The 57404-nt window shown below is 61.3% G+C and carries 54 protein-coding genes (2 of these 54 cut by a window edge); 25 read left to right on the top strand and 29 right to left on the bottom strand.

Going from position 1 to position 57404, the window contains the following annotated elements; all coding sequences use genetic code 11:
* Positions 1-737, top strand: the 3' portion of a protein-coding gene (locus M0D64_RS28790) for a TonB-dependent siderophore receptor (RefSeq protein ID WP_308102513.1). Its footprint begins 1453 nt before the window's first position; 737 of the gene's 2190 nt are visible here — the last part of the coding sequence; its start codon lies beyond the left edge, outside the window; it ends in the stop codon at positions 735-737.
* Positions 738-792: 55 nt separating this feature from the next.
* Here the strand turns inward: M0D64_RS28790 and M0D64_RS28785 are convergent, their stop codons facing one another.
* Entirely contained in the window at positions 793-1710 is a 918-nt protein-coding gene (locus M0D64_RS28785) for a LysR family transcriptional regulator (RefSeq protein WP_266239025.1), read from the bottom strand.
* Positions 1711-1837: 127 nt separating this feature from the next.
* On the opposite strand from M0D64_RS28785, the gene M0D64_RS28780 reads away from it, so the two are divergent.
* Complete coding sequence (locus M0D64_RS28780; protein WP_266260237.1) at positions 1838-3544, top strand: MFS transporter; 1707 nt, start codon at positions 1838-1840, stop codon at positions 3542-3544.
* Positions 3545-3622: 78 nt separating this feature from the next.
* Here M0D64_RS28780 and M0D64_RS28775 read toward each other — a convergent pair whose 3' ends face one another.
* Together M0D64_RS28775 and M0D64_RS28770 are read right to left on the bottom strand one after the other, a co-directional pair.
* The gene (locus M0D64_RS28775; protein ID WP_266260236.1) at positions 3623-4912 is read right to left on the bottom strand and encodes an MFS transporter; all 1290 of its coding nucleotides are present in this window, start codon (positions 4910-4912) and stop codon (positions 3623-3625) included.
* 54 nt (positions 4913-4966) lie between these two features.
* On the bottom strand, positions 4967-5440 hold the full coding sequence (locus M0D64_RS28770) for a hypothetical protein (RefSeq protein WP_266260234.1): 474 nt from the start codon (positions 5438-5440) through the stop codon (positions 4967-4969).
* A 499-nt stretch (positions 5441-5939) separates the two neighbouring features.
* On the opposite strand from M0D64_RS28770, the gene M0D64_RS28765 reads away from it, so the two are divergent.
* Positions 5940-7100 carry an iron-containing alcohol dehydrogenase gene (locus tag M0D64_RS28765; RefSeq protein ID WP_266260244.1) on the top strand — a complete coding sequence of 387 codons (1161 nt, stop codon included), beginning with the start codon at positions 5940-5942 and terminating at the stop codon, positions 7098-7100.
* Positions 7101-7426: 326 nt separating this feature from the next.
* Here the strand turns inward: M0D64_RS28765 and M0D64_RS28760 are convergent, their stop codons facing one another.
* A complete protein-coding gene (locus tag M0D64_RS28760) occupies positions 7427-7672 on the bottom strand; it encodes a hypothetical protein (protein ID WP_266260233.1) in 246 nt (81 codons plus the stop codon).
* Here M0D64_RS28760 and M0D64_RS28755 point away from each other — a divergent pair.
* Together M0D64_RS28755 and M0D64_RS28750 are read left to right on the top strand one after the other, a co-directional pair.
* Entirely contained in the window at positions 7665-8882 is a 1218-nt protein-coding gene (locus M0D64_RS28755) for a collagen-like triple helix repeat-containing protein (protein ID WP_266260232.1), read from the top strand. The two genes, M0D64_RS28760 and M0D64_RS28755, sit on opposite strands and share 8 nt — an antisense overlap.
* Before the next feature lie 77 nt (positions 8883-8959).
* The gene (locus M0D64_RS28750; protein ID WP_266260230.1) at positions 8960-10228 is read left to right on the top strand and encodes an isoprenylcysteine carboxylmethyltransferase family protein; all 1269 of its coding nucleotides are present in this window, start codon (positions 8960-8962) and stop codon (positions 10226-10228) included.
* A 208-nt stretch (positions 10229-10436) separates the two neighbouring features.
* Here the strand turns inward: M0D64_RS28750 and M0D64_RS28745 are convergent, their stop codons facing one another.
* Entirely contained in the window at positions 10437-11318 is an 882-nt protein-coding gene (locus M0D64_RS28745; protein ID WP_266260229.1) for an EAL domain-containing protein, read from the bottom strand.
* A 435-nt stretch (positions 11319-11753) separates the two neighbouring features.
* Here M0D64_RS28745 and M0D64_RS28740 point away from each other — a divergent pair, with 435 nt between their 5' ends.
* Entirely contained in the window at positions 11754-12032 is a 279-nt protein-coding gene (locus M0D64_RS28740) for a transposase (RefSeq protein ID WP_154562725.1), read from the top strand.
* A gap of 95 nt (positions 12033-12127) precedes the next feature.
* Here the strand turns inward: M0D64_RS28740 and M0D64_RS28735 are convergent, their stop codons facing one another.
* The 6 genes from M0D64_RS28735 to M0D64_RS28710 form a co-directional block, all read right to left on the bottom strand.
* Complete coding sequence (locus M0D64_RS28735) at positions 12128-12547, bottom strand: histidine kinase (protein WP_266260227.1); 420 nt, start codon at positions 12545-12547, stop codon at positions 12128-12130.
* Between the two features lie 74 nt (positions 12548-12621).
* The gene (locus tag M0D64_RS28730) at positions 12622-13377 is read right to left on the bottom strand and encodes a hypothetical protein (RefSeq protein WP_154562813.1); all 756 of its coding nucleotides are present in this window, start codon (positions 13375-13377) and stop codon (positions 12622-12624) included.
* A 229-nt stretch (positions 13378-13606) separates the two neighbouring features.
* On the bottom strand, positions 13607-14305 hold the full coding sequence (locus M0D64_RS28725; protein ID WP_154562727.1) for a response regulator: 699 nt from the start codon (positions 14303-14305) through the stop codon (positions 13607-13609).
* Positions 14306-14330: 25 nt separating this feature from the next.
* The gene (locus M0D64_RS28720; RefSeq protein WP_266260225.1) at positions 14331-15713 is read right to left on the bottom strand and encodes a sensor histidine kinase; all 1383 of its coding nucleotides are present in this window, start codon (positions 15711-15713) and stop codon (positions 14331-14333) included.
* Positions 15714-15898: 185 nt separating this feature from the next.
* Positions 15899-17293 (bottom strand): sensor histidine kinase, encoded by a 1395-nt coding sequence (locus M0D64_RS28715; RefSeq protein WP_154562729.1) that lies wholly within the window; start codon positions 17291-17293, stop codon positions 15899-15901.
* Entirely contained in the window at positions 17283-17960 is a 678-nt protein-coding gene (locus M0D64_RS28710) for a response regulator (protein WP_027778124.1), read from the bottom strand. The genes M0D64_RS28715 and M0D64_RS28710 overlap by 11 nt, the downstream gene beginning before the upstream one ends.
* A gap of 283 nt (positions 17961-18243) precedes the next feature.
* On the opposite strand from M0D64_RS28710, the gene M0D64_RS28705 reads away from it, so the two are divergent.
* From M0D64_RS28705 to M0D64_RS28690, 4 genes are all read left to right on the top strand, one after another.
* Entirely contained in the window at positions 18244-19263 is a 1020-nt protein-coding gene (locus M0D64_RS28705; RefSeq protein WP_154562731.1) for an ABC transporter substrate-binding protein, read from the top strand.
* 67 nt (positions 19264-19330) lie between these two features.
* On the top strand, positions 19331-20125 hold the full coding sequence (locus M0D64_RS28700; RefSeq protein ID WP_097395642.1) for an ABC transporter ATP-binding protein: 795 nt from the start codon (positions 19331-19333) through the stop codon (positions 20123-20125).
* A 16-nt stretch (positions 20126-20141) separates the two neighbouring features.
* On the top strand, positions 20142-21005 hold the full coding sequence (locus M0D64_RS28695; protein WP_154562733.1) for an ABC transporter permease: 864 nt from the start codon (positions 20142-20144) through the stop codon (positions 21003-21005).
* A 227-nt stretch (positions 21006-21232) separates the two neighbouring features.
* Positions 21233-21550, top strand: a complete 318-nt coding sequence (locus M0D64_RS28690) for a DUF4148 domain-containing protein (protein WP_154562735.1) — start codon at positions 21233-21235, stop codon at positions 21548-21550.
* A 302-nt stretch (positions 21551-21852) separates the two neighbouring features.
* Here the strand turns inward: M0D64_RS28690 and M0D64_RS28685 are convergent, their stop codons facing one another.
* From M0D64_RS28685 to M0D64_RS28675, 3 genes are all read right to left on the bottom strand, one after another.
* A complete protein-coding gene (locus tag M0D64_RS28685) occupies positions 21853-22101 on the bottom strand; it encodes a hypothetical protein (RefSeq protein WP_054035535.1) in 249 nt (82 codons plus the stop codon).
* A gap of 116 nt (positions 22102-22217) precedes the next feature.
* Positions 22218-23369 (bottom strand): acyltransferase, encoded by a 1152-nt coding sequence (locus M0D64_RS28680; protein WP_266260224.1) that lies wholly within the window; start codon positions 23367-23369, stop codon positions 22218-22220.
* Positions 23370-23561: 192 nt separating this feature from the next.
* The gene (locus M0D64_RS28675) at positions 23562-24608 is read right to left on the bottom strand and encodes a phytoene/squalene synthase family protein (RefSeq protein WP_266260223.1); all 1047 of its coding nucleotides are present in this window, start codon (positions 24606-24608) and stop codon (positions 23562-23564) included.
* A 645-nt stretch (positions 24609-25253) separates the two neighbouring features.
* Here M0D64_RS28675 and M0D64_RS28670 point away from each other — a divergent pair.
* From M0D64_RS28670 to M0D64_RS28655, 4 genes are all read left to right on the top strand, one after another.
* Complete coding sequence (locus M0D64_RS28670; protein ID WP_154562744.1) at positions 25254-25604, top strand: response regulator; 351 nt, start codon at positions 25254-25256, stop codon at positions 25602-25604.
* Positions 25605-25727: 123 nt separating this feature from the next.
* On the top strand, positions 25728-27161 hold the full coding sequence (locus tag M0D64_RS28665; protein ID WP_154562746.1) for an MFS transporter: 1434 nt from the start codon (positions 25728-25730) through the stop codon (positions 27159-27161).
* A gap of 25 nt (positions 27162-27186) precedes the next feature.
* Positions 27187-28386 carry a CaiB/BaiF CoA-transferase family protein gene (locus M0D64_RS28660; RefSeq protein ID WP_266260222.1) on the top strand — a complete coding sequence of 400 codons (1200 nt, stop codon included), beginning with the start codon at positions 27187-27189 and terminating at the stop codon, positions 28384-28386.
* Positions 28387-28388: 2 nt separating this feature from the next.
* On the top strand, positions 28389-29213 hold the full coding sequence (locus M0D64_RS28655; protein ID WP_266260220.1) for a citryl-CoA lyase: 825 nt from the start codon (positions 28389-28391) through the stop codon (positions 29211-29213).
* Here the strand turns inward: M0D64_RS28655 and M0D64_RS28650 are convergent.
* Complete coding sequence (locus M0D64_RS28650) at positions 29201-29965, bottom strand: IclR family transcriptional regulator (RefSeq protein WP_266260219.1); 765 nt, start codon at positions 29963-29965, stop codon at positions 29201-29203. The two genes, M0D64_RS28655 and M0D64_RS28650, sit on opposite strands and share 13 nt — an antisense overlap.
* 303 nt (positions 29966-30268) lie before the next feature.
* On the opposite strand from M0D64_RS28650, the gene tehA reads away from it, so the two are divergent.
* Positions 30269-31276 (top strand): dicarboxylate transporter/tellurite-resistance protein TehA, encoded by a 1008-nt coding sequence (gene tehA / locus M0D64_RS28645; protein WP_266260218.1) that lies wholly within the window; start codon positions 30269-30271, stop codon positions 31274-31276.
* 125 nt (positions 31277-31401) lie between these two features.
* Here the strand turns inward: tehA and M0D64_RS28640 are convergent, their stop codons facing one another.
* Both M0D64_RS28640 and bla read right to left on the bottom strand, forming a co-directional pair.
* Positions 31402-31866 carry a DUF4126 domain-containing protein gene (locus M0D64_RS28640; protein WP_266260217.1) on the bottom strand — a complete coding sequence of 155 codons (465 nt, stop codon included), beginning with the start codon at positions 31864-31866 and terminating at the stop codon, positions 31402-31404.
* A gap of 180 nt (positions 31867-32046) precedes the next feature.
* Positions 32047-32982, bottom strand: coding sequence for a class A beta-lactamase (gene bla / locus M0D64_RS28635; protein ID WP_266260216.1), 936 nt, complete (start codon positions 32980-32982; stop codon positions 32047-32049).
* Between the two features lie 99 nt (positions 32983-33081).
* Here bla and M0D64_RS28630 point away from each other — a divergent pair, with 99 nt between their 5' ends.
* A complete protein-coding gene (locus tag M0D64_RS28630; RefSeq protein WP_266260215.1) occupies positions 33082-33960 on the top strand; it encodes a LysR family transcriptional regulator in 879 nt (292 codons plus the stop codon).
* Here the strand turns inward: M0D64_RS28630 and M0D64_RS28625 are convergent.
* Complete coding sequence (locus M0D64_RS28625) at positions 33957-34211, bottom strand: hypothetical protein (protein WP_154562760.1); 255 nt, start codon at positions 34209-34211, stop codon at positions 33957-33959. The genes M0D64_RS28630 and M0D64_RS28625 overlap by 4 nt on opposite strands.
* A gap of 63 nt (positions 34212-34274) precedes the next feature.
* On the bottom strand, positions 34275-34778 hold the full coding sequence (locus M0D64_RS28620; protein WP_266260213.1) for a lecithin retinol acyltransferase family protein: 504 nt from the start codon (positions 34776-34778) through the stop codon (positions 34275-34277).
* Between the two features lie 459 nt (positions 34779-35237).
* Between M0D64_RS28620 and M0D64_RS28615 the strand changes: the two genes are divergently transcribed.
* The 3 genes from M0D64_RS28615 to M0D64_RS28605 all read left to right on the top strand — a co-directional run bounded on the left by M0D64_RS28615 (position 35238) and on the right by M0D64_RS28605 (position 37356).
* Complete coding sequence (locus M0D64_RS28615; RefSeq protein ID WP_054035641.1) at positions 35238-35525, top strand: hypothetical protein; 288 nt, start codon at positions 35238-35240, stop codon at positions 35523-35525.
* Between the two features lie 5 nt (positions 35526-35530).
* Positions 35531-36301: a PP2C family serine/threonine-protein phosphatase gene (locus M0D64_RS28610; RefSeq protein WP_168435795.1), complete on the top strand. Its 771-nt coding sequence runs from the start codon at positions 35531-35533 to the stop codon at positions 36299-36301.
* Between the two features lie 203 nt (positions 36302-36504).
* Positions 36505-37356 carry a hypothetical protein gene (locus M0D64_RS28605; protein WP_266260212.1) on the top strand — a complete coding sequence of 284 codons (852 nt, stop codon included), beginning with the start codon at positions 36505-36507 and terminating at the stop codon, positions 37354-37356.
* A gap of 35 nt (positions 37357-37391) precedes the next feature.
* Here the strand turns inward: M0D64_RS28605 and M0D64_RS28600 are convergent, their stop codons facing one another.
* The 9 genes from M0D64_RS28600 to M0D64_RS28560 form a co-directional block, all read right to left on the bottom strand.
* Positions 37392-38750, bottom strand: a complete 1359-nt coding sequence (locus M0D64_RS28600) for a sigma-54-dependent Fis family transcriptional regulator (protein WP_266260211.1) — start codon at positions 38748-38750, stop codon at positions 37392-37394.
* The gene (locus M0D64_RS28595; protein ID WP_154562770.1) at positions 38747-41803 is read right to left on the bottom strand and encodes a peptidase domain-containing ABC transporter; all 3057 of its coding nucleotides are present in this window, start codon (positions 41801-41803) and stop codon (positions 38747-38749) included. Before M0D64_RS28595 ends, M0D64_RS28600 begins: the two co-directional genes overlap by 4 nt.
* 22 nt (positions 41804-41825) lie before the next feature.
* Positions 41826-42578, bottom strand: coding sequence for a peptidylprolyl isomerase (locus M0D64_RS28590; RefSeq protein WP_154562772.1), 753 nt, complete (start codon positions 42576-42578; stop codon positions 41826-41828).
* A 37-nt stretch (positions 42579-42615) separates the two neighbouring features.
* A complete protein-coding gene (locus tag M0D64_RS28585) occupies positions 42616-43989 on the bottom strand; it encodes an HlyD family efflux transporter periplasmic adaptor subunit (RefSeq protein WP_168435797.1) in 1374 nt (457 codons plus the stop codon).
* Entirely contained in the window at positions 43967-46573 is a 2607-nt protein-coding gene (locus M0D64_RS28580; protein WP_266260209.1) for an FHA domain-containing protein, read from the bottom strand. The genes M0D64_RS28585 and M0D64_RS28580 overlap by 23 nt, the downstream gene beginning before the upstream one ends.
* A 212-nt stretch (positions 46574-46785) precedes the next feature.
* Complete coding sequence (locus M0D64_RS28575) at positions 46786-48198, bottom strand: efflux transporter outer membrane subunit (protein ID WP_171925989.1); 1413 nt, start codon at positions 48196-48198, stop codon at positions 46786-46788.
* 329 nt (positions 48199-48527) lie between these two features.
* A complete protein-coding gene (locus M0D64_RS28570) occupies positions 48528-48812 on the bottom strand; it encodes a hypothetical protein (protein WP_154562776.1) in 285 nt (94 codons plus the stop codon).
* Between the two features lie 269 nt (positions 48813-49081).
* A complete protein-coding gene (locus tag M0D64_RS28565) occupies positions 49082-49525 on the bottom strand; it encodes a DUF4399 domain-containing protein (protein ID WP_154562778.1) in 444 nt (147 codons plus the stop codon).
* A 47-nt stretch (positions 49526-49572) separates the two neighbouring features.
* Positions 49573-50076: a DUF4399 domain-containing protein gene (locus M0D64_RS28560; protein ID WP_266260207.1), complete on the bottom strand. Its 504-nt coding sequence runs from the start codon at positions 50074-50076 to the stop codon at positions 49573-49575.
* Between the two features lie 402 nt (positions 50077-50478).
* Here M0D64_RS28560 and M0D64_RS28555 point away from each other — a divergent pair, with 402 nt between their 5' ends.
* Positions 50479-52470 carry an SUMF1/EgtB/PvdO family nonheme iron enzyme gene (locus tag M0D64_RS28555; protein WP_266260206.1) on the top strand — a complete coding sequence of 664 codons (1992 nt, stop codon included), beginning with the start codon at positions 50479-50481 and terminating at the stop codon, positions 52468-52470.
* 149 nt (positions 52471-52619) lie between these two features.
* Here M0D64_RS28555 and M0D64_RS28550 read toward each other — a convergent pair whose 3' ends face one another.
* A complete protein-coding gene (locus M0D64_RS28550; RefSeq protein WP_266260205.1) occupies positions 52620-54827 on the bottom strand; it encodes a serine/threonine protein kinase in 2208 nt (735 codons plus the stop codon).
* 415 nt (positions 54828-55242) lie between these two features.
* Here M0D64_RS28550 and M0D64_RS28545 point away from each other — a divergent pair, with 415 nt between their 5' ends.
* The 5 genes from M0D64_RS28545 to M0D64_RS28525 form a co-directional block, all read left to right on the top strand.
* Complete coding sequence (locus M0D64_RS28545; protein ID WP_154562784.1) at positions 55243-55524, top strand: hypothetical protein; 282 nt, start codon at positions 55243-55245, stop codon at positions 55522-55524.
* Positions 55525-55612: 88 nt separating this feature from the next.
* Positions 55613-55897, top strand: a complete 285-nt coding sequence (locus M0D64_RS28540; protein ID WP_154562786.1) for a hypothetical protein — start codon at positions 55613-55615, stop codon at positions 55895-55897.
* Between the two features lie 183 nt (positions 55898-56080).
* Positions 56081-56308, top strand: a complete 228-nt coding sequence (locus M0D64_RS28535; protein ID WP_154562788.1) for a hypothetical protein — start codon at positions 56081-56083, stop codon at positions 56306-56308.
* Between the two features lie 488 nt (positions 56309-56796).
* A complete protein-coding gene (locus M0D64_RS28530) occupies positions 56797-57081 on the top strand; it encodes a DUF3303 domain-containing protein (RefSeq protein ID WP_154562790.1) in 285 nt (94 codons plus the stop codon).
* 19 nt (positions 57082-57100) lie between these two features.
* Positions 57101-57404, top strand: the start of a protein-coding gene (locus tag M0D64_RS28525) for an MFS transporter (RefSeq protein ID WP_266239074.1). Its footprint extends 1334 nt past the window's final position; only the first 304 of its 1638 coding nucleotides appear in the window; the start codon lies at positions 57101-57103; its stop codon lies off the right edge, out of view.

Here is a 57404-nt window from a genome sequence, read left to right as displayed (position 1 = left end):
TATCGTCACAGTACAGCGCGGATCCGGTCACGCCAACCTTCGCGCTGATGTTCAAGACCGACCCGTATTCGACGGTGTACGCGAGCTATGTCGAATCGTTGGAACAGGGTGGCGCGGCCTCGAACACCAACCTCAATTACCCGGACACATTCGGCCCGCTGAAGAGCAAGCAGTACGAAGTCGGCTTCAAGACGGACCACAGCAAGTGGGGCGCCAATCTTGCGCTGTTCCGTGTCGATCAGGGCTACAACTATACGAACTCGGCCAACATCTTCGTGCAGGACGGCACGAAGCGCTATACCGGCGTCGACGCAAGCGGCTGGCTCGCGCTGACGAGCGAATGGCGCGTGATGGGCGGCGTGATGTGGCTCGACACGAAGGCGGTCGACGTGGACGACGCCAGTGTCGAAGGCAAGCGCGTGTATGGCGCGCCGAGATTCACCGTGACCGGCCGGATCGAATACAACCCGTCATATCTGCGTCCGCTGACGCTGGCGTTCGGCGGCAAGTACGTCGGCAACCAGGCGGTCGACGCGGCCAACACGCAGTTCGTTCCGGCTTATGTCACGTACGATTTGAGCGGCCGATACGAGACGAAAATCGCCGGCAAGGATGTGACTTTCCGTGCGGGGATCAACAATCTGTTCAACCGCCGCTACTGGACCACCGCGTGGGGCTATTACGTGGCACCTTCGCCGACACGAACTGCCGTGGCTAGCGCTACGTTGCAATTCTAGGCATTGCGTACAAACGGAGGCACGCCCGCAGCGGCAGCGGGAGTGCGCCCCCTCGTCAGTTCGCTGGGGGCGCTCCGAGCATTGCGGGAATCTCGGCAACGAGCGCATCAATCGCGCAGCGCGTCTTCAACGCAAGATACCGGCTCTTCGGCCACACAACGTTGATCTCCTGTGAAGGTCGAAAACAATTCTCCATCACGGTCTGCAACTGACCTGTTGCCTCAAAACGCGCGAGCAGCCAGCTCGGTAGCCACGCCAGTCCGAAGCCCGCAATCGCGGCATCCACGATCCCCTGCATATCGTCAAAGCTAAGCTGCGGCACGACATCCGCGCGGCGGATTTGCCCATCGACATCGAGCACATTCCACGGCTCGATAACCCCGTTGCGTGAATAAGCAATGATCGTGTGCCCGTGGAATTCAGCCACACGGCCCGGCGTGCCGCAGCGCGCCAGATACGCCGGCGCGGCGCCAATACTTGCATACTGAACACCGAGCCGCCGCGCCGCGAGACTCACGCTATCGACCAGTGGACCGATCCGCACGACGAGATCGAAGCCCTCTTCCACGACATCCACAAAGCGGTCCGCGACCGAAATGTCGATCTTCAATTGCGGATGCCTGCGCGCAAGCCCAAGCAGCACCGGCGCTACACAATGATGACCGAAGGCCTGCGGTACGCTTACCCGCAGACGTCCTTTCGGTTCGCGACGCCCCGAGTCCAGATCGGCTTCGGCGGCCTCGAGTTCAGCCAGCGCGCGCACGCAACGGTCGTAATACGCTTGCCCGGCCTCGGTGAGACTCTGGCTGCGCGTCGTGCGATTGAGCAGACGCACGCCGAGACGCTTTTCGAGCCGCACGATGACTTTGCCGACCGCCGAGCGTGTGAGGTCCATGCGTTCGGCAGCCAACGCGAAACTGCCCGTCTCAACCACACGCACGAACGTTGTCACGCCGTCGAGAATGTCGCTCATACCCTCACCTTATTGGTTCCGTGGAGGACGCATTTCCGGGATTTATTCGCGTCAATAGGGACTTATATTCCCTCTATATTACACAGTCCATGGTGGCCAAAGCCATCGACTATCGAGGTGAATTCCTATGTCCAGGTCCAGAAACGCGCCGCCGTCCTACGACGAAGGTTCCCAGACGGTTATCGCAGAAGAACATCCATCAAGCTTGTCGGACACGCGGGCAGCCGACGCCCTTTCGAGCAACGCCGCGCAATCTACGGCTCGCTTCTCCATCCGCAAAAACACTTTGGCGTTGGGCGCCGTGTGCCTGGCTTCACTGATGTTCGGCCTCGAAATCTCCAGCGTGCCGGTGATCCTGCCGACGCTCGAGCGCGTCCTGCATGGCGACTTCAAGGGCATGCAGTGGATCATGAATGCCTACACGCTCGGAGTGACGACGGTGCTGATGGCAACTGGCGCGCTGGCGGACCAATTCGGCCGCAGACGTATTTTCGTCATCGGGATCGCGCTGTTCGGCCTCACCTCGCTGATCTGCGGTTTCGCGCAGAGCGTACCGACGTTGATCGTCGCGCGCCTGCTGCAAGGCGCGAGTGGCGGCGCGATGCTGATCTGCCAGGTCGCCGTGCTCTCGCATCAATTTAGTGAAGGACCTGAGCGCGTCCGGGCCTTCAGCGCATGGGGCATTATTCTCGGCATCGGGCTTGGCTTTGGACCGATCATCGGCGGGATGATCGTTGCGGTATCGGGATGGCAATGGGTCTTCTGGATCCACGCCCTGCTTGCCGCCATCACGTTGACGCTCGTTTTCGGCGGCGTCCAGGAGTCGCGCGATCCGCACGCGCACACGCTCGATGTGGCCGGCATCATCACGCTTTCGCTGGCGGTGTTCGGACTCACGTACTACATCACACAGGGCTCGGATCTTGGTTTCGCGAGTCTTCGCGCGATCCTGATTCTGGTGGCAACGGCCGTCGCCTTCATTGCCTTTCTATGCGCTGAGCGACTCAGTGCGCGCCCGATGTTCGACTTCTCCGTATTCAGGATCCGGAAATTTTCCGGCGCGCTGATGGGCTCCGCGGGGATGAACTTCAGCTTCTGGCCGTTCATGATCTATCTGCCGATCTATTTCCAGATCGGCCTCGGCTACGACAGCGTGAGCGCCGGTCTTGCGCTACTCGCGTACACGCTGCCGACACTGTTATTTCCGCCGCTCGGTGAACGTCTTGCGCTGCGTTATGGATCTGGAATCGCGATACCTGCAGGCCTGTTTACGATCGGTCTTGGCTTCATGTTGATGAAATACGGCAGTAACGTCCCGCATCCCGGCGTGTGGACCATGTTGCCGGGTTGCATCCTCGCCGGCGCCGGCCTCGGCCTCACCAACACGCCTGTCACCAATACGACGACCGGTGCGGTTCCGGCGGAGCGGGCGGGCATGGCATCCGGGATCGATATGAGCGCGCGCATGATTACGCTTGCGATCAACATCGCGTTGATGGGGGCGATCCTGGTTGGCGGCATCCTGGTCAATCTGAGGGCGAGACTTCCTGCGACGCTCGACACCGCCCCGCTCGGACGACTGGCGGAGAAGATTGCCGCAGGAGACGTCGAAGCGGTCAGACGTGGAATCCCTGCACTCGCTACACTGGACCCATCCGGAACCGCCGTTCACGCCGCGCTAATAGACGGCTTTGGCTGGGTGATGCTCTATGGCGGCGCCGGAGTCTGGGTACTTGCCGCGCTGAGTTTTGTGATTTCAGGAAGTGCCTCGAGAAGGCTGAGAAAAATAGAAACGGTCCCGACGCAACAGTCCGTTCGATGCGACTCCTGCTAAATGCCAACGGTCAATTGACGTTCGGCGTCAAAGTGCACCGCTAGCACCTTGATAGGCTCGAGAAGCAGTTCGCAACGCTCAGCGCAACCGCAAGGCGGTTTTGCATTTCCACAAGGCCGCAAGACTCAGTGCACCGAGAAATGCCAGGTACAACGCAGGTGAAAGCTTGTTGCCGGTGAGTTGAATTAGCGAATCAACTATCAACGGCGCGAACCCGCCGAAGACGGTTACACCGATGTTGTAGCTGACTGCCATGCCGGTAGCGCGTGTTTCTTTCGGAAAGGCGTCTGCCATCAACGCGGGCAGCGCGCCAAAATACACGGCTTTCAGCAGACCGATCCACGCCATCATTGCCATTAACGCGCCCAGGTTCGGATGACGGATCAATGCGGCAAACACCGGGTAGATCGACAAGGTGAAGATCACGCCAGAGCCCGCCATCAAGCGAATTCGGCCCACCCGATCGGAGAGGAGACCAATGAACGGTGGTACGAACATCAGAATTGCACCCGTTAACACGGTCGCGGTGAATCCGAAGCTCGCCGGCATATGGAGCTGCTTGACCGCAAAGGTCGGGATATAAAGAATCACGTAGCTCGTGCCGGTCGACACGGCCAACACACCGATCGAGAGCAGCATGCGCAGTTTCTGTTGCGCTAGAACAGTCCTGACAGGCGTACGCGCAACAGGCGATTTGTCCAGGTTACGCTCCTCCGTCATCTGTTTGCGAAGGTACAGCCCGATTGGCCCGATCAGAATTCCAAAGAGAAACGGAACGCGCCAGCCCCATGATTCCGTGGATGCAGTGTCCAGGGTGCTGGTCAGCACCGCGCCGAACGCTGCGGCCAGTAGATAACTGAGTCCCTGACTCGCGAACTGGAAGCTCGCCATAAATCCGCTTCTGTGCGGTGCCTGCTCAACCAGAAACGCGGTCGTACTGCCAAACTCGCCGCCTGCGGAAAAGCCCTGCAGCAGCCGGGCAGCAAGCACGGCGATAGGTGCAGCCATGCCGATTGACGCGTATCCCGGCATGACGGCGATCGTGAGTGTGCCGACCATCATCATCATGATTGATACCAGCATCGACGCTTTCCGGCCGTGCCGGTCGGCGTAGGAGCCAAGTGCCAGAGCACCAATGGGTCGCACAAGATAGGAAATACCGAAAGTGCCAAGTGTGACCAACAGCGATACCGCAGGACTCGATGCCGGAAAGAACGTCTTCGCAATTGTCGTTGCAAAGAATCCATAAATCAGGATATCAAGCCATTCCAGAGCATTTCCGATAGTCGCAGCAAATATGGTTAGATAGAACCTAGTCTTCGTCGGCTGAGAAAGAAGGCTGGTGCTCAAGCTTGCGGGTGTATCCATGACATGCTCCATAAGGGCTTAGCAGTGAACCTGCGGGCCATACACCCGATGTGGTCAATAACCGGTCGCCACGTTGCATAGGACTACTGCTCGGAGAACAGCAAAGACTCGCTCGATCCCGATCCGAATTCCCAACGCCTCGTCCGTATCGATTCGGTAGCGCATGTGCAAGACGGGCTGCCCGTGAACACCGCCGAGCCAATCCAGTTCCTCTGGCACACTGGACCACAACAACAGTTGCACGGCCCGGGATAGCTGGCGCATCGATTTTGTGGCATCCCCCGTCGCCGTAGCTCCGGAGAATGTCTCGTGTTCGCTGGATTCGATCCATGCTCGATGCAGAGATACAGGCTCGGGAATTCGCAGCATCGAGACCTGAGACACGGCGGCGAAACGCTGCGCCAGCGCGTGTGCAACCGAAGTCGGAATGCTCCCGTCGACGACGATGCACAGTTGCGTGAATTCCGATGCCCGCAGTATCCAATACCAATCCGCGCCCGACATATCGTGTGAATCCAGGCTACCCATTGCACCCTCCGGAAAGGCCAACGTCGCTTCAAAACACCTGACAAGCCGGACCCGCGCTCTAATTCAAATTCTAAAGAATTTGATCCGAAATCAAATTGCGAAAAAAATTTCCCATACTTACTTTAAGAAACATCGCCACGATGTTTATGCATGAGAATTTTGCGTAGATGCATATTCACGCAACAAAAAAACGCGAATCAACTGGACCCATGCCACTCACGCATGCCGGCATGCTGCTTCGCACGACTGTCGTCGCATCTTCCTCAACCCAGTGACGTGGCAAGACCCGCGCCGCCGTCGAGCTTGAAGAACAAAGTTCAAAGTTAAGCGGATCTCGACACCTGGAGCCTGGTGCCTGTAGTAAAGCGATCCGAATCTGGTACAACTGACGTCTGCCTGCCCACCCGCGATAGCGAATGGTGGAATCTGGATTCTGAACGTTTGAAGTACCGATCTTGCTGGAGTAATCAATGGCCAGTGCTGACCTGCAGGTGAAATGATGAACGCATTCCGGTTTCAAACCGTGCCGACGATGGTCGTCGAATTTGGCGCAGCGCGTCGTCTCGGCGCTTTGCTGCGCGCGCAATTTCCGTCGCTCACACGCTTGTGCGTGGTGACGGATGGGTTTCTTCACCAGAGTGGGCTGCTGAATCCGGCGCTCGCCGATCTCGCGGCACACGGCTGGAATGCCACAGTGATCGACGACGTGATCGCCGATCCGCCCGAGCACATCGTGCTCGAGGCGACGTCGCGCGCGCGTGAGGCCGGCGCTGAGATCGTGCTGGGACTCGGCGGCGGTTCGTCGATGGACGTGGCGAAGCTGATCGCCGTGCTGGCTCCGCAACAAGAGCAGGCGCTCACCGACATGTACGGCGTGAACAAGATCACCGTGTCGCGTTTGCCGCTCGTGCAGATGCCGACCACGGCAGGCACCGGCTCCGAAGTCACGGCCGTGTCGATCGTGACGGTGGGCGAGGCGAAGAAGATGGGCGTGGTCGCGCCGCAACTGGTCGCCGATCTGGCGATTCTCGACGCGGAACTCACGCTCGGACTGCCGGTTGCCGCGACCGCGGCAACCGGCGTCGACGCGATGGTTCACGCGATCGAGGCGTACACGTCCGCGCATTTGAAAAACCCGGTGTCCGACATGCTGGCGGTGAAGGCGCTCGAACTTCTGTCACGCAATCTGTTGCCCGCATGCGAGAACGGCCAGAATCGCGCGGCACGCGAAGCGATGCTGCTTGGCGCGGCGTTCGCCGGCCAGGCGTTCGCCAATTCACCGGTGGCCGCGGTGCATGCGCTCGCGTATCCGATCGGTGGCATTTATCACGTCCCGCACGGTCTTTCGAATGCGCTTGTGCTGCCGCACGTGTTGCGGTTCAACGCCGAGGCGGCGGCGCATCTGTACGCGGAACTCGCGGACGTGGTCGTGCCGGGTATCACGGGCAGTGCCGAAAGCAGGACGCAGGCGTTGATCGAACGGCTCGAACAGATGATTGCCGCGACCGCGATTCCGGCCCGGTTGCGCGATGTCGGCATCGAACGTAGCGGACTCGAACGGATGGCGAGCGACGCGATGCTGCAAACGCGGCTTCTGGTGAACAACCCCCGGCCTGTTACTGAGGCCGATGCGTTAGCGATCTATACCGCTGCGTTTTAATCGGCGAAAGGCGTAATTGAGGGCGGGAATCGCTGCGGTGTTTGGCGGCGGCTCCGCGCCGTTACGCCCGCCGGACGCGTTACGTAGCATGTACGTGGAACACGGCGCAGCCACTTCAGGCTGAATCGTGTTTTTGATGCGGTAAATTCTTCATATCATAATATCTTCAACCATATATACGCTGAATCACCGAGATGAAGCCATAACTCGCATTTGGCGCGCAACTTGCGGTGTCAACCCCGCCAATAGTCGTTCAACGGGGACATCATGCAAAAATTCACCGGTCGGACAGCCATCGCTGTCGCGACATTTACATTACTCGCGCTCTACGGTTGTGGATCGACCCTTAACACGCCCAGCGGGCTTGGTGGCGGTGGACTAGGCGGCACTTCGGGCAGCTCGGGTTCAAGCTCCGGCTCCAGTTCTGGTTCCAGCTCTGGCACCAGCAGCTCCGGTACCAGCAGTTCCAGCAGTTCCAGCAGTTCTAGCAGCTCCAGCAGCTCGGGCGCCTCCTCGACCCCTCTCGGCACCGTCGTCACCCAAGTCAGTAACGTCATCACTGCCGTGGGCACGGGTATCGCCGACACGGGTTCCACGATCACCGGCACCTCAGTCCCCGGCGTCAACGGCGCAACGACTGCGAATCTCGGCGCCGCCATCACCGATCTCGGCAACGGCGTCAACGTGCTCGGCAACGGCGTGGCCACAGGTCTGGGCACGCTGGGCAGTTCGACCAATCCGCTTGGCCCGACCCTGACCTCCACATCGGGTCTCGTTACCAATGCAGGCGCGGCCGTTACCGCGGTCGGCGGTGTGGTGACGAGTCTCGGAACCGGGCCTCTTGCGCCGCTCGCACCCGTTACGTCGACCTTGGGTACCGTTGTCGGCGGCGTGGGTGACGGCGTCGTCAAAGTTGGCTCGGGATTGAACTCGGCGCTGACCAGCGCGCCGGTTCAACAGGTCGAAACCCAACTGAGCACGGTTATCAACCCGATCACCCTCGCCGTCTCGAATACGACGCAGACCATCGGCAACACCACGGGCCTCGGCGCGCCGCTCAACGGCTTGCTGGGCACCATCGCCAACGGACTCGATTCGGCCGGTCAGCAAGTGTCCGGCGCGACGGGTAATCAGGTGGGTAAAGACGTCGGCGGCGTAGTGAGTCAGCTTGGCAACACGGTCACGAGCGCAGGCGGACTGCTAACGGGCGCGACGACCAACCCGTTGGCGCCGATCGCCGGCCTGCTGGGCCCGCTTGGCGGACTGGGTGGATCGGGTAGCGGCCTTAGCATCCCGCCGCTGACCGGCCTGATCGGCAACCTCGGTTCGCTCGGTGGGACCGGCAGCAGCGGTAATCCGCTCGCGCCGATCACCGGACTCCTCGGCGGCCTGGGTTCGCTCGGCGGCACCTCTGGCGCCGGCAGTCCGCTCGCGCCGGTCACCGGACTTCTCGGCAACCTGGGTTCGCTCGGCGGCACTTCAGGCGCCGGCGGTCCGCTCGCACCGGTCACGGGTCTCGTCACGTCGTTGACCTCGACGCTGGGTGGCGCCGCGGGCCAAAACTCACCGCTCGCGCCCGTCACCGGTCTCGTGACGGCGCTGACTTCGACGCTGAGTGGGGCATCATCCGGTAAGGCCTCGCCGCTCGCGCCGGTCACGGGCCTCGTGACCGGCCTGACCGGCAACGCGGGCAGTGCGGGGAGCGGTTCGACCAGCACGAATCCGCTGGCGCCGGTGACGAACCTCGTCACCGGATTGCTGGGTGGTGTCGCAGGTAAATAAGCGGTAATCAGCACAGCGGTCGGGACTTAAAAAATCAGAAGCCCGGCCGCTATCTATGTCATGACTACGAGGATGACATGAACTCCACTCTGGATAACGTAGCGCACGTGCAGGAGCAGCGGCCGCGTTCGGCGACGCCGTTTTCCGTCGGCCTGCTTGGCATCGCCGTCGGCCTTCTGACGCTCTGGCTGCTACGCGACAGTACCGCGCTGGATGGCGCGCGCCGCAGCACCGCCGCCTGTCTCGCGATCATCGCGACGATCGCCCTATACGAGCTGTTCGTCGCACGCGTGTATCTACGCCCAAGCGCCGGACTGACCGGTCAGGCGGTTCGGCCGCTCAGTGTCGCGCGTGTGAGTTTGCGTCTTGCCGCGCTGGCTTCCGTGTATGTCGGCATCGGTGTGCTCTACTGGCTCTTGCCCGAGTATCACGGCACGTTCTATAACCCCTTCTGGTCTCTGATCCTCACGCTCGCACCGTATCTGATCGTGGCCGCGCCGTTTTACTTTGCGTGGATGGACAGGCGTCAACGCGAAGTCGACGATGCCTATATGTTGTGGGGCCGCCTCGTATTCCTCGGACAGCGCCCAGGCAACTGGAAGCCCGTGCGTGAAATGCTCGCCGGCTGGATGGTGAAAGCGTTCTTCCTGCCGCTGATGATCACCTATCTTTCCACCGATGCGGACCATATCGGCGCATCGCTTGCGACCGCCATGAACTCGCCGTTCTCACTGGCGACGTTCAGGTTCATGTACGACCTGTCCTTCACGATGGATCTGATGTTCGGCACGGTAGGTTATCTGTGCACACTGCGCATCCTCGATACCCACGTGCGCAGCGCGGAGCCGACCACGCTCGGCTGGCTGGTTGCACTTCTCTGTTATCAGCCGTTCTGGTCGCTGATCTCGGCCCAGTACATGCACTACCAGGGCGCGATGTTCTGGGACAACTGGCTGATATCCGTGCCCATTGTCCGAATCATCTGGGGCACCGCGATCATCGCCCTGGTCTTCTGCTACGCGCTTTCCACCATCGCATTCGGATTGCGATTTTCGAACTTGACCAATCGCGGCATCATCACGTCGGGCCCTTATCGCTTCACGAAGCATCCCGCCTACATCACGAAGAACCTCTCGTTCTGGATGGTCTCGGTGCCGTTCATCGAACCCATGGGCTGGCAAGTCGCGCTCACGCACTGCTTCGCGCTGGCGTGCGTCAATCTGCTGTATTTCATGCGCGCCAAAACCGAGGAGCGGCACCTGATGAACGATCCCGACTATCGCGCCTACGCAGAATGGATCGCGCGGAACGGGCTGTTCGCCAGGATCACACGTGCGTTTCAATAAGATGTTTATGCTATGAATGCGGTCGAGTGCGTCTATTGCAGCGCACCATTCTTCAGCGGCGTGACGATGGCGATGAGCTTCTTTGACCACCGGCAAGCAGTCGCCGGTGGAAGCAGACGATAGCGCCAGTTGCCGATTTTCCGCGAGCAGTGGGTGCTCGCCTCAACGACATCGCACGCGGGACGTTACGTAACGTCCTCTGCCGTGGTCACGAGTCGCGGCTTGGCGCCAGCACATTCGCCAGCCCGGCCTTCGGGCGAGAGAACAGGAAGCCTTGCGCTAACGCTTCTGGCCATGACGCGCTCAACCATTGCAACTGTGCTTTGGTCTCCACACCATTCACCACGACCTGCACGTCAAGCGCGTGAAGCAGATCCAGTAACGCCGACATCACCACGCAGGCACGAGGATCGCGTGGAAGCGCTGCCATCAACTCAGGCGCGATCGTGACGGTGTCCACGTCGATTGCGCCGAGCAGTGCGAGCGAAGACGCGCCGTTGCCCCACTTGCCCAGCGAGATGCCGGTTCCCGCAGACCGAAGGTCGGCCGTCAAGGTACGCAAAGACAGCAGACGTGCTGCGTCTGCGCTATCGGGCACTTCGATTTCAAGCAGGTTGCCCGGCACGCCATACGATCGCGCGATGCGCGTGAGGTCGTCGGCAAACGATTCGAGCACGGCTACTTGCGCCGGCACCGTGATCGCGACCGGCAGCAGCGCCATCTTCGACGAGAGGCAGTCGCGCAGTTCACGGCACACGCCGTCGACGACGAACAAGGCCATCTCCAGCGCGACCTGCGGGTGTTCGAGCGGCATCATGAAAATGCCGGGAAGCAGCAGCCCGTAGTCGGGATGCGTCCATCGAACCTGCGCTTCGAGGCGCGCCAGCGCGCCGCCTGCCGCGCGATACGCCCCCTGAAACACGAGATGAAACTCACCCGAGCGCAGACCTTGGCGGACGCGGCTTTCGAGTTCGCTCAGCGCCATGGAATCGTCGCGCGAGTCGTTCCAATCGGTTTGTTCAACGCAAGCGGTACGTGTGCCGAACGTGGTTGCGAGCGATATAGGCTTTTCATAGTCGAGCGATAGCATGGCGTAGGCGCAATTTATTAACCTAGCTAAAGCACGCACATGTCGTGCCAAGTGGCACGTTCACTGCGCGACCTATCAGCGACCATGGCCGGCAAGCCCTACTGATCAATGGTTTACGACCATCCGGTCAAACCTGTCGAGGCGCAATTTCAATCGCCAAACGTTTGTATGAACGCCGATGTTACGTAGCGTTTCGCATCAACGTTACGGGACCATCGCACAGGGCGTTGAACGCGGCGATTACCACAAGTCCATCGTTTCAAACGGGGAAACCGTGTCATGCATAGTGAATAAGATCGCTAAACAACAAGCGATGAATGAGGGCATCGCAGTGCAACAATAAAATTTGACCGAGAAAAAAAGATTTACTAGTATCGGCAGCAAACGCAGCATGCAACGACTGCGCATTCCCCACACAGTCATTCAAGGCGGCAGATGCTTCAGATCCCCCTCACCGACGCCGATTGGGCGCGTGTTCAGAGTCTTTTTCCCGAGGTTTCGTCCGGTCGCGGGCGACCCCGTCGCAGCGATCGCGAGATCCTCAACGCGATACTCTGGGTGCAGCAGACGAAAGAAAAGTGGCACAGGCTGCCGGCGACTTTTCCGCCGCAACAGACTTGTTATCTTCGGTACATGGCCTGGAAAAAAACGGGCGTTCTTGACCAGGTGAATGAGCTCCTGCCCTTGTGCGACCAGGAGCTTTCCACCTGCTGAATCAGCGGTAAAAATTGGTTTGCATACCGTACCGATTCAAAGGCGAACAGATGTTTCACGGATGACCTCTGTCATCGCTCGCGCCTTTCGGCGCGTCAGGCCTTGCCGTTCATTCTGTCCATCACCGCCAGCAGATCAGCGAGCGTCTGCTTGCATTCCGCTGCGTTCGGCGTGCCGGCGCGTAACGCGCTCAGCGCGCGGTCGATCGCTTTGTCGACGGTGTGCCAGTCGGCTGCGGCGCGAGGCTTCAGCGAAGGCTCGGCGTCGTCCCACGCGAGTTCCAGATCCTTGATGCGCACCTTACCGCCCGCGAGATTGCCCTGGCCGACGAGTACCGCGGTGTCGGCGGCGATCTTGCGGAACGGCGAGAGGTCGCCGAGCTTCGACGCCTTGACAGGCTCGGCTGCCTCGGCCGACGGAAAGCCGATCCCACCCGCCTCGCGATGCCCGAAGCTGATGGCGGAGAGGGCAATGAAAGAAGCGATGACGGCTTTGTTGAGCGTGCGTTGGTTCATGATTGTTCTCTTCCGTTTGATTCAACATACGATTGAAAAAGGGCTACATCTGCGACTTGTCGAGCGACACGCGCTCAAGGTTCACGTGCGGCGATAGTGCGTGTGGACCGCTGTTCGACTGCACTCGCGAAGATGACCAGCAGGACGATGGCACTCAGAAAGAGCACGCTCGTATTGATCGTGCCGAGACCGATACCACCGTATGTGCGGGACTGCGAAAGCAGATCGCCGAACGAGGCGCCCAACGGCCGCGTCAGAATGTAGGCAAGCCAGAAAGTCAGCACCGGATTCCCGCCGACGTAGTAGATGGCGCACACCAATGCGATTAGCGCGCTGAATGCCACCACACCGATCATGAAGCCGAGCCCCAGCGCTTCTGTCGCGAGATCGCCGGCCGCGGTGCCCAACGCGAAGGTGAACAACACTGCGGCCCAGTAGAAAAGCTCCCGCCGCGTCGTGTAGATGGTGTGAATCGACAGTGTCCGCTCACTGCGATACCAGAGCGCGAACACCACGGCCAGCGCCAGGGCAAACGCGATCGTGCTGGCATAGAGACTGATGCCGAGCTTGTCGGTCAGTGCATCGGTAATCTGCGTGCCGACCACACTGACCAGCACCACGGTCAGCCAGTAAATCCACGGCACGTACTTGCGCATGCGAAGCTGCACGGCCAATGCGGCAATCAGCAACGCGAGCATCATCCCGCCGGTGAGCGCGGTGCCGAGCCCCACGTGCACGGCCAGATAGTCCGCGCCGGTCTCGCCGACGGTGGTCGCCATGATCTTGATTGCCCAGAAGACAAGTGTTGCCTCGGGCACTTTGTTGCGCATCTCCGCAACGCGATAAGTCGAGGTCTCTAGCAAGCGGGTTCTCCCATCAATAGGCATTTAATTCGACGTTGCGAGCAGGCGCGCTTGCGCTCGCTCGATGCGGCGAATAATGCAATGGGGAACCTTATGAAAGCCTTATGGAAGGTGCCAATGAAACGGCGCGAATCGCGGGTGGTCGAGAGGCGTCTTGAACGACCCTCAAGAAATCCTTAAGGATTGCTCTGATGCGCTAAAGCGACTCGGCAAACGCTTCGCACGACACTTCTTCGCGCAGGATGTAGCCAAGCCCGCGCAAGGTCATGATCTTCGCGCTGGAGCTCGCCAGATGCTTGCGCAAGCGGTGAATGTAAATGTCGATGGCATCGGCGCTGGGTTCGTCGTCGAGCGTGAAGACCTTGTCCATCAGGGTGGACTTCGAGACGGTCTTGCCCTGCTTCAGCATCAGCGTTTCGAGGATGGCGTGTTCGCGCCGCCGTAACGGCAAGGGCTCGTTTTGCAATACGAATTCACGGGAATCGAACAGATAGCGCAGATCGCCGCAGTCGATCGACTGGCCCTTATCGCCCGCCGCCTGACGGCGGATCAGCGCCTTGATGCGCGCCACCAGCTCGCGCGCGTCGAAAGGTTTGACGACGTAGTCGTCCGCGCCGGCCGAAAAGCAGGCTACTTTGTCGTCAGTCGAACCGTTGGCGGTGAGCATCAGCACCGGCACGTTGTCGCGTTTGCGGCGCAGACGCGCCAGCACGTCCTTGCCGCCAATGCCCGGCAAGCGCAGATCGAGCAGCACCGCGTCGTAGCACTGCACGCCGAGCAGCGTCTCCGCCCGCTCGCCGTCCTGCGCCCAGTCAACCACGAAATTCTCGACCTGCATCAGGTTCATCACCCAGCGCGCGAGGTCAGCGTCGTCTTCAACGAGCAGCAGTTTCATCGGTTTCCCCTGATTTGGCGACGCATCAAACCGCCGCCGACCATAGTCGCATCTCGACGGTGGCGACGAGGCCAACACCGCCCTCTCCCGGCTCGAGCGTAACCGTGCCGCCTTGCCGGCGGGCGATCTCGCGCACGATCGGCAAGCCGAGGCCGGTTCCGTCAGCATGGTTCGACGCGCGATAGAAACGCTCGAACACACGCACCCTCGCTTCGGCTTTGATACCCGGCCCATTGTCGATCACCCGCACGATCGCCCTGTCATTACCGCGCTGCGTATGCACGGTGACGCGGCCACCGGGTTGCGTATAGCGCAGCGCGTTGTCGACGAGATTGGTCACCAGCGCCGCGGTCAGCGCCTCGTCGCCGGTCACGTATAGGCCGTCTTCCAACTCAGCGCCCAGATCGATTTCACGCGACTGCGCGAAAGCGATCAACTCCTCGAGCACACCCGCGATCAACGCGCTCAGATCGACCCGTTCGCGCGTATTGGAGGGCGCGGCGGACTCGGCCTGAGCGAGTAGCAACAGCTTGTTGGTCAACGTGGTCAGCTTGCGGCTGCTTTTATGCATGCCGGCCAGTGCTTCGCTGAGCGGCACGTCCCGATTCTCACGTTGCCGCGCGAACTGGATCTGCGCCACCAGCAGCGCGAGCGGCGTACGCAACTGATGCGCCGCGTCGGAGATGAATTGCCGCTGCGTCGCGGCCTGCTGGCCCATGCGCGCGATGCACTGGTTGATCGCTTCGACGATAGGCGTCAATTCGACATGCAAGCGCGCCACGCGTATCGGTTCAAGTTGCGACGCGTTACGATCGGCGACGTCGTCTTTCACCTTCATCAACGGCCGCAATTCGAAAGTCAGCCCGAGATAGACGAACACCATCGCGAGCACCAGCGTGAGCACCTCGCCGAACAGTTGCGGCCGCAACAGGCGCCACACCATGGCGTCGCGCGAACCTTCCGTTTTTGCAACCGTTACGACGACTTCTTCGGTGCGGCCCGAGTCGTATAGCTGCCGCACGTAGGTAGCGGCGCGCACGGCACGGCCGTCCTCGAGATGGGTGGAGTACAGCATGGGGACGTCGCTCACGCCGCGCGGCACCGGTAACTCGGGACTGCCGGCCAGCAGGCGGTGGCCGCTCGCTTCGACGCGATAGAACACGCTGTCCTGTTCCGGCGACTCGAACAGCTCGAGCGCGGCCGGCGGAATCTGGACCGACACGTGGCCGTTATCCCAATCGATGTCCTCGCCAATGATGCGTATCGACGATAGCAACGCGTTATCCTGAACCAGGTCGGCCGTGGTCTGCGCGTTGCGATACGAAATCATGCCGGAAATGGAAACGAACGCCGCCAGTGGCAGCAAAAGCCACCACAACAAGCGTCCGCGCAAACTGCCTGAAAACACGATTCGTCGTTCCTTTCTGCTGACTGTCTCCGCTATATCCCACGTGCGCGGTGGGCGTTCGATGAATCGCCTGCCCAAAATTCTAGCGGTACAAATCCTTCTGTAAGCTTTCGAACACGCGTTTCCTGTGCCGATTGCGGGTTTGTCCCGACTACCTGTAACGCCGTCGATTTAAAGGGCTTGATTCAAACGGGCGAAGGTCCTTCCATCGGCGCGCGCGGAAACGAGACGGTCACGTGCACGCCTTTGCCGCCTTCGCCCGGCTTGAGCACGATCTCCCCGTGATGCGCATCCGCGATTTCGCGCACGATGGCGAGACCCAACCCGGTTCCTTCAGTATCTGTCGACGCCCGGAAGAACGGCTCGAACACGCGACTGCGCGACTCGGCGGGAATGCCTGGACCGTCGTCCAGCACCGCCACGGTGATCGTATCGGCTTCTGCGCTGACCGCCACCGTGACGTGGCCGCCACTGCCGGTATAGCGGATCGCGTTCTCCGCGAGGTTGGCGATCAACGCCTGCAGCAGGCCGCGATGCCCTGCCACCGGCGCGGAGCCGTTCAGTTCCGCACCCAGATCGATATCCCGGGCCTGCGCGAGCAACGCCAGATCCTCCACCACTTCCATCGCCAGGGGCACCAGATCGACCGTTTCCACCGCCAGTTGCTTGTTGTCGGCGGCCTCGGCCTGCGCGAGCAACAGCAGCTTGTTAGTGAGTCCGACCATCGAACGATTACTGCGGTGCATCGCGGCGAGCGCCTCGTCGAGCGCGGGATTCAGGCCGTCCTGCTGGCGCGCGAACTGCAACTGCGTGCCGAGCAGCGTGAGCGGCGTGCGCAACTGGTGCGCGGCGTCGGCGATAAAACGCCGCTGCGCGGCCACCTGTACACCAAGCCGCGCGATACATTGATTGATCGCTTCGACGATCGGCCGCAACTCCGTATGCAGGCGCTCGACGCGAATCGGTTCGAGTTGCATGGGATCGCGGTCGGCAACCTCTTCCTTCACTTTCATCAGCGGCCGCAATTCGAAAGTGAGGCCGATGCAGGCCAGCGCGACCGCCAGCACGATCATCTCGATCTGCCGCACAAGTTGCGGTTGCCACAATTGCTGCGCCATCGCATCGCGCGAGCGCACCGTCTTGCCCACTGTCACCCGTACGCGGCGTGTCGCGCCGTTGTCGTACATCAGGCGCACGAGGCCGACCGCGCGCACGGGCTGGCCATGGAGTTCAGTGTCGTAGTGATCGTCCGTGTCGGGCGAGGGCGCCGCGCGCTGCGGAAAATCCGGCGTACCCGCCAGCAGCCGGCCATCGTCGACCCGCACGCTGTAAAACACCTGATCGCGATACGGCGACACGAACACTTCAAGCGCGGCGGGTGGCACATCCACGCGCAGAAAACCATCCACCCATTCCACTTCACCGGCGATCATCCGCGCCGATGAGATAAGTTGGTTGTCCTGCACCAGGTCCGCCGTGCGCCGCGCGTTGTCGTATTCCGCTTTGCCGGTGACGAACACGTATAGCGCAAGTGGCACCAGCAGCCACCACAGCAGGCGCATGCGCAGGCTATTGGTCATCTTCTTTCTTGCGCAGCAGGTAACCCAGCCCACGCAGCGTGACGATCGCCGCCGAACTGCCGTCGAGCTTCTTGCGCAGCCGCGAAATGTAGATTTCGACTGCATCCTCGCTCGGCTCGTCCGCGAGCGTGAAGATCGCGTCGACCAGCGCGGGCTTGGTGACCGTCTTGCCCAAACGCAGGATCAGCGTTTCGAGCACCGAGCGCTCGCGCGGCGTCACGTTCAGCGGCGCGCCCTTCAGCGTGAACTGGCGCGTGTCGATGTCGAACGCGAGATCGCCACACACCACCTCGCTCGCCTTCGAGGGCGACTGGCGGCGGATCGCCACCTTGATGCGCGCGATCAGCTCGCGTACTTCGAAAGGCTTGACCAGGTAATCGTCCGCGCCGGCGCCAAGCAGTTCCACTTTTTCGTCGATCGAACCGCTCGCCGTCAGGATCAGCACGGGCGTGGCGTCACCGCGCTGGCGCAAACGGCGCAGCACGTTCTTGCCCGACAGCTTCGGCAGATTCAGGTCGAGCAGGATCACGTCGTAGTGATTGGTGCGCAGCAAACGGTCGGCGGCGTCGCCGTCCTGCACCGCGTCGAGCGCGAACGCCTCCTGCTCCAGCATCTTCGCGAGCCAGTGCGCCAGCGTGGGGTTGTCTTCGATGAGCAGCAGCTTCATGGGGAGAACGGCGAAATAGGCAACTCAATGCGCAGCAAAAGTCAGGACGCCGATTGTGCCGTAAAACAAGGGCTTTGCGCGCGGCTTGCGTGGTTTGTGGCCCACGTTATGGGGTTTGCCAGGGGGTGGCCGCGCGATTGCGGTGGATTCTCGGGTTAACACCCATGATTTGCCCACAGCTCCGAAAGCTACCAGAAGGTTTCAGATTTCTATAATCGCCCTCATTCATCCAGAAAGCGCCGCATCCGCACCGGGCGGCGACTAAACCTCAGGAGACTGCTTCATGCGTAACTTGCGCCAGATTGCCGCCGTGTCAGGTGTTGCGTTTACCCTTGCCGCCGCTTCGGCCGCGGCTCATGCGGAGAAGCTGACGATCATGGTCGGCGGCGCCACCAAGATCATCTATCTGCCGGCCAAGCTCACGGAGCAGCTCGGCTACTTCAAGGACGAAGGCCTCGACGTCGAAATCCTTTCGCAACCGGCCGGCGTGGACGCGGAAAACGAACTGCTCGCGGGCGCGGTGCAAGGCGTGGTGGGCTTCTACGATCACACCATCGACTTGCAGAGCAAGGGCAAGGAAGTCCAGGCGCTGGTGATTTTCGGCCAGGTGCCGGGTGAAGTGGAAATGGTCTCCACCAAGGCGTCCGAAACGCTCAAGAGCATGGCGGACGTGAAGGGCAAGACGCTGGGCGTGACCGGCCTCGGCTCGTCGACCAGCTTCCTCACGCAATACCTCGCGCAACGCGCGGGCGTGCCGTCCACGCAATACACGCTGCTGCCAGTTGGCGCGGACAACAGCTTTATCGCCGCCATCAAGCAGAACCGCATCGACGCGGGCATGACCACCGAGCCGACCGTCTCGCAGTTGCTGAAGACCGGCGACGCCAAGGTGCTGGTCGATATGCGCACGCTGGAAGGCACCCGCGCCGCGCTCGGCGGCACGTACCCGGCTTCGAGCTTCTACGTGCAGCGCGCATGGGCCGAGTCGCACAAGGACGACGCCACGAAGCTCTCACACGCATTCGCGAAGACGCTGAACTTCATCGCGACGCATAGCGCGGAAGAGATCGCCGCGAAGATGCCGAAGGACTACTACGGCAACAACAAGGACCTGTACGTCGGCGCGCTGAAGGCGTCGCTGCCGATGTTCACGAAGGACGGCAAGATGCCCGCCGACGGCCCGGACACTGTCCTGAAGGTGCTGTCGGCGTTCAATCCTTCGGTGAAGGGTAAGCATATCGACCTCGCCAAGACCTACAGCAACGACTACGTGTCGGCAGCGGTCAAGACGGCGGCGAAATAACGCTCTCGAAGCAACGCCCGCGAAGCAACCCCCTTTCAACATCAAGAGAACTGCGAGGCACCAGCCGATGAATCAACCTATGTCACGCGATACGCCCGCCATCGAGATGCGCAACGTATCGTGCCGTTTCATCTCCCCGGATGGCAAAGCGACGATCGCGTTGCGCGACTTCAGCATGTCGGTGGCACGCGGCGAGTTCGTCGCGGTTGTCGGCCCGACGGGTTGCGGCAAATCGACCACGCTCAGCATGATCACCGGCTTGCTGAAGCCGACCACCGGCGAAGTGCGCGTAATGGGCGCGCCGGTGGACGGCATCGATCCGCGCATCGGCTTCGTGTTTCAGGCCGACGCCGTGTTTCCATGGCGCTCGGTCATCGACAACGTGGCGGCCGGTCCGCTGTATCGTGGCCGCTCGAAATCCGCCGCGTACGACGAGGCCAACGAATGGCTGCGCCGCGTGGGCCTCGACAAGTTCGGCAAGCACTATCCGCATCAACTGTCCGGCGGCATGAGAAAGCGCGTGGCGCTGGCGCAAACCTTCATCAACAAGCCGGAAATCCTGCTGATGGACGAGCCCTTCTCGGCGCTCGACATGCAGACGCGCACGCTGATGCAGGACGAACTGCTGCAACTGTGGGGTGGCGCCGGCTCGGTGGTGTTCGTCACACACGATCTGGAAGAAGCGATTGCGCTTGCCGACCGTGTGTTCGTGCTGACGGCACGCCCGGCCACGCTGAAGAAAGTGTACGAAATCGATCTGCCGCGTCCGCGCGTCACATCGGAAGTTCGCTACGACCCGCGTTTCATCGAAATCTCGCGCGACATCTGGCATGACCTGCGCGAAGAAGTGCAGATCGGTTAATCAAGGAACGGCAAATATGTCTACTACCCCTCAACAAACGATGCCTTCGGGCATCGATCCCGTGACGCTCGCCCAGGTCGAGCGCGTCGCGCAAAAACGTATCCGGCAACGCCATGCGCTGGTGATCTCGCTGCGCATTATCGTGCTGGTGGTTGTGCTCGGCGGGTGGGAACTATCCGCGCGCCTGAAGTGGATCGATCCGTTCTTCTTCTCGATGCCGACCGCGATTTTCAATCAGATCATCGACTGGTTCGTGAACGGCACATCGCAAGGCCCGCTGCTCACCCAGGTTTGGGTCACGCTGGAAGAAACCGGTCTTGGCTTCATCATCGGTTCAGTGGCGGGCGTGTTCTGCGGCATCGTGCTCGGCCGCAACAAGTTGCTCTCCGATGTGTTCAGCCTCTACATCAAGATCGCCAATTCGATTCCGCGCGTGGTGCTCGGCTCGATCTTCGTGATTTCGCTCGGTCTTGGGATGGCTTCGAAGGTGGCGCTGGCAGTGGTGATGGTGTTCTTCGTCGTGTTCGCCAATGCGTTCCAGGGCGTGCGTGAAGCGGACCGCTACATGATCGCGAATGCGCAGATTCTCGGTGCGTCGCGCCGTCAGGTGACGACTTCGGTGGTGATTCCGTCGGCGTTGAGCTGGATTCTTGCCAGCTTGCACGTGAGCTTCGGCTTTGCGCTAGTCGGTGCGGTGGTGGGCGAGTTCCTCGGCTCGAAGCAAGGTATCGGTCTGCTGATCTCCACCGCGCAAGGCGCGTTCAATGCAAGCGGTGTGTTTGCTGCAATGATCGTGTTGGCCGTGGTCGCGCTGGCTGCCGACTATCTGTTGACGACGGTCGAACAGCGGCTGTTGAAGTGGCGGCCCGCTGCGGTTTGAGTTGACCGTCAGGTCGTAAAGGGAGAAAGGGCGCCGTCGGCGCCCTTTTTTTCACGTTGCGCACAAGGGCCCATCAAGCAAAGCACTCTTCTTTTGTCTCAAATCCCGCAACAAACTTTACCTGATTCGATGATTACTCCGGTCAGATCGCAAAACTACAATGCAATCACTGACTGCGAACAACACTGCTCGTAGCAAGATAAAGACCGAACTGGAGGTAGTTCATCATGAAATCGCTCATTCAAGCTGTTGTTATCGCCGCTGTGCTGGCCGCTCCTGTTGCCTCGTTTGCGCAGTCCAACCAGCCCGTGACCCGCGCCGAGGTCCGCGCGCAACTGATTCAACTCGAAAAGGCCGGCTACCAGCCGGGCCGCTCCGACCCGTACTATCCGGCTGACATCCAGGCTGCGCAAGCCCGTGTCGCCCAGCAAAACGGCACTGCCCAAGCCGCAGAAAGCAGTTACGGCGGTGCGGTGAATGGCTCGTCGCAGTCGGGCCACCCGGTTCAGGCGAACGGTCCGAAGTCGGTTTACTTCGGCAACTAAGCTGGCAACCAGGCTGACATCTCAGCTCGCAACCAGACCGGTGAACAAGCTTCCCGGCGGAACGAACCGCTGAGGCCACGCCGTTTGCCCTGATCGGCCGCCCAAGCGAGCAACACAGCCGCACGCTCTGATTCAAACGAACTGGCCCGCGACCGAGTATCCCCGATCGCGGGCCAGTTCTGTATTCGATACCTCCGTCATCGGGCTCCCGATGACTTCGCCTGGACCTTCACGGTCTGGGCGCTTTTTGTTTATGTCGTGCTACATCTGGTCTGAGCCTCAGCGGTACCAGGCTGCCTGCGTTATTCCCGGGCGATCAGATCGCCTACCTGGCCACGCCCCGTGACGAGACAGCTCGACAGGAAATTTTCACCCTGGCTGCTGGCCCCGGCGTCACCGAAGCCTTTCTTCAACGCATTCGACTTGACCAGTTCCGCGCCCTGGTGGCACGTAATTGTCCCCATCTCTCCGGCTTGCGCGCGCATCAGCGCCCTATCCGCCATCAAATAACCAAGCAACAACACCACTGCAATATTGAACGCTTGTCTCATGAATCGTCTCCTCTTTTGAAGAGACTAACGCGAACCATCGATGCAGGATGCTAGGGGTTTCCCGATTGGCGGCTATTCAATGATGCCGAATAAATCAACCGGTCATGCCACCTTATTCAGCTATGCGGCGTGGCTGGATCGGGCTTGGCTCGTCGAAGGCGGAACTGCCGGATGCCACGTTGCACGCGTTTCGTATTCTGCTCGAACAGCAGGTACACCGCGAACGCGTACACATAGCAGACAACCAGCATGGTCACGAACACCAGCGCGCCCCGGCCGTCGAACTGGATGCGTTGCCCGACCACGACCGCCGCGACAAACAGAATGAACGAGAAGTGCGTCAGATACAGCGAATAGGAAAATCCGGAAAAGAGAACCGCGATACGCGACAGCGGCGCGGGACGCAGTCGGACGTTTTCCCAAAGTATGCAACGCAGAAACACGAAACACGGCACACCGACAATCCAGTCGTTACTCAACAAGAACATGCGTGTCAGCATCAGCGCCACAAGAAGAACTGTCCCGCTGGCGAGCGTGAACCATGGCAAACCCGTCCGTGCGCTGCGCGACGGAAAGCGCTTTTCAAGCAACACGAGTACGACGCCAAGCATCCACAATCCGAACCCGTTCAGGAGCGACGGAAACGCGACCATCGTACCCAGCGCGAGCACACCCGCGACGATTGCGCTCAATCCGCGGCGCCGGCGCAGCAGTACATAACAGGCGGGAAACCACATGTAGTACCAGAACTCGTTGGCGAGGCTCCATAGCGGTCCGTTCGAGCCGTACGTGCCGCACGCGAGCGTCTGCAGGAAGGCGAGATTGCATAGCAGCGTCGCCTGGCCAAGATGCGAGGCGACGTTGATCTGCTGATCGAACGTGCCCTCGGTCCCAAGATAAAAAGGCCCACCGGCAAGCGCGATGCCCATGCGGTCCCAGAACAGCGTCAGCAGCAAGGCCGGGATCAGCACGATCCAGAGCCGCGACATGCGTTCGGTGAGATAGCGCTGCCAGCTCCATGTTCCCGTCTCGACCTGCCGCAACACCGAGCCGCCAACGAAATAGCCGCTCAGCAGGAAGAAAACGATCACCGCGGTGTGGCCGTAGTTACTGATGAAGTAGAACGCCTTGCCCGCGAGTCCGATACCGGCATTCGCGCGGTAGTCGACGAACATCAGATTGCGCAAATGGCTGATGCACACCGCGCCTGCCGCCAGCGCACGGATCAGATCCAACGTGTCGCAATGCTGTTTTCCGGTGGGCGCCATGGGAGTCTGGAATCGGACAAAGAGGTTTGTCCGCCAAACTACGGCCCACGGCGCTTTTATTCAGTACGCTTGCCCACACTGCACACGCACGGCACATGCGCCGCACGCCAACACGCTATCCGTTGGGGCACTGCTGGTGCAATCAGGTTCGCACGCAACGCAGCAAAATGATTCGTATAGCGAAGCAGATACTCAAAGCCGAGCTTCAATCTGCTTGATCCGCGTTTCAACCGACTTGCGCACCAGCCCATTCGAAGGCACCAGGAGTAGCGACGAGGCGATGATCTGATACACCTGATTGCGCCGCACCTTGGAGACTTTCGCCGGGTCGAGCCAGGCATCGTTATCCACCAGCAACAGCAGCGTGTCCAGGCCGATCAGAATCGGCCACAAGCAGGCGAGGCGCAAACGCACTGAAAACGCGGGAATCGCCAGCGTGTAGTCCAACGCCTCGCGAAAATGATCGAGCGACTTGCGCACGAGTTCCACCATCAGAGGCCGGGCGCGAACAGAATTTGCCGGCTGCAGGAGATCCTGCGCGCTCAGCGCATGTTGATCGAGCATCGTCTGCGGGAGATAACAGCGGCCGATCCGCAAATCCTTGCCGCAATCGCGCAGCACGTTGGTCATCTGCAGCGCTTTGCCGAAACGCACGCCCCGGCGCGCCATCGTCTCGGGCCGCTCTTTCAGCGTGCCGGGCATGTGCGCGTAGGTCATGGTGGTCCAGAATTCGCCGACGCAGCCCGCCACCAGGTAGGTATAGCGGTCGAGTTCGTCGTACTCGCGCAGCGCGGCGATCTGGCCGGAACGTTCGTCGGGGAACGTGCGAAGGTCGAATTCCATGCCCTCGGTCAGCGTCGACACAATCTCGCGTACGGCCTTGCGGTCGGACTCGCTCAGTTGCAGCAGCACCTCGAGTGCGGGTCCTAGCGATTCCAGCAGAATCTTTTCATCGGACTGGACCTGTTGACCCGCCACTTCAGTGGCCATGCGCTGGAACAGCGCGCCGTCGTTCGGGGCGCCGTTGACCTGGTCGCGCAGCGACAGCAGCATTGCAAGACGTTGCTCGGGCGAGATCAGCGAGGTGTCCGCAATCGTATCGGCCGCGCGCGCGAGCAGGTACGCGAGTCCGATCGGATCGCGCATCCCGACGGGCAGCACGCGCAGGGTGAGGTAGAAGGAGCGTGAAACGCCTTTCAGGAGCGGACCGAGAAGAAAGGCCCGGGTCGGATTCGGCATGAGTGGGATCAGGGCAGTATTGGGCAAAAATCAGGCGCTGCCGAATTGTATACGGCGAAGCGGCTTTGCCGTGCGACGAGGGACCTGGAGTCAGCGAACGACGCGTGCCTTACTCCGAGATCGAGCAAAGGGGCGGCGTCCATCAGCCGGATACCGGCGATCGTGGTTGCGCCGCCGATCGCGCTGCGATTGAGCGTTGCCAATAAAGCCGCAAATTTGAAAAAAACGCCGCCACGCTTGCGCTGCACCACCTTGCAAGCAATCCCTCCCGGTCCCTTGCACACGCCACGCGCCGGCCTCCCGCATGCAGTTCACCAAGCGGGAGACGGCCCAAGGCAGGATCCCCCTCGTCGAATGCCAACACGCGCAGCGCCGCCCACCAGCGGGAACGCGAATTGCGACGCGGTTAGGTTGAGCGATGCGCATCCGCTTGATTTCATTTGCAAGCTGTCGCTTCTCCGTACTTTGAACGACATATCGACAATGACTATCCACGAATCTCAGACATCCTCCCGCTCCAACATGGAAACAGGTGTCCCCGGTTTCGATGAGATTCTGGGCGGAGGTCTGGTCAGCGGCGCCAGTGTGGTTTCAGCACAAGGCCTGTCGGCCACGCTGACGCCGCGGCGAAAAACGTAGCCGCCCATGAAAACCATTCTGGTCGTGGACGACGAATTCGACATCCTTGCGGTCTGGCGACTGTTGCTGGAACGGCATGGCTATACCGTACTGACGGCGTCCAACGGGGCGGCCGCGCTTGAACAGATCAGCCTTGCCCGGCCCGACATCATCGTGTCGGACTGCATGATGCCGGTCATGTCGGGGCTGCAACTGTGCGCCGCACTGTACAACGCCCCCAACCTGCGCGCGATTCCGATCATCCTGTGCAGCGCCGCCGCGGATATCCCCGTGCAACCGAATTCCACCATCGCCTACGCGCGCAAGCCGCTTTCATTCGACGCCCTTCTCGCGATGTTGCAGCGAATGGGGGGGTGACGGCTAGGTAAAACCCCGAATTCCTGGCAGACGCCACACGGACTAATCTCGGCACACTCATTAAATAGAACGTCGTTCTTCTAGACAGAACGACACAACAAAAGACACTCCAAGGAGGATTCCATGGCAAGCCTGCCGATCGACGCACCCGGCGCGTCGCCCGATTCAAGCGCCAGTGCGCAGGGACTCACGACCGGCATCAACGCGCGCATCGACCGTCTGCCGGCGACGCGCACGGTATGGATGCTGGTGTTCCTGCTGTCGATCGGCGGCTGGTTCGAGTTCTACGATCTGTTTTTTACGGCCTATGTCGGCCCGGGCCTCGTCAAAAGCGGGCTCTACGCGACTACCACTGCGTCGTTCTTCGGCGTGTCCGGGCTGGGCGCCTTCGTGGCGGCGTCGTTCGCGGGGCTCTTCATCGGCACGTTCTTTTTCGCGGGCATGGCGGACCGCTATGGCCGCAGAACCGTGTTTACTGTTTCCCTGCTGTGGTATTCCGCGGCCACACTGGTCATGGCGCTGCAAACCACCGCGCCCGCCATCAACCTGTGGCGCCTGATCGCAGGCATCGGCGTGGGCGTCGAACTGGTGACGATCGACACGTACGTCAGCGAACTCGTGCCGAAACATCTGCGTGGCCGCGCGTTCGCCTTCGTTCATCTGGTGCAGTACACCGCTGTGCCGTCCGTCGCTCTGCTTGCATGGTGGCTGGTGCCGCAAGCGCCGTACGGCGTCGACGGCTGGCGCTGGGTCGTGATCATCGGCGCGCTCGGCGCGGTCGTGGTGTGGTCCATTCGCCGGCGCGTGCCGGAAAGCCCGCGTTGGCTCGCGCAGCAAGGCCGCGCCGCCGAAGCGGAACAGGTCCTGCAGGCAATCGAAGCGAAAGTCGCGAAACAATACGGGAAGCCATTGCCCGCCCCTGTCCCGACAGTCGAGCCGGCCACCACCAAGGCGGCCTTCCGCGAAATCTGGCAGCCGCCGTATCGCAAACGCGCGATCACGATGCTCGTGTTCAACCTGTTCCAGGCGATCGGCTTCTACGGTTTCGCGTCATGGGTGCCGACCCTGCTGGTTTCGAAAGGCATAACGATCACGCACAGCCTGATGTACTCGTTTGTTATTGCGGCCTCGAATCCGTTCGGACCGCTGATCGGCATGGCGATCGCGGACCGCATCGAACGTAAGACCTTGATCGTGTTGTCGGCACTCGGTATCGCCGTGTTCGGCAGCCTGTTCGCGATGCAAACCTCGCCTGCCATGCTGATGATGCTCGGTGTGCTGATCACCCTTAGCGGCACGCTGCTCTCGGTCGGCTATCACGCGTACCAGACCGAACTGTTCCCCACGCGTTTGCGGGCGCGCGCCGTCGGCTTCGTCTACTCGATGTCGCGGTTATCCGCGATGTTTTCCGGCTTCATGATCGCCTTCGCGCTGCGCCACTTCCAGGTGCCGGGCGTATTCGCGTTGATCACTGTATCGATGGTAATGGTAATGGGCGCGATCGGCATCTTCGGGCCACGCACCAACAATCGCAACCTCGACGAAATTTCGCATTGAACGCATTGAACAAGAGGCTTCAAAGATGACGCTGCCGTTGGCTGGAGTGCGGGTACTGGATTTATCGAATGTGTTGGCGGGGCCGTTTTGCGCATATCAACTCGCGCTGCTCGGCGCCGACGTGATCAAGGTCGAACACCCCGAAGGCGGCGATCTTGCGCGGCGTTTAGGCGCCGACAAGGAAGCGTCCATGCGCAACATGGGCACCTCGTTCGTCGCGGTAAATGCGGGCAAGCAGTCCATCACGCTCAATCTGAAAGACCCGCGCGGCAAGGCCATTTTGCGCGAGCTCGTCAAAACCGCCGACGTGCTGGTCGAAAACTTCCGGCCGGGTGTGATGACGCGGCTCGGCCTCGATTTCGATGCCCTACGTGAAGTGAATCCCAAGCTCGTGTATTGCGCGATCTCCGGCTTCGGCATGGACGGCGAGTTTTCGAAACGCCCCGCCTACGACCAGATCATTCAGGGCATCTCGGGCGTGATGAGCGTGACCGGCGATGCCGACAGCGCACCGTTGCGCGTCGGCTATCCGGTATCGGATACCGTGGGCGGTCTCACGGCGGCATTCGGCATCTGCGCCGCGTTGGTCGATGCCCGCGCGAGCGGACACGGCCGCATGCTCGACGTCTCGATGCTGGAAGCCACGCTGGCGACGATGGGCTGGGTCGTGTCGAACTACCTGAACGCCGGTGTCACGCCCGCCCCGTTGGGTAACGAGAATTTCACCGCGGCACCGTCGGGCACCTTCAAAACCGGCGACGGCCCCCTCAATATCGCCGCGAACGAGAACAAGCAGTTCGCGAGCCTCTGCCATCTGATCGGCCGCGCCGATCTGCTCGACGACGCGCGCTTTTCCGAGCGCAACGCACGCAAAGCGAATCGCGCGGCATTGAAAGCCGAAATCGAAGCGGCGCTTGCAAGCGACAACGCCACAAACTGGGAAGCGAAATTCTTCGAAGCAGGCGTGCCGGCCGGGCGCGTGATGTCGGTGCCGGAGATTCTGGCACATCCGCATCTGGCATCGCGCGAGTTCATCCGCGAATTTGCCGGCGACGACACCACTGAGCGGCAACGCGTCACTCGTGCGGGTTTTAGGCTATCCGATGCCGACACGGCGCCGACCACGCCCGCACCGGTTCTATCCGCCCACACGCGTGAGCATCTCGCCTCGCTCGGTTACGACGACGCGCAAATCGACCACCTACGCTCCGAAGGAGTCATCTGAACATGACGCAAGCATTCGACGCCGCCAAGCTCGCCGCCGAGTACTGGAGCACCTCGATCATCGATATCCATCCCGGCTCGATCAAGGTGCGCGGTTTCCCGATTCAGGAGTTGATCGGCAACGTCAGCTTTCCGCAGATGATCTGGCTGATGCTGCGCGGCGAATTGCCTGATGCCGCACAAGCGCGGTTGTTCGAAGCGGCGTTGGTGGCGTCGGTCGATCATGGTCCGCATGCACCGTCGATTGCAATCTCGCGGATGGCGACCAGTTGCGGTTTGCCGTTGAACGGCGCGATGGCCTCCGCGATCAATGCGCTGGATGATGTGCACGGCGGCGCCGGTCAACAGGCGGTCGAACTGTACGACTCGATTGCCGAACGCATGCAAGCAGGTGCCACGTTGGAAGAAGCCGTCAAGCAAGGTGTCGATGCTTTTACCGTCGAACACGGCAAGTATTTGCCTGGCTTCGGGCACCGCTTTCATCCGGTCGATCCGCGCGCAATCCGGCTTCTTTCGCTCGTGGACGACAGCGTCGAACAGCAAAGTATCAGCGGCCGATACGCCGCTATCGCGCGCGGCATTGAAGCCCTGCTCAAGCAGCGCAAGAACAAACCCGTGCCGATGAATATCGACGGCGCAACCGCCGTGATCTACGCGGAACTCGGCTTTGCGCCGGAGCTGGCACGCGGGGTGTTCTGCCTGTCACGAGCGGTCGGCATTCTGTCGCATGCCTGGGAGCAACGCGGACGCAACGAGCGCAACAAAGGCCCGATGCCGCGCCAGATGAGCTACATGTACACGGGCAAGCCCGAGCGTCACCTGTTCTGAACTTCGGCCGCGCGCCGCTGCGCGTTGCGCATTGCGCGCGAGTCGCCGCCTAATGCATCCGTTGCGCGTGCGGCGCAATCGAACAGCGCGCCGAGATTACTCTCGAGGAACGCCTGATCGATGCGCGAACTCGGGCCTGCAAGCGTCAGCACGCCACGCAAACTCTGGCGCACACCGAATACCGGCATCGAAACCCCCGCCGTCTCCCGATCACGCTCGCCGATCGACACACAGTAGAAGTCCTCGCGAATTTTCTCGTACGGCTCGCCCGGCATGCCGCCGAACGCCAGCAATGCAAGACCGCCCGAGCCGCTTTCCAGCGGCAGCACGTCACCTTCGCGCACGTGAAATCGCACCGCATGCGTCGAATCCACACGATGCAAGCACACACGCACCGCCTCGTCGCGCACATAGAAGGAGACGCTTTCGCCGCTCGTTTCCGCAAGTTCGCGCATCAGCGGCACCAGAATGTCGCCGACGTTCAGGCTGCGCTGATACAGCGCGCCGAGCATGAAGGTCGCGGAGCCGAGTTGATAGCGGCCGTCATCCAGACGAAGCAGTAGGCGGTGCTGGATCAGCGAGCCCGCAAGCCGCAACAGCGTGCTCTTGTAGAGCCCCGTGCGCGCCGCGAGTTCGGCGAGCGTGAGCGCGACGTCGTCCGGCCTGAACGCGAACAGAATCGCGCAAGCACGATCGATGACGGCAACGCCCTCGCTTTCCTTTGAGTTTGATTTGTCCGCAGGCGTTGGCATGAGTTAGCGTAAATGACGTTACTTCATATCGAAGTGGAAATTTTACGCGATGACGCGGGGCTGTCATACCAGGCAGTGATTCTTCGGGGCCGAAACAGCCGGAAATCGGCGGCAGGACGGCGAAACCCGACGGAACGTGCCGCAACTGGGGCAAAGCACGCGCTGTGAATGCACGTTGAGACGATCGCGCCATTTGTTGAGCCGTCCCGGCATTCAGCGTTTTGCCACCGCCCTCTAGAGTACGTTATCGAACGCGCAACGCCGGAACATCGGAGCGCGTCGCAACGCTTCGGAGGATCAGAGATGAATAGCAATCGTGGCACGATTCCAGTTTCTTTCTTCGGCATCGCGGTGGGCGCGCTGGCGTTCGCCAACTTGTGGCGTGTGGCGATCAGGGTGTGGCATTTGCCCACAATCGCTGGAGACGTGTTCAGCGTCGCAGCGCTTGTGGTGTGGCTCGTCGTTCTGCTCGCATACGGGCATAAGTGGCTGACGCATGCAGCCGAGGCTCGCGCGGAAATGCAGCATCCGGTGCAATCGTCGTTTGCGGCGCTCGGGCCGGTTTCGAGTTTGCTGGCCGCGCAGCTCTTGCAGCCTTATGCGCATTCGGTTGCGCTTGCACTGTTCGGCGTGGCCGTGGTCGCCCAATTGGTGCTCGGCGTGTACCTGCATGGACGGCTCTGGCAGGGTGGGCGCAAGCCTGAACTGATCACGCCGGCCATTTATCTGCCGACCGTCGCGTCGAGTTTTGTCGCGGGCACGGCGGCTGCTGCCTTCGGTTTTCATCAGTTGGGCGGGCTGTTCTTCGGCGCCGGCGTGCTGTCCTGGCTCGCGATCGAATCGATGATTCTGCACCGCGCCGCCGTGCATGAACCGCTGCCCGAAGCACTGCGTCCGATCCTCGGCATTCAGCTCGCGCCGCCGGTGGTGGGCGGTGTGACGTATCTGAGCTTAAGCAGTGGCACGCCTGATCTGGTCGCGCTGATGCTGCTCGGCTATGGGCTCTACCAGGCGTTGCTGCTGTTGCGTCTGCTGCCGTGGATTCGCCAGCAAGCATTCGTGCCGGGATACTGGGCGTTCAGCTTCGGTGTAGCCGCATTGCCGACGATGGCGATCCGCATGGTCGAACGAGGCGCAACGGGTCCGCTCGAATGGATTGCGCCGGTTTTGTTCGTCGCCGCGAATGTGGTGATTGGAATTTTCGTGGTGAAGACGCTTGGGTTGCTGGTGCAAGGGAAGTTGATTCCGGCTGCAGTCGTTCCTCAGCCTGCAGCTCAAATTGCAGCAGACTCGCGTATTGCGCGGGCCTAGAAATGAAAACGCCCAAGTCCACGGATAGCCGACCGTCTGTTGCTAGTCAGGTATTTGTCGTGGCCCTTGGGCGGAAAAAATTGTCCGCGATGACGGATGGTTTGTCAACGCACACCTCGCCGACGTCAACGTAACGCCATCACAATCAACACAGCACCAACGATCGCTACCGCGTCTTCGATCAAGGCGGCCGGCAAGTCGCGGCCAAACGTGCGCGCCAACGCGCCTCTCACCTTCGCGCCGCCCAGGGTGCCGATCACTGCGCCCACCACCCCGGCAATCAAACCACCCACCAAGCCACCATGTGCGGCCCCGATCGCCGCGCCACTCAACCCACCCAGGACGATACGCGTGCCAAATTGCATCGGCACGGTACGGCTAGGCGTTTTCGGCAGTTGATCCGTAATCAGTTCGACGATCGCCAGCACTGTGAAGATGTACGGCGTGGCAGCAAAACCGAGAAATGCCAGCGGCGTGTCCTGCAGCGGCAACCACCCGAGATGCGCCGCCCAACTAACGGCTGCGGGCGCAGTCATCGCGCGAAGGCCGGCCACTACGCCGATTAGCAATGCCAGGACATAGACAGACATAGGGGCCCCCTTTGGTGTGGCCCTAGTGTCGCACGATTCGCCTTTCAATCGTAAGCGAAAGACGTAGGCCAGTCTCTCCCATAGTCGGCCCGTTGTTCCCGTAGCCGGTTCGCCTTTTTTCCAGTGGTCAGCACGTTTGCACCACGAACCGGTTCATGCGCTGAACGAACGCTCACACGATCAAACCGACGCCGCGATCAACGCACCGACGTCAGCAATCGCCGCATTGCAGCGCGCCGCATCGCCACTCGTTTCGGTCAGGTAAACGGTCACGAGAATCGGCCCGCGTCCCGGCGGCCACAGAATCGCGACGTCATTTGCCGTGCCGTGATCGCCCGTACCCGTTTTATCGCCGACGCCCCAATCCTTCGGCAGCTTCGCGCGAATCCGTTCGGCGCCGGTCTGATTGGCAGCCAGCCAGGCCAGCAGTTGCGCACGCGACGACGAAGACAACCGCTCGCCCAGCAGCAGCTCGCGCAGATTGCCGAGCATGGCGTTGGGCGTGGTGGTGTCGCGTGGATCGCCGGGCGTCGCTTCGTTCAGCGTCGGCTCATTGCGGTCCAGACGCGTGATGCCGTCGTCGATACTGCGCGCGAACGCGGTCAAAGCCGCGGGGCCGCCAAAGCTCGCCAGCAGCAGATTAGCCGCTGTGTTATCGCTGAGCGTAATGGCCGCCTTGCACAAGTCGGCGACGCTCATCCCCGCTTCGCCGGTGCGCTCGCGGGTGTGCTGGCTGGTGGCCGGCGAGTACGGCACAAGATCGGCTTTGGAAAATACGATGCGCCGTTCCAGGTCCTCTTGTCCGTGATCCACGCGCGTCAGCACGAAACTCGCCGCCAGCAGTTTGAACGTGCTGCACATCGGAAAACGCTCGTCCGTCCGCAAACCGGCGTGCAATCCGGAGGTCGTGTCGACGATCGACACGCCGAGCCGGCCGCCGCTTTCCGCTTCGATCTGCGCGAGCCGTTGACGAATGGCGTCCGCCTTGGCCACGCTGCCGCCCTGCTTTGCCGTGCCCGCCTTCACCGCTTTCCCGAACGCGCCACCACTGCCAACCGCAACCCCAGCTATCGAAACACCGAGCATCGCGCCCGCGAATTTCCGTCTTGTGATCATCGCCGCTCCTTATTTGAAGCCGCAACTATCGGTTTTTCGGCGTCCGCTGGCAAACGATGATAAGTTAGCCTAACCCCTAGAAAATCTTATGCCTCCGCCATGAGACCGTATCTCCCGTTGAATGCGCTGCGCGCCTTCGAATCGTCCGCGCGGCATCTGAGCTTCACGCGCGCCGCGCTCGAATTGAACGTCACCCAGGCGGCTGTGAGCCAGCAGGTCAGAACGCTGGAGGAGCGGCTTGGCACGGCGCTCTTCAACCGTCTGCCCCGCGGACTGGCCATGACCGACGAAGGCCTCGCGCTGCGCCCTGTCCTCACGGATGCATTCGATCGCATCGAAGCCGTGCTCAAACAGTTCGATGGCGGCCACTTCCACGAGGTGTTGACGGTCGGCGTGGTGGGCACTTTCGCGGTGGGCTGGTTGATGTCGCGGCTCAAGTCGTTTCGCGACGCGCATCCGTTTGTCGAGCTGCGGCTGCTGACGAACAACAATCTGGTCGATCTCGCCACCGAAGGCCTCGACTTCGCGATCCGTTTCGGCGACGGCACCTGGCCAGGCTCGCTCGCCACCCGGCTGCTCGACGCACCGCTCGCGATTCTGTGTGCGCCCGAGATCGCCAGGCGTCTGTCCGTGCCAACGGATCTCGCCAACGAAACTTTGCTGCGCTCCTATCGCGTCGACGACTGGATGAACTGGTTCACGGCTGCCGGCATCCCGCCGCGGCCGATTCGCGGCCCGGTGTTCGATTCATCGCGGCTCATGGTGGAAGCGGCCATGCAGGGTGCGGGTATCGCGTTGGCGCCGGCGCTGATGTTCGATCACGAGATCAACACGGGCCGGCTGGTGCGGCCGTTCGAGGTGGAAGTTCACGCCGGCAGCTACTGGCTGACGTGGTTGAAGGGCAAACCGATGACGTCGGCGATGCTGCTGTTCAGTCAGTGGATCGTCAAGGAAGCGGCCTCGCACACACAAAGCTAGCAAACTGCCGTGCGTCGATGGCCGTTCATGGCGGGTCGCTCGGCTTGCGGCGGGAACACGTTCCACGAGCCGTCGTCATGACGGAAGAAGAAGATCGACAACAAACCGCTCGGCCGCAGAGCTTCTACACAAACGTAACGCTGATGCTGCGACGCGCGGTGGCAAAACTGAACGACACGTGCGGGCATCGACGGGGTCGGCGCAAGCCATTTATCGACGGCCCAGTGCAAGGTCTTTTCTGCGGCAACCATGATGCTCTCCTCGATCCTTGAATCCCTGAATTGCTGAACTCGTTCCTGCTCGTTACCGCTCGCTCAGGCGAGTTGGGCGGCAACCTGACCATTCTTCGCGGTGCGTTCGACAAACGCCTTCACCAGACACACCAGCGTGAGCACGCCGGCACGGGGATGCGTCAAGCAGCAATGCACCTGTTCGCTGCGGCTTTCGCCAAGCAGGCACCACGCGCAGAAGTGCTCGCAGTTATTCGTCAGCAGGCGGTAATGGTTTTCGCCGAGGCGGGAGCGCGCGCGGCGCACGGCTTCATCGCCGACGTAACGGGCGCTCGGGGTCGGGCGGATCGTCAACGGATGACCGGCGGCGAAGCGGGTCAATTCCACTTCTTCCACCGGACCGCGATGCGCCGAGCTCGCAAAACCCGCGTAATGAACCACGCGGCCATTGCCGACATAAATGCCGTGATGTTCGTAGCCGCGCCGTTGCGTCACGAGATGCGCGCCGATCGGCAGGTCGATGGTCGACGTTTCATTGCAGCGTTCGTCTTGGTCTTCGCTGCTCGTCGGGAGGTGGTTCGTGTTCATGGCTGGTCTCGCTTCAATATCCAACACTGTTGCGAGATCTTTTGCATCATCCGGGCCATGTGGCGAAAAGCCTTTATTTAAAGGGCTGGCAGGAATTGGGAGGCATTTTGAGTGCAGCAGATGTCCGTTGGGATCCGACACAAATCAAACCGATCTGTTGGCAGACGTCGATCATTTGGAGCGTAGGTTGAGCCACAGCGAGTCGGTTCGCCAGGGGCCGGGAGTCCGGCCAATGTGTTGGGTCCTGCACCGGTGTGAGTGCCCGGATGTTGGCTGCATCCCGACCTCTCCAGTTCTGCACGAACAGGCGCTGCCTGCCCAGGTGCGCGGAATCGCCCACCAATCAACGCGTTACGAGAAAGCGCCCGCTCGAGCCGCAAACTGGCACAGCACTTGCACCATCACGTTCAATTCCTTTTCAACCGCGCGCCCGACGCACGCGGCCAACCGGAGAACGATATGGCTTCCATCACAGTAAACGACCTCTCGCTGAACCTCGCGCTCGACCGTAAAGCAATGGCGGCGATCCGCGGCGGCGGCGGTGCGCCGTGGGTGTACGGCTGGATTCAGCCCTATGTGCGGGAAACACCGAGCATCGGTCCGGTGGTGAACCTGTACGACATCTCGAACAACTTCTATGCTAACCAGATGATCAACACGTTCCAGTCGGTCGACGTACGCAACACCGGCGCGAACTCGAACATCAACGTCTCCCCGGACGCACGCAGCAGAAACGATACGGTGTAACCCTTGTGACCTGTCCGAGCCAATTTCGATGGACGTCGTCCGCGCGGTCCGACGCCGGACGCGTCCGTGAAATCAACGAAGATGCCTGCCTCGCCCAGCCCGAACCCGGACGCTGGGCCGTCGCCGATGGCATGGGCGGGCACGCGGTCGGCGATCTGGCGAGCCGCGTGGTGATCGATTCGCTGAGCCGGCTCGCGCCGCCGCTCGCGATGAAAACCTGCATCGCCGACGCACGAGCACGGCTGCAAAAGGCCAACCGCCAACTGAGGGACGAAGCCGCGCGCCGCCAGGTGCAACGGATCGGCAGCACCGTCATCGTGCTGCTCGCGTGCGACCGCTTCTGCGGTTACCTATGGGCCGGCGACAGTCGTCTCTATCTGTATCGCGAAGGGCAATTGCGGCAACTCACGCGCGATCATAGTCAGGTGGAAGAACTCAAATCGCTCGGCGTGATTACCGACGAAGAGGCGCGCCATCACCCGGCGCAGCACATGATCACGCGCGCGGTGGGCGCCACGGACGTGCTCGAACTCGATGACGATGCAATCGAAGTCGCGGACGGCGACGTTTTCCTGCTTTGCAGCGATGGGCTCAGCAACGAAGTCAGCGATGCGGAAATATTGGCGGTGCTGACCTCGGTGGCGTGCGAGCGCGCGTCCGATGAACTGGTTGAACTGGCCATTGCGCACGGCGGACGTGACAATGTCACCGCCGTGGTGGTGCAGGCTGAAGATCCGTATGCGTCAGACAAAACCCTGCTGAACCCCGCGCCTTGAACACACAGTTCGAAAGAAATTGCAATTTATGTGTGTTCTTCCTAATATCCACCCAACATTCGGATGGGTAGTATCCCTCCCGTGAGCGTACTGCATTGCAATACGCAACCGTCGGCGCTTTGTCCACGCGTTCAGGCGGACAACACCCACGCCTTTGGCCTTGATCGCTCAAGGGCTTGACGCAATCACGAGTGGGGCGCGCCATGGAGTTTTTGGAAAAAAACGTCGCGACGGAATTGATTGAGCGGAAGGATCACGCCCTCGAACATGTCGGGTTGGATGGCGAGAAGCGGACGTATTTCCCGGCCAGGTCAATGTGGTTGCGGTTGGAACAGCTCCATGTGGCCCAACAGCTCGCAGAGCCTCTGGACGCAGACAAACAGCCAACACTCTCCACGTCGCTGCACGGAATGGCACATCTCGATGGCCAGGAGCTGTCGATCATCGGCGACGCTGAACACGCGATGCTCGCCGTTGAGGTGTCCTTCGAGGCCCGCGACGTCAGCAAGGCTGACCGCTTAGGTCTGCGCGAGTTGGAGGACGAACTCGGTACTTCGTTTGCCGACGTGCCGCTCGGTACTGCTCGTCTCGGTGTCAATCGGGCCGACGCAGAGACCGGCGAACCCGATCAGTGGTGGCTCGCCTGCCACATTCCCGAAGCCTGTATACATGCGCTTTCGAAAGCGACGTCCGACGGCCGGTTTGGCGCAGTCGAGTTGGGACTGGCGCTGCGACACCTCTACACGGCCGAAAGTGCTATGGCTAACCCTCGGCGCGAGCCGGACCTTTTTCTCAGGCCCAGCAAAAGCGACGGCGCAATTGAATGTCCGGAAATCGCAGTTGGCTACGTCACCCACCTTCGTATCGACCTCGCAACTGCTCAATTGCGCACCGCGACGACGAGCGGCGACCGCACTGATGAATTAACGGCGAATCCTGTCGCGGAGGCCGTGAACTCACTGGCTGTCAGGCTCACCAGCCTCATGACCACGGTAAGATGGATTGGCTTCTTCATCGGCATATTGCTCTTTCTTGAAGTTCTCGAGAGGCTCTGATCAGGCACGCCCGAAAACCGTCGAAGCATCCAGCCTCAACTATCGCTGTCTTCCTCATCGTGCTCGTCAGCGCCGTTTCTGTTCGTGGGCGGTGCATTGCGATTGCGAAAATCCTTCGAATGCAGGCCATGCTTCTTTAGAAGCATTTGCAGATGCGAGCGGTTCATATCGATGCGCCGCGCCAGTTCCGCAACCGTGCCGCTCACTTCGCGCAGGCCCCGCTCCAGGAAGGCTTTTTCCGCGTCGTCGCTCGCGGCGCGCTTCGCGTCGCTCAGCGACATCAGATTCGCCACGCTGATTGGTTCCTGTCCCGTCGCAGTGGTTACACTGGAAGCAGTCGCGGCTGACCCTGGCGCGGCCGGCCGCATATCCACCGGCAGATGATCGACATCCGCCATGTCGCCGGCGAGGCACGACACGCGATACATCACGTTGCGCAGTTCACGAATATTGCCCGGGTACGCATAGTTCAGCAGAAAGTCCCGCAGACGCGGCGTCAATCTGACGGGCCTGCGTTTCAACGTACCTGCAGCTTCATCGCCGAACCAGGCAATCAGCAGCGGTATCTCATCGCGCCGCTCGCGCAGTGGCGGCAACGTGACATGAATCACGCTGAGACGGTAGAACAGGTCCTCGCGGAACTTGCCCTCTTCGCTGAGTTGCCGCAGATTGCGATTGGTCGCGGCGACGATGCGCGTATCGACAGCAATCGTCTCATCAGAACCCACGCGCTGAATCTCGTGTGCTTCCAGCACGCGCAGCAACTTCACCTGACCGGCCAGCGGCAACTCGCCGATTTCGTCGAGAAAGATCGTGCCGGTATGCGCGCTTTCGAATTTGCCCTTGCGGTCATTCGAAGCTCCCGTGAACGCGCCCTTGCGATGACCGAACAATTCCGACTCCAGCAGATTGTCCGGAATCGCACCGCAATTCACGGAGATAAAGGGCTTGTCCGAGCGCGAACCATTCGCGTGAATTACCTTCGCCATCAGCTCCTTACCGGTGCCGCTTTCGCCATCGATCAACACCGGCAAATCGGTCGGCGCCGCCTTCTCGGCGATTTCGAGCGATTCGAGCAAACGTGGATTGTCGCCGAACGTCCCTTCGAAAATGAAGCTGCGCTCGATCAGCGCCTTTCTGCGCGCACCACGGGATTGATCGGCAGCCGTGGCAGGCTCAGCGGCCGTTGCGGCCTGCACGAAGCGCTCCTTGTGCGAGAGCTGCATGACTTCGTCGCGCAACGAGGTGGCTTGCCGGAGCAGCTTGTCGATGTCGGCGCGCTCGAGCCGGGACGACCAACGCAGCGTCGAGCGCAAAATCTCGATGCGTTCGATCAAACCCGCGTATGAAATCGCCGGGCTGAGCTCTTCTACCTGGTCGAGTATCTTCATCACGCACTCAACTGTTTCTGGACCAACTGGTAGTACATGCCGCCGCGCTGGATCAGTTCATCGTGACGGCCCTGTTCGACAATCGCCCCTTCATACAGCACCAGAATCTTGTCGGCACGCATGATGGTGCTGAGCCGATGCGCAATGATCACCGCCGTTCGGCCCTTCAGAATGTCATGCATATTGCCGAGGATATTGCTTTCCGATTGCGAGTCCAGCGCCGAGGTCGCCTCGTCGAAAACCAGCAGACGCGGATCGTGATACAGCGCCCGCGCAATGCAAAGCCGCTGGATCTGCCCACCGGATAAGCCAATGCCGCGTTCGCCGACAATCTGCTCGTAGCCGAGCGGCATCTTGCTGATGAACGCGTGCGCGTCGGCCATTTTCGCGACCTCCTCGATGCGGCGCCGTTCGGGCGCGTCGTCGCCGCTGGCAATGTTTTCGGCAATCGTGCCGGAAAACAGCAGATTGCTCTGCATTACATAGCCGATCTGCGCGCGGTAATAGGCTTTGTCGACCACGCCGAGGTCGTAGCCGTCGATGGTCATCTTGCCCTCGGTCGGCGCGTAGAAGCCGACCAGCAGCTTGGCGAGCGTCGTCTTGCCGGACCCGCTGCGGCCCACAATCGCCACCAGTTCGCCGGGCTTGATGTCAAAGCTGATATTTTCCAGTACATACGCCGAGTCGTCCTCGCCGTAGCGGAAGTAGACGCCGCTAAAACTGATTTCGCCCTGCAGTTCCGGCAGCATCACGCGCGAAGGCAAATCCTGCGGCTTCTGTTCCGGCTCGATATCGAGCACGTCGCCGAGGCGTTCCATCGCCACGCCCGCGTCGTTCAACATGCTCCATAAGCCGACCAGTCCCATCAGCGGACCCAGCACGCTGCCCATGAACGCATTGAACGCAATCAACTGACCGATGGTCATTTCGCGCGCCAGCACCAGATTTGCGCCGACCCAAAGGATGGCGATCGTCGTCGCCGCATTCAGCAACTGGCTGCCAAGCCCAATGAGAATGTTGAAGGCGTGCGCCCGGTATTGCACTTCGAGCGCCTTCGCGTACTTCTTCTCCCAGCGCAACCGCACCGGCCGTTCGATGCCCATACCCTTGATGGTCTCGACACCGGCGAGCGCTTCCATCAAAAACGACTTCGACTCGGTCGAGGCCGTGAATACCTCACGCGCATAGTTCTTGATCTTCGGCGTGGCTAGCGCGGTCAACGCCATGATGGGTATCACGAACGCGATCAATACCAGCGTCATCTTCACGTTGTAGACGAACATGATCGTGAAGTAGATGAACACCATCAGCAGATTCAACGCGGTGGTCACCGTGGATTCGGTGAGGAAGGCGCGGATCGTCTGGTTCTCCTGAAAACGCGCGAAGATGTCGCCGGTCTTCCGCTTGGCGAAAAACGAGAACGGCAGCGACATGGTGTGCTTGAAGAACTGCGACATCATCGCGAAGTCCATGTTGCGCACCATGAAATTCGCCAGATACGCGCGAATCGTCGACATCAATTGCGAAAACACATTGGCGATAATCAGGCCGCCGATCAGCAGATGCAGCAGGCTGACGTTCTGATGCACGATCACGCCGTCGAGAATGTTCTGGATGATCAGCGGCGGAATCACGCCGAGTACCTGAATCACAAACGTGGCAAGAAACAGGTGACCGAGAATCTTCTTGTACGGCCTGAGGTAGCCAACAAAGCGTATCCACGGCGAACGCGCGGCGGACATCTGCATGAGATTCGGTCCGCCGGTAAAGAGCAGACACGTGCCGCTCCAGCCGCGTTCGAAATCCTCGACCGTCATTTTCCGGAAGCCGAGTGCCGGATCGGCGACCCACACGTAGTCCTTCGAGAGCCCGTACACCACTACATAGTGGTAGCCCTCCCAATGCACGATGAAGGGCAGATCGAAACCGCGCAAGGAATCGAATGTGCATTGCACGCCGCGTGCAGTGAAGCCAAGCGATTCGCCCGCACGCGCGAGGCTGTCGAGCGTGGCGCCTTGCGTCGTGACGTTGGCGAGTTCGCGCAGTTTGCCGAGCGTCATCGGGATGCTGTAGTGGCGGCATACCATGGCGAGGCACGCGGCGCCGCAATCCATTTCCTCAGCCTGTTCGACCAGCGCAAAGCGCTTGATGACCTTTTCGCCGAACTCGGGTTTGGTCTGCAGGTCGAGCATCAAAGGCAGTTTGCGCCGCTGCTCCAGGCGCTTTTGCCGCTGCAATTCGCGGTCGCCGTAACGAATCCGCTCATCCAGCACTTCGCGCAGCTTCGGATTGCGCTCCAGAATGAAATGGACGGTTCGCTCCGGGATCACCAGCAGCCGCGTATCGGTCGTCGCCACCACCGACGCCATTTGCTCCTGCCGCATCAAACACGCCTTTTCGCCGAAGATTTCGCCTTCGCCTAAGGTCGCAAGCGTGTAGTCGTGGCCTTCCTCGTGACGGACAATGCGCACGCCGCCTTGCCGCACCACATAAAGCCGCCGGTCATCGCGCCCATCTTGCTTGAGAATTTCCTTGCCCTCGGCCACCCGTTTCACGCCGACGCTGCGCACATATTCTTCGAGTTCCGCCTTGTTGAGCTTGCCGCGCAGATCGAACAACTGAGCGACGAAACCGCCGGCCGAACTGATCGCTACATAGCTCGCGATAAACGCCAACGCGGCCTGATTGCCGGCGATCACCGGCTCGATCGCGGCACGGGGAATGAACAGCAATTCGGTTTTCGCGGACGCCCGTACCGACGCCTCATGCACGTACGCGCGCAACATCGCAATGTCGGCGAAAATCTCGCCGGTTTTGCGCACGCCCATGCTGGTTTCCTTGCCATGCTCCTCGGTGAAGATACGCACCGAGCCCGAGCGAACCACGTAAAGACCGTCAGCCGTCTCACCCGCCGAGCACACCGTTTCGCCGAACGAATAGAAGCGTGCCTGCGCATATTCGGCAAGACGCTCGATCTCGTCGCGCGAAAACGGCGAGAGAATTTCCACCGAGGTGAGAAACTCGGCAGCGGAGGGCGCGGTCTGGGGTGCATCCATGGGCTTGCGGACCTCGGTTCGGCTAACGTGCTTCGATCACATGTTCCTGCGAGCGGGCAATCAGCCAGCTCTCGCGCAGCAGACGTCTGACTTCAGAGGCGACATCCGCGTCGAGCATCGCCGGATACTTCGCCGTCACGGCGAAAATCTCGAAGCACGAGCGATCCGCCGACGGAAATGGCCCAAGCAGATCGCCCACCGCCGCGTTGAAAATCTTCGCCTCGATGTCCGGCTTCAAGGATCCGCGCAGCACTTTGCCGATCACGCCGCCGGCTTCGCGCGTATCCGCGATCGAATGCTCGCGCGCCATGTCGGCGAAACTGTCGGGATCGTCGTGCAGGTACGAGATCATTTCCTTCGCCTTGCCTTCGCTGTCGAGCACGATATGGCTCACCTCGATCGCGTCGAACTTCGGCGAATTCAGCGCGAAATAATCCTTGATCGCCGCCTCGTTGCCGACCACGTCGAGCATCTTCTCCTGATACAGCCCGTCCGTAATGAAGGCCTCGAACTCGTCGAGACTCACGCCGAGCGCATCGAGGTACTGATTCATATCCGTCGCGCGATGCAAGCCGCGCACGCGGCGGAACTGATCGGCGCGCTGCTGGATGTCGTCGGCAGTAACGGCAATGCCCTGCTTCTTGGCCGCATGCACCGTGAGCTTGTCGCGCACGATCTGCTCGATCAGGCTATCGAACTGGCCGGTCAGTTTCAGAAGACGAATGAACTCGGAAACGTCCACGACTTCGTCATCGATTCGCACTATCGCGGTCATGTCATCCGCTCCTTTAATTGACGTGTGATCGGCGCGCTCATCCCGCCACCTGTCTGAATGGATCGAGCCCCAGATCGATCAGGCGCCGTTCGCGCACCACGATCTCCGCGCTCGCCGTCATGCCATAGCGCAGCGGATAGCGGGTGTCGGCGATCTGGTAGTAGTTCTTGTCGAGCGTGACGCGGCCCTCGTACACCGGCTGCTTGTCCTGCAAGGACGGCTTGGTGGCCGGCGAAATATAGGCGAGCGTGCCGTTGATCAGCCCGTAGCGCTGATATGGGAACGCGTTGAATTTCAGCTTCACCGGCTGGCCCTCGTGCAGAAAAGCACGATCGTGTTCGGCGATTTCGATCTTCAGCACGGGCTTCGCATCTTTTGGCGCGATGCCGCCGAGCGGCGCGTTCGCCTGGATCTTGTCGCCTCGCTGCGTGGAGGTCACGTCGGTGATGACGCCGGAGACCGGCGCGAGGATCAGCAGGAAGTTGTCTTTGTCGATGTTCTCGAAACGGATCCGCGCGGCGGCTTCGGACACGAGGCGCGCGGTCTGAAGTTGCAGACGCAGTTTGTCTTCGGCGTCGGTGATGTCGCGGACTGCCGAGTCGTACTGGAGTTGCAGGTCGGTGGTCTGCTGCCCGCTGGTTTCGAGTTGCGCATTGGCCTGCGCGTATTCGTGGCTCAGGCGGAAATCCAGCTCCGCGAGTTTCGATTGCGCGACACGATAGGCGTTATCCGCTTCCATCGCGGCGGTTCGCTTCTGCTCCACCTGCAGCTCGGCGATGCCGCCGCCACCCGGCTGAGCGAACAGCCGCGAGTAACGATCCAGCTCCTGACGCGCCGCCTCACGCGTGCGGCGCGCGTTGTCGAGCACGCTGCGCGCTTCGTCGAGTTCGGCTTTCTGGCCTTCGGCGAGCTTGGTTGTGCCCTCGGAGACGCGATTTTCGTGCAGGCGGGCTTCTACTTCCATCTGCGCCTTCAGCGCGGCCGCCTTGCGCTCCATCAGCGCCTTCTTCTCGGGGAACTGCTTCCAGTCGCGCTCGGCGTCTTCGAGTTTGAGCTGCGCTTGCAGCGCGTTGCTCGCTGCTTCGATCGCGCCGCGTGCATTCAGCCGCGCCAGCACGTCGCCCTTCGACACCGGCTGCCCCTCGGCGATGTACAGATCGGCGAGCTCGCCATCGATCGGCGCATAGATGCGACGCACCTCCGATTCCGGCGAGAGCGTGCCTTGCGCACTGACGATCACATCCGCGCGCCCCACGAACGACCACAGCAAGCCGGCCACCACCAGCGCGACCATCGCCCAGATCAGCGCGCGAGCAAGCCGCACCGGCTCGGCGGTCAGAATCGCGATGCCTTCGACGCTGTGATCCTCCAGCGCCTCCGACAACGGTCTAGGGTGATTGTCGCGCTTCACTCTGCTCGCCTCCGATCAACGCCAGCTTCGCCTTCAAGAGTCCGGGGTCCAGCACCATACGCAATTCGGTCAGCGAGCGGCGCTGCAAATCCGCTTCGGCCTGGATATCCGCGAGCAGGCGGTCGAAGTCCGCGGGATGATCCGCCTTCAGTTGCGTATAGATACGCATGCCTTGTTGCGCGGCGGACTGTGCATCGGAAAGCAGACGCGCCTCGCTGCGAAAGCCGGGCGAAATGCCCGCTTCCAGCCGCTGCGTGCCGCCGATCGGCCCGCTCGCCCGATATTGTTTCCACAGGCTTTGCGCGCGCAGCATCAGGTCCTGGGCGCGCGCCAGCGCTTTGTCGTGCAACGCGGCGACGTCTTTCTGGATCGATTGCACGAACCACATGTCCGCCACCGGATCGAGACTGGCGTAGAACGACAGCAGGCGCTCGTCATAGTCCTTGCCGCCGCGCGTCTTCTGCAAGTCGGCGAACTGGTCAAGCTGCGCTCTCTTGTGCGCCAATTCCGCGGCGATCACGTCGGACCACGGCCCGGCAGGCATGGCCTGCAAATCCGCCAGCGCCTGTTGGGTGTCGCCGCGCTGCCAGGCAGCGGTCGCCGCGTCATGACGCTGGATAACGTCCGCGGACGGCAAACGGCTCGCGGACAGTTGCTGAAACTGCGCCTGAAACGGCGGGGTGTTGAAACGCACCGTCTTCAGCAAGGCGAGCAATGGCGTCAGTTGCCGGCTGAGCGCCGCGTTCAGCACATCGGTGTAATGGTGCAAATCTTCCCGCACACGATCGAGGCCGGCGAGGCGCGGATAGCGCTGCGCGTAATCGTCAAGAATGGCTGGCAGCGCTGCGGGTTTGTCGCGCGCCAGTTCGGTGCGAATGGTGCCGTTCAGGCGGTCGATGGCGGCGAGATAGACCGAGTCGTCGCTTTCCAGTTTGCGCAGATGGCTCAACGCCTGCGCGTACGGCTCCGCAAAAATGGGCACATACGAGGCGATGCGGTCGAGTGCGCGCTGATGGCCCCTGGCGTCGTCGTCCCAGCGTTGCAGCAAGCCGCCGATAGTCGTCTCGTCGGCGTACATGCGGATTGGTGCGTCCACCCCGCCGCGTCCCGCCACGAAGCGCTCCAGGTCGCCCACCCACTGCAATTCGCCGACCAGAGAAGTGGCGTCCGCATTGTTCGCACTCAACGCTCTCATCTCCTTGAGCAGCGTGTCGGCCTGATCGAACTGCGCCTTTTGCAGCGTACTCAGCCAGCCGGGGAGTTTCGCCTTCAGTAGCGCTTCGCTCGCCAACGCACTGACTTTCGTGTCGGCGGGGTGCTGCGCCAGATAGCCGTTTGCCGCCGTCACCGCGCTGGTGTAATCGCCGCTCGCCAGCAGGTTTCTCAACTCGCGCTCTGACGAACCGCGCAAGTAGAGCGTCAGCGCAATGGCCACCAGAAGGGCGAAGGCCGCGCCACTCCACCATACGGCGCGACGCGACAGGGTGTGATCGCCACCCGCAAAGGCCTTGCTGAGTTCTCCCGCGAGCAGCCGCCAACGCTGCGGCCGGCTCTGTGCTGCGTTCGTGCCATGTGCGCCGTTTGCGCTTTGCTTGCCATGAGTGCCGTTTGCGCCATGCGTGCCGTTAGTTCCGTTCGTGGTATTCGCACCGCCTGTCGGCGTGTCGCGTTTCGCGTGCGCGGATGCGGCCTGCGCCGCTTCGTTGACTTCGTCTTCGCGTTGTAGCCCTGGGTCCACGCAAAAGATATCGAGGAACGAATGCGCGGCGCCAACGAACGTGGTCTTGTCCGTGTCGGCGGCCTCGTCAGTAGCGGGATTGAGGAATAGCTGGGTCACGGTCGGCTCGACTTCAGGGGGTTTCTGCAGCGTCACCCTGTAGACGAAGTGGTCGCCACCAAATGCAAGGAGGTCCCCCTCCACAAGCGGCACCGCGGTTTCGTCGAGCCGCTTTCCGCCGACGAATGTGCCGTTGGTGCTGCCGAGATCTTCGAGGTAGAGCTCGCCGCCCTTCAGGAAGATGTGGGCATGACGCCGCGAGATGTAGTTGACCTGATGTGGATAGCGATCCTTGTAGCGCGAGAAAACCTCGTCAGCCTTGCTGATGAGAAAGGGGAACGCCTGCACGTCGATCGGCTGAAGCTCGAGGTCGTCGCGCTGCGGCACCAGCAGCAGGCCGGGTGCGGGCGCCGCGCGCGCGACGACGATCCGCGCGCGCGGCTCGATACTCACGCGGTAGCAAAGCTCGCCGCCGAAACATAGTTCGTCGCCGGCACGCAGCCGCGCGGGGGCTTGCCGCACCGCAGTGCCGTTGAGCGTCGTACCGTTCTTGCTGCCGAGGTCGGCAACATAGACGGCGCCGTGCTCCGTGAAAATCCGCGCATGGCGGCGCGACAGGCGGGTAAGGCGTTCGGCGGGATAGTCGGTGAATGGCGCTTCGCTGCGGCCGATCGCGAACAGGCTGTCGACGATCCGGATCGCGTCGAGTGCGGGACGCTGCGCGGACGCAACCGGCGACAGCACCACGTCGAACGCGGAGTCCTGTGTTGCACGCATCTCAGCAATCTGGGCTTCGCCGGTAGTCATTTTATCTGGATCACTAATCGTTTACCCGCTGCGACGAGCGCGCAACGGGAACGGCAAGAAGAACTACGGCGAATTGCGGATATTTTAGCGAGCCCGGCAGAACCGGGCTCCTTACAAATTTTAAGTCACGCATGGCAAGTGTCAATTTTCTGATCGTCGGTTGAAAGGGCCATTCATGCGTCATATGCAGCCGAATCGTGCCTCGGATTAGCTCAGTGTTCCTTTACTTCCGCCTGCACATCCACGCTCGGCCAACCGCCGCCCAGCGCCTTATAAAGCAACACCGTGTCGGACAGAATCAACTGATGGTTAGAGAGCAGTTCCTGCTGCGCTTCCAGCAAGGTCCGCTCGGTTTCGAAAACTTCCAGTTGCGACACCACGCCGAGACGCAATTGCGACTGGATCTGCTCGGCGACGATTTGTAAACGCGACACCTCCTGCTGCAATTCCACCCGCTGCGCCTTGTGCGAATTCAGATTGACCAGCGCGTTCTCCACTTCCTCGAACGCACCCATGACGGCCACGCGGTACTGTTGTTCCGCGACCGTCGATTGCGCTTGCGTGACCTTCACATGAGCCCGCACGCCGGGATCGAGCAGGGGGATGTTGATGCTGGGCATGAATCCGTAGGTGAACGACTTCAGCAAATCGGTCAACGCGAAACTCGCGGTGCCACCGTGACCGGTGAGGTTGATGGTGGGCAATTGCGCGAGCTTGGCCTGGCCGACCAGGTCGTAGGCTTCCAGCACTCTGAACTCGGCGGCCACCACGTCAGGCCGGCGCGCAAGGAGTTGCGCGGGCAAGCCGTCCGGCACCACGGGCAGTTGCACGCGTTGCTGCAAATGCCCCTTGGGCAACTGGAACTCACCCGCCGGCACACCGAGCAGCGTGCACAACGCGTTGTTCGCGACATCGCGCGAGCGGCGCAGTTCGAGCAACTGATTCGTTAGACGGTTGATCTCGGCTTGCTGGCGCAATACCTGGGTTTGCGGCACAAGGCCGTTGCGGCGTTGGCCGTCGTAGATAGTGAGGATTTGCCGGTTCGTGACCAGCGTTTGTTGCTGCTGCTCGATCTGGTCGTCGAATTGCAGGATCTGGAAGTAGGTACTCGAGACGTTCGCCACCAGTTCCAGATAGCCGGCGCGCCAATCCGCTTCGCTGGCGTGGAACTCGGCCTTCTGTGCCTGAACGCCCTTCTCCACTTTGCCCCAGATATCGATGTCCCAGCTCACCTGCGTCGCGACGTTGTACTGTTTGGAAAACGTCTGACGCGTAGTCTTTTCGAAATCGGCGCCGCCGCCGAGATCCATGGTCGGCAACGCGCCTGCCTTGGCCTCGCCGATCTGCGTGCCGGCCACGTCAATACGTGCGGCCAGCACCTTGATATCGAAGTTGCTCGCGATCGCCTTCGCGATCAGCGTGTCCAGATACGGATCGTGGAAGCCTTTCCACCAGTCCGGCTCGATGGTCGCGGCCGCCGATACCGGCGAGCCTTTCTGATCCGACCAGGACGCCTTGGCGGGCGTATCCGGCCGCTTGTAGTCGGGCATGCTGACATCGATACACGCACTCAGCGACAGTGCGCAAACCGTTGCAGCGCAGAGTCCGCGCAGCGCCGCTGCCATGCGGCTCGCACTCGCCGGCCGGCGGCCAGGACAGCACCGCGCTGTGGCGTTGAAAAAGCGCTGACGAACCATTGAATCAAGCAACGCTGACACGATTTTCTCCGATGACACCGGCTACGTTGCACGAGGAGAACGCGCTATTTAAGTAAAGCATGTCCTGCCCGGCTTCACCATCGAAGCGGTGCAGGAAGGTCGGCGCGGGGATCGGGCGGTGACGCTGGGGTCGTGTGGAAAGAACGATTGGATGCGAAATCTTTTTGACGCGCGGGGGTTGCCTGAGCTTGCGCGTCCCGCGGAGGCCTGAGAGCCTCCGCGGCGGCTTACGCCGTTCAATACACGTTGATGTTGTTGCTCGAAGTCACATGCGGGTCGATCGTGGTGGTGACGCCGGCGACGAACGCTGCGTTGTTGCCGTTGGCGCTCTGAATGTTCATTTCGTTGCTGATCAACTGCGTGGCGCTGACATTCTTGCTGTTGTTCGGCGTATACACGGGCGAGTAGTTGAAGAACGAAGACGACGGATAGCCGTAGCCGAAGCCGCCACGCACGGCGCTCATGGCCTTGCTGTCGAGTTGAGCGGTGATGGACAGGTCTTTGATCATCAGCGTGTTCATGGTAAATCTCCTGGAAGGGAAACAGCACAGTCTTGCGGTTGGGTTCGAGCATCTTGTCTGCTCGAGTGTCACTAATGCATGGGCTGTGCCAGCTTTGCTTTCCGATCCTAAGAAATCTTGCGAACGGCTGTAGATAAAGGGTTTCGGGGATGATATGCCGCTAGAGGCAGTGCGACCGCGACGATGTGGCCGGTTGGAGCTGGTGGATCACAACCAACAACGCCGGCAACTGTGTTGGCTGTGATGTAACACCGAAGCAGAGCGCCGCCTCAGCGCGCAATCACGGTGATCTTCTTCGAATACACCGGCGGGTTGTGCGGTATATGCATGTCGTCGCCCATCAGCAGTTGCAACGTGTGCTTGCCGGGCGGCAGTTGAATCATCGTTTCCGTCTCACCCGCGCCGAAATGCAGATGATTGCGGTCTGACGGAATTTCCTGGTCCATCGGCGGCAGGTCGGTGTCGATCAGCAAATGATGGTGCCCGGTGTTCGGATACTTGACGCCTTTCGGCGCCACGCCCATATAGCGCAGGCCGAACCACACCCGAATCGGTTTGTTGGCCTGCACCACCTGGCCATCGTTCGGATAGCCGATATAGGCGTGCGCGCCGGCCGGCGACGGCGTCGTACCGGCCGTGGCGAGATTCGGCGAGGCCAGTGACGCCAATGTCGCAAGTGCCACGAGCGCCGCGAGCGCGATGATCTTGTACATGTTGGTCTCTCCGTCCTGACGGACCCGCTATGAATGAACGGGACGCGCTAGTCTTTTAGCACGGTGATGGTGATCTTCTTCGAATACACGGGCGGTACGTGCGGCACGTGGTTCTGGTCGCCGAGAATGAGTTGCAGGGTGTGCTTGCCCGGCGGCAACTCAACGCGCGCGTCGGTCTCACCCGCACCGAAATGCAGATGATTGCGGTCCGACGGAATTTCCTGGTCGAGCGCCGGCAGGTCGGTGTCGATCAGCAGATGGTGATGCCCGGTGTTCGGAACCGCCACACCCTTCGGGCACACGCCCATATTGCGCAGCCCCATGCGCACCCACAGCTTGCCACCGTGAATCACCGTGCCATCCGACGGCCAGATGATGTATTCCTCGGCGCCCGGTGGCGAAGGTGTTTGTTCGGCAAACGCGGACTCAGACGTGAGCGCGATACCGAGCAGGAGTGAAAAGGCGGCGCACAAAGCCGTGCCGAGCGTGACAAGGCTCGCCTTCGTTCCACGACGTTTGTCGAGCACGCCAAGTGTGAGGGTTCTTCGCATTGCGCACTCTCCCGAAGAATAGCCGTCCCCGCCCCGGCTGCGCGAAGCGCAGGCTGGAGGCTCCGACTGGATGTCGCGGGCGCTCGCGTAGTTGCACGTGGGTTCACGTGGCGGGTCGACGTCGATGAGCTGCCGCTTTATTAAAACGGCCGTACAGCGCTACTTTGTGAATTAGCTTAGGACGTAACTTGCCAAAAAGATACGCCACACTCGTTAACCGTATAACGCATTAACGATGCGCGGACCATTGTCACGCGCAAACCGCGTGCTATCGTTGTTCATAGGTTCTCGATGGAGAGTCGATCACGGCATCGATGCTGCGATCGGTTCGCGCCAAAGGCTGACGCGGGCGGCGCGGTCGTCGAAACCCTATGTTCTGTCCGGAACAAACAGGATACGAATATGTGGCGAACATTCCTGCTGGTGTGCATGGTCGGGGCGATTCAGGCGCACTCGGGCAGTGTTTATGCCGCGGCGCAGCGTGACGGCGCGGAGCACGGCGCTGCCGCTATGCGTACGACGGCTACGTCCAGCGCGCCGCTCACACTGCTACAGGACAAGCCGGAACCGGCGCGTATCGCGCTGGTGATCGGCAACGGCGCATACGGCGATCATGCAGACCCGCTTCGTGGCAATGCGCCGCGCGACGCAGAAGCCATGCGCGACGCACTGCGTGCGCACGGCTTCGACGTCATCATGCGCACCGATGCGACGCCGCAGCAAATGCAGCAGGCGATTGGCGAATTCCGCCAACGTCTGCTTAAAGGCGGCATTGGGCTGTTCTATTTCGCGGGACACAGCATGCAAATCGGACGGCAGACACTGCTCGTGCCCGCTGGTCTCGACGCACGCGCGCCGGCTCGGCTGGTCAGCGAAGGCGTCGATCTGAATACCGTATTGCAGGCGATGCGTGCACCGCGTGCCGGCGCGCTCAATCTCGTGATTCTCGATACTTGCCTGAACAACCCGTTCTCCGCTGACGTGTCAGTCGATAAAGCCACGTTGCCCGCCAATACCCTCATCGCCTACGCAACGGCGCCGGGCGGCTTTGCAGCGGACGGCATGCGGCACGGTGTCTATACGGGCGCATTGCTGCGCGCGTTCAACGAGGCGTCTTCATCACAGGAACTTGCGGGCTTGTTTCAACGTGTCGCGGCGAGAGTTAGCGGGGTGACTGGCGGCGAGCAAACGCCGTGGATTGCCTCTTCGCTTGCCAAGGACGTGAGCCTGAGCGCGCCGGTATCTCGCGGCGCTGGTGCAGCGCTCCTCGCCGCTGCCAGCGACGATGCAATTGCCGCGCTGCACAGTAGAGGCATTCTGCCTAAGGACAGCAGCGAGCAATACGAGATCACCTTCTGGGACTCCATCAAGGACAGTAACTACCCAAGCGACTACGAGGCCTATTTGAAGGCCTATCCGAACGGCCGCTTCGCCGCGCTCGCCCACGCGCGCATCGACCGGCTGCGCGCTGCTGCAGCGGCGAGTGCGCCATCTGCGGCCCCGCCGGTTGCGCCACAGCCGCAAGCCGCACGGCCAGCCGCACCGGCCAGCGTCGTGCCACAAGACCACCCGCGCCCCGCCACACCCACGCCAACTACGCCACCTGCAACGACCGCCCCACCTGCGGCCCCTTCCGCGCCGGTAGTCGCGCAAAAGCCCGCAGCGCATCCACCCGTTGCCGGCGAAAGCCGCGACTGCGCCACCTGCCCGATCATGATCGCCTTGCCCGCGGGCTCGTTCTCGATGGGCAGCAGCACCGACGATCCCTCCGAAAAGCCCGTTCATCACGTGACCATCGGCGCGCCGTTCGCAATCGGCAAATACGAAGTGACCGTCGAGCAATGGAACGCGTGCGCCGCGGCAAACGCCTGTCAAAAGCTGACGCCCGAAAGCAATACGAACAAGGCTGCACCGGCACGCGACCTCAGTTGGGAGGACGCACAGCAGTACGTGAAGTGGTTGAGCAAGACGACCGGCAAACCGTATCGCTTGCCCACCGAGGCCGAATGGGAATACGCGGACCGTGGCGGCACCACGACGGCATACTGGTGGGGCGATCAGATGCGCAAGGGTAACGCCAATTGCAAGGACTGCGGCGATCCATGGCACAAGGAAGGGCCCGAATCCGCCGGCTCGTTCGCGCCGAATCCGGTGGGCCTGTATGACATGAACGGCAGCGTTTGGGAGTGGGTCGCCGATTGCTGGCATAACTCCTACCAGGGTGCGCCCGCCGACGGCCACGCATGGGACAGCCCCACCTGCGACATGCGAGTGATTCGCGGCGGTTCGTGGCGCGAAGGCGGGAGCTACATGCTGAGCGCGACACGCTTCAAATACAGCGCGAGCGTGCGCCAGTCGCAGGATGGCTTCAGGGTAGTTAAGGATCTTAAGTAAAGCGTGGGCTGCTGGGGCGGCGGGAGCTTCTGTCGAACAGCGCGCTTGTGGGGCTGCGCGTGATTCCAAGCCATGCGTGATTCCAAGCCATGCGTGCTTCCGGTCCTGCGAGCACTTCAGGGGCGTTGTGGGTGATCCCAATGCGTCGCTTAAGGCGTGCGCGGCTTCGTCGTGATCGGCGCGAAATCAGCGACGATATGATCCTGACCGTATTTGCCACCGATCTGCGCGAGTCGCGTCTCCAGTGCGCGCAGATAGTCCGCACGTGATTCGCTTTCGGGCCGCGGCTTGTCGAATAGCTGCGCCGGCGTAATCAACAACACCACCATCTCCGATCCAAACGGCTTCGAGATGATCCAGTCACCCGCGCTGCCGATCGTGGCTGCATAGTGCGGGGGCGCCTGATTGTCCTTCGCACGCGGACTCGGCACCATGTGCACGACGCTACCGTCGAGCTGGTAGTAATCGAGGTTCACGTACGAGTCGAATGCGGGCGTGGTGACGTCGACGATAAGCGGATCGCCTTCGCTCAACAGGCCACCGGGCGGCCGCACATGCAGCGACGCAACGTGGCCCGCTTGCCAGTTGTGGGTCCAATAGGGTGCGAGCGCTTTGATCGTGTCGCATTTGTCGTCGGCTATTGGCTCGACCTGGAGCGTGAGCGTATCGACGCCCGGCAATGCTGTCAGCGTGTCCTTCAGATGCGCTGCGCCGTAGCGTTGCGAGACGTAGCCGCGCACTGTCAACGAATGGTCCTGCGCCGAAGCGGACAGCGCCGAACACGGTACTTGCGCCAAAACCGGCGCGATGGCGGCTAAGGTCAACGCGGGTTTGGGCGCGGGCGGCGCAGCAGGCTGCGCTGGCGGTGGTGCGCCGGGCGCTGCGGCGGTTGGCGCGGCGGCTAGCGCTGTGGTTGTCGCGGCAGATGAGCCGGCGGCCGGCTTTGCGGTTCCTCCAGCGACCGGTCCGGCAGTTGCGGATGGCTCAGGCGCATTCGTTGCCGCCGAAGCGGCCTGATCCGCCGACGCCTCCGAAGCCGCCACAGCCGGCTGCTGGCCATCCTGACGATTCGGAGCCGACCGGAACGCAAACACGCCGACAGCCGCGGCACACACCACCGCAAAACCCGCGAATCCCGCCTTGACCAACGTCCCCGACTTCTCCGCGCGCGCTTCGTTGTCGAACTCCGCGATGAAACGCACGACACTCGGCATGCGCGTGTTGCGATCGAACGAAAGCGTGGCCCGCAAGGCGCGCCACTGCTTCGCATCGAGATTGGGCGGACGCTGCGGTTTGAAGTCCGCGTTGCGAGCCTGCGTCGCCGACAAACGGTCGAACGGATGATGGCCCGTCAACAGCTCGTAGGTAATGCAGCCGAGCGCGTAGATATCGTCGCGCGGGTCCGGCTCGCGATGCTCGATCATTTCCGGACTCGCATACGCGGGCGTCAACGCGCCGAGACTGCCGGGGTCGAAGACAGTTGCATCGCTCTCCTCCTCCGGCCGCTGGAACACGCGGGCAATGCCGAAGTCGATCACCTTCACTTCGGCATTCGTCGTGAGAAAGACGTTGGCGGGTTTGAAATCGCAATGCACGAAGCCGTGTTCATGCGCATAGGCGAGCGCATTGCACATGCCGCGCACAATCGGCAACGCGGCGCGAACCGGCATGCCCTTATAGCCCGGCGTGCGCAAAAGCTGGCTCAGCGGCTTGCCGGTCAGGTACTCCATCGTCAGGTAGACGATCGGTCCGTCCCGGTCGAAGTCGTACACCGTGATGATGTTGCGGTGCGCGAGCACCTGCGCCTTGCGCGCCTCGCGTTGCAGGGCGACGAGCGAATTCGGATTACCGCGAAACTGGACGTTGAGCACCTTGATCGCGAGATACGGTTTGCGATCCGACGCTTCGAGCTTGCGCAAATCGAGCGCCTTGTACACCGTACCCATCCCGCCCACACCCAGACATTCCTCGAGGACGAAGCGGTTGTTCAGCGTGTCGCCGGTACCTTTGATCTGATCATGTCCCGGCGCGCCGGCGGCGCTCGCTGCCCCTACCGAGCTTGCGGCGTTGGCCGCACTGGCGGAGCGCACCGACGGTATCTCGACGGTGGTCTGCATGCCGGTTTCCTCGCCGCCGGCCGCCACGTTCGAGACGCGCAACTGTTCGATGCGCCGCCGCACTTCGGCATAGAGATCGTCGGGTAGAGGGGCTTTGCGATGCGCTGCGCCAAGCATTTCCAGCAGCTGCGTGCGATCGAGTCCGTCGGTCGTCAACGTGCTGTCAAGTTGAGCCACGAACTCGTCACGTGACAGCTCGCCGCTCTGATAGTCGCGAATCACATGCGCAAGGCTAGCCATTTGTGCGAAGCGCCCCCGCTGCCGTTGGGCCGGATCGCATGCGACCGGAGCCTTTCGGGCTGATAGAAAACCTGTCGTAACCAGTTACATGCGCCGCTTCGATACTAGCTCCCGACCCGGTCTTTCGCAAACCAGGATTGCCCCGCTGCGTGCACGGCCGGCGAGTGTCTTGCGACATCCAACAGAATCCGATGCGTTGTTGGGTACGCGCCATCAGCCGCGAGTCGTTCGCTAGCGACCTTGTTGCTACTTCGATGCGGCGACATGGCGTGAAAGCCTTGTGCATCAGGCGTTCGTCAATTTTCTTAGGATGCACGAGTAAAACTGGCACAGCCCATGCGTTAGTGACACTCGAGCAGACAAGATGCTCGAACCCAACCGCAAGACTGTGACGTTCCCTTCCAGGAGATTTACCATGAACACGCTGATGATCAAAGACCTGTCCATCACCGAACAACTCGACAGCAAGGCCATGCGCGCCGTGCGTGGCGGCTGGGGCTACGGCTTCCCCAGCACGTCGTACACCAACATCAGCCCGGTGTTCGCGCCGAACAACAGCAAGAATGTCAGCGCCACGCAGTTGATCAGCAACGAAATGAACATCCAGAACGCCAACGGCAACAACGTTGCGTTCGCTGCCGGCCTCACTTCGACGATCAACCCTAGCGTCACGTCGAGCAACAACATCAACGTCTAAAGCCTGATTCGGCGAAGCGGAGACGCCCTCGGCAATTTCCGCTTCGCTCCGATCACGCCCGTCTTCCGCGCACCTTTGGAGAATCACCATGTCATCCCTCATGATTCGCGATCTATCCCGCACCCGCGAGCTCGACCGCCGCGCAATGTCGGCGGTGGCCGGCGGCACCGGCAGCAGCGTCCCCGGCCTGCCCTCGGTGGCCGGCCTTAGCGGCATCGCCAATGTCAACGTCTCGGTGAACCAGAACCTCAGCCAGATTCAAACCGTCAATGTTGCCGCTCTCAACAACATTGGCGTGATCGGCGCCGGCTTCGTGCCGTTGAATCTGAATGTCAGCCCGTCGCTGTGGGGCGCCAATTACGCCAACGTTTAACGGCATGCAGTAGCGAAGGACCGGGGGCTTCCCTACTGCTGCCTGCTCACATCCGGCAGGCGAGCCGTAAGCAGATTTCCTATACTGATAGTGCGACGAGACCTCAGCACAGTTAAAGACACTCCCGAGCGACGGCTGGCCAATCGCACCAGCCGCCGGCTCGATCGCTTCCCCGGAGCCACCATGGCAAAGCTCGCTATCAAAGACCTCACCGACAGCGTCGAACTCGACCGCCAGGCGATGGCCGCCATTGTCGGCGGCGCACGCATCGGTGCACGTGCGAGCATCGCCGTGCAGGTGGTGCCGAGATCCGCACGCGTCGTCGACTATCCGCCGGGTTTTCCCGCAGCGCACCAGGCCATTGTCGATGTGCGCGTTGATGCGGTGCCGCGCAATTCGTCGCGCAGCTAGGCCTTTGATCAGACATTCGCAGCAACGGCACGCGCTTAACGCGCGTGCCGTTTGCGTTTGATGCATTGGCGTTTGTTCTGCTTGCCATTCGCATGCGTGCCGGTGGTGCGGGCACACTGCATGGCGCGCTTCGAACCAGATCGATACCGACATCTTCGACAACCGTTTTAAAAGGTCCTTCTTATAGGACGCACGAGAGGTCCGCAATTGGAAACGAGCGCAACCGCCAGGCTATTCCTGCGACGGATGAATTTGTTCGATTAACCTGGTGAATGTCCGCACGCAGCGACGTTAGCGACCGTGCACTCACCTATGATGGTTAGGATGCCACGTGGTTTTATGCCGTCCGCCGATAGCACCTGCCATCCGGACAGCATCCTGGCGCAGAAGCGTTGGCGGCGGCGAGGCACGCAAAAGCGTCGCACAGCGCGAACGGCGATCACGACCCGCCACGAGCCGGCATCGCCAAACCATATTGGAGACACACAATGAAATTCATCGTGCAATGGGATGGCCTGCCGACCGCGGAAAACTCCGTCATCGAGCGCTTCATGAAAACCGGCGGCCAGGCGCCTGAAGGCGTCAAATTGCTGGGACGTTGGCATGCGATCGGCGGATTGCATGGCTTTGCAGTCGTCGAGGCGGACGATTCGCGCGGACTGTCGGCGCTGGCGCTCGAATGGGGCGATTTGCTGACCATGAGCATCTTCCCCGCGGCGACTGACGAAGACCTCGGCGCGGCATTGGGTGCGTATCAGGCCACGCGAAAATAAGTCCGCAAGTAAGACAACCATGACGCCCGACCTTGACACGCCCCTACCCACCGGACAACTGCTGCCGTTTCGCGAGTCGCTGCTGGCGATGCTTGGCGTTGCCTTCGTCTCGATGCTGGTGGCGCTCGATCAAACCATTGTCGGCACCGCACTGCCGCGCATCGTCGCCGATCTGAAGGGATTCGATCTGTACGCATGGGTCGCGACGGCTTATATGCTGGCTTCAGTGATCACCATTCCGATCTTTGGGCGGCTGGGGGATCTGTTCGGCCGCAAGCCGTTTCTGATCGCAGCGATTCTGTTGTTTACCGGCGCGTCGGTAC

It is taken from the genome of Paraburkholderia sp. WS6, from assembly GCF_030464835.1.
Taxonomy (GTDB): domain Bacteria; phylum Pseudomonadota; class Gammaproteobacteria; order Burkholderiales; family Burkholderiaceae; genus Paraburkholderia; species Paraburkholderia madseniana.
The sequence above is the reverse complement of the archived record's forward strand: the minus strand, read 5'-3'. Positions and strand labels throughout refer to the sequence as shown.

Excerpts from the sequence above, each read along its gene's own strand:
- M0D64_RS28780 (WP_266260237.1), top strand. The coding sequence starts at position 1,838 with ATGTCCAGGTCCAGAAACGCGCCGCCGTCCTACGACGAAGGTTCCCAG.
- M0D64_RS28670 (WP_154562744.1), top strand. The coding sequence starts at position 25,254 with ATGAAAACCATTCTGGTCGTGGACGACGAATTCGACATCCTTGCGGTC.
- M0D64_RS28640 (WP_266260217.1), bottom strand. The coding sequence starts at position 31,866 with ATGTCTGTCTATGTCCTGGCATTGCTAATCGGCGTAGTGGCCGGCCTT.
- M0D64_RS28750 (WP_266260230.1), top strand. The coding sequence starts at position 8,960 with ATGAACTCCACTCTGGATAACGTAGCGCACGTGCAGGAGCAGCGGCCG.
- M0D64_RS28630 (WP_266260215.1), top strand. The coding sequence starts at position 33,082 with ATGAGACCGTATCTCCCGTTGAATGCGCTGCGCGCCTTCGAATCGTCC.
- M0D64_RS28615 (WP_054035641.1), top strand. The coding sequence starts at position 35,238 with ATGGCTTCCATCACAGTAAACGACCTCTCGCTGAACCTCGCGCTCGAC.
- M0D64_RS28540 (WP_154562786.1), top strand. The coding sequence starts at position 55,613 with ATGTCATCCCTCATGATTCGCGATCTATCCCGCACCCGCGAGCTCGAC.
- M0D64_RS28685 (WP_054035535.1), bottom strand. The coding sequence starts at position 22,101 with ATGAGACAAGCGTTCAATATTGCAGTGGTGTTGTTGCTTGGTTATTTG.
- M0D64_RS28575 (WP_171925989.1), bottom strand. The coding sequence starts at position 48,198 with ATGGCAGCGGCGCTGCGCGGACTCTGCGCTGCAACGGTTTGCGCACTG.
- M0D64_RS28665 (WP_154562746.1), top strand. The coding sequence starts at position 25,728 with ATGGCAAGCCTGCCGATCGACGCACCCGGCGCGTCGCCCGATTCAAGC.
- M0D64_RS28765 (WP_266260244.1), top strand. The coding sequence starts at position 5,940 with ATGAACGCATTCCGGTTTCAAACCGTGCCGACGATGGTCGTCGAATTT.
- M0D64_RS28705 (WP_154562731.1), top strand. The coding sequence starts at position 18,244 with ATGCGTAACTTGCGCCAGATTGCCGCCGTGTCAGGTGTTGCGTTTACC.
- M0D64_RS28725 (WP_154562727.1), bottom strand. The coding sequence starts at position 14,305 with ATGAAACTGCTGCTCGTTGAAGACGACGCTGACCTCGCGCGCTGGGTG.
- M0D64_RS28660 (WP_266260222.1), top strand. The coding sequence starts at position 27,187 with ATGACGCTGCCGTTGGCTGGAGTGCGGGTACTGGATTTATCGAATGTG.
- M0D64_RS28695 (WP_154562733.1), top strand. The coding sequence starts at position 20,142 with ATGTCTACTACCCCTCAACAAACGATGCCTTCGGGCATCGATCCCGTG.
- M0D64_RS28715 (WP_154562729.1), bottom strand. The coding sequence starts at position 17,293 with ATGACCAATAGCCTGCGCATGCGCCTGCTGTGGTGGCTGCTGGTGCCA.
- M0D64_RS28700 (WP_097395642.1), top strand. The coding sequence starts at position 19,331 with ATGAATCAACCTATGTCACGCGATACGCCCGCCATCGAGATGCGCAAC.
- M0D64_RS28745 (WP_266260229.1), bottom strand. The coding sequence starts at position 11,318 with ATGCTATCGCTCGACTATGAAAAGCCTATATCGCTCGCAACCACGTTC.
- M0D64_RS28730 (WP_154562813.1), bottom strand. The coding sequence starts at position 13,377 with ATGCGCAACAAAGTGCCCGAGGCAACACTTGTCTTCTGGGCAATCAAG.
- bla (WP_266260216.1), bottom strand. The coding sequence starts at position 32,982 with ATGATCACAAGACGGAAATTCGCGGGCGCGATGCTCGGTGTTTCGATA.
- M0D64_RS28675 (WP_266260223.1), bottom strand. The coding sequence starts at position 24,608 with ATGCCGAATCCGACCCGGGCCTTTCTTCTCGGTCCGCTCCTGAAAGGC.
- M0D64_RS28625 (WP_154562760.1), bottom strand. The coding sequence starts at position 34,211 with ATGGTTGCCGCAGAAAAGACCTTGCACTGGGCCGTCGATAAATGGCTT.
- M0D64_RS28740 (WP_154562725.1), top strand. The coding sequence starts at position 11,754 with ATGCTTCAGATCCCCCTCACCGACGCCGATTGGGCGCGTGTTCAGAGT.
- M0D64_RS28690 (WP_154562735.1), top strand. The coding sequence starts at position 21,233 with ATGAAATCGCTCATTCAAGCTGTTGTTATCGCCGCTGTGCTGGCCGCT.
- M0D64_RS28565 (WP_154562778.1), bottom strand. The coding sequence starts at position 49,525 with ATGTACAAGATCATCGCGCTCGCGGCGCTCGTGGCACTTGCGACATTG.
- M0D64_RS28555 (WP_266260206.1), top strand. The coding sequence starts at position 50,479 with ATGTGGCGAACATTCCTGCTGGTGTGCATGGTCGGGGCGATTCAGGCG.
- M0D64_RS28710 (WP_027778124.1), bottom strand. The coding sequence starts at position 17,960 with ATGAAGCTGCTGCTCATCGAAGACAACCCCACGCTGGCGCACTGGCTC.
- M0D64_RS28735 (WP_266260227.1), bottom strand. The coding sequence starts at position 12,547 with ATGAACCAACGCACGCTCAACAAAGCCGTCATCGCTTCTTTCATTGCC.
- M0D64_RS28570 (WP_154562776.1), bottom strand. The coding sequence starts at position 48,812 with ATGAACACGCTGATGATCAAAGACCTGTCCATCACCGCTCAACTCGAC.
- M0D64_RS28550 (WP_266260205.1), bottom strand. The coding sequence starts at position 54,827 with ATGGCTAGCCTTGCGCATGTGATTCGCGACTATCAGAGCGGCGAGCTG.
- M0D64_RS28785 (WP_266239025.1), bottom strand. The coding sequence starts at position 1,710 with ATGAGCGACATTCTCGACGGCGTGACAACGTTCGTGCGTGTGGTTGAG.
- M0D64_RS28680 (WP_266260224.1), bottom strand. The coding sequence starts at position 23,369 with ATGGCGCCCACCGGAAAACAGCATTGCGACACGTTGGATCTGATCCGT.
- M0D64_RS28650 (WP_266260219.1), bottom strand. The coding sequence starts at position 29,965 with ATGCCAACGCCTGCGGACAAATCAAACTCAAAGGAAAGCGAGGGCGTT.
- M0D64_RS28530 (WP_154562790.1), top strand. The coding sequence starts at position 56,797 with ATGAAATTCATCGTGCAATGGGATGGCCTGCCGACCGCGGAAAACTCC.
- M0D64_RS28775 (WP_266260236.1), bottom strand. The coding sequence starts at position 4,912 with ATGGATACACCCGCAAGCTTGAGCACCAGCCTTCTTTCTCAGCCGACG.
- M0D64_RS28560 (WP_266260207.1), bottom strand. The coding sequence starts at position 50,076 with ATGCGAAGAACCCTCACACTTGGCGTGCTCGACAAACGTCGTGGAACG.
- tehA (WP_266260218.1), top strand. The coding sequence starts at position 30,269 with ATGAATAGCAATCGTGGCACGATTCCAGTTTCTTTCTTCGGCATCGCG.
- M0D64_RS28590 (WP_154562772.1), bottom strand. The coding sequence starts at position 42,578 with ATGACCGCGATAGTGCGAATCGATGACGAAGTCGTGGACGTTTCCGAG.
- M0D64_RS28580 (WP_266260209.1), bottom strand. The coding sequence starts at position 46,573 with ATGACTACCGGCGAAGCCCAGATTGCTGAGATGCGTGCAACACAGGAC.
- M0D64_RS28535 (WP_154562788.1), top strand. The coding sequence starts at position 56,081 with ATGGCAAAGCTCGCTATCAAAGACCTCACCGACAGCGTCGAACTCGAC.
- M0D64_RS28655 (WP_266260220.1), top strand. The coding sequence starts at position 28,389 with ATGACGCAAGCATTCGACGCCGCCAAGCTCGCCGCCGAGTACTGGAGC.
- M0D64_RS28620 (WP_266260213.1), bottom strand. The coding sequence starts at position 34,778 with ATGAACACGAACCACCTCCCGACGAGCAGCGAAGACCAAGACGAACGC.
- M0D64_RS28605 (WP_266260212.1), top strand. The coding sequence starts at position 36,505 with ATGGAGTTTTTGGAAAAAAACGTCGCGACGGAATTGATTGAGCGGAAG.
- M0D64_RS28545 (WP_154562784.1), top strand. The coding sequence starts at position 55,243 with ATGAACACGCTGATGATCAAAGACCTGTCCATCACCGAACAACTCGAC.
- M0D64_RS28595 (WP_154562770.1), bottom strand. The coding sequence starts at position 41,803 with ATGGATGCACCCCAGACCGCGCCCTCCGCTGCCGAGTTTCTCACCTCG.
- M0D64_RS28770 (WP_266260234.1), bottom strand. The coding sequence starts at position 5,440 with ATGGGTAGCCTGGATTCACACGATATGTCGGGCGCGGATTGGTATTGG.